The 56,611-nt window shown below is 68.8% G+C and carries 54 protein-coding genes, 1 tRNA gene, 1 other RNA gene and 2 pseudogenes (1 of these 58 only partly in view); 23 read left to right on the forward strand and 35 right to left on the reverse strand.

Annotation, left to right across the window (positions count from 1 at the left end; all coding sequences use genetic code 11):
- Positions 1-614, reverse strand: the 5' portion of a protein-coding gene (locus OO71_RS28435) for an aspartate-semialdehyde dehydrogenase (protein WP_033292983.1). It extends 427 nt beyond the left edge of the window; 614 of the gene's 1,041 nt are visible here — the first part of the coding sequence; it begins with the start codon at positions 612-614; its stop codon lies beyond the left edge, outside the window.
- Positions 614-1,879 (reverse strand): aspartate kinase, encoded by a 1,266-nt coding sequence (locus tag OO71_RS28440; protein ID WP_033292984.1) that lies wholly within the window; start codon positions 1,877-1,879, stop codon positions 614-616. The genes OO71_RS28435 and OO71_RS28440 overlap by 1 nt, the downstream gene beginning before the upstream one ends.
- A gap of 229 nt (positions 1,880-2,108) precedes the next feature.
- Here OO71_RS28440 and OO71_RS28445 point away from each other — a divergent pair, with 229 nt between their 5' ends.
- From OO71_RS28445 to OO71_RS28455, 3 genes are all read left to right on the forward strand, one after another.
- Positions 2,109-2,699, forward strand: a complete 591-nt coding sequence (locus OO71_RS28445) for a nitroreductase family protein (protein ID WP_033292985.1) — start codon at positions 2,109-2,111, stop codon at positions 2,697-2,699.
- A gap of 109 nt (positions 2,700-2,808) precedes the next feature.
- Positions 2,809-3,474 carry a hypothetical protein gene (locus OO71_RS28450; RefSeq protein ID WP_033292986.1) on the forward strand — a complete coding sequence of 222 codons (666 nt, stop codon included), beginning with the start codon at positions 2,809-2,811 and terminating at the stop codon, positions 3,472-3,474.
- Between the two features lie 73 nt (positions 3,475-3,547).
- On the forward strand, positions 3,548-4,309 hold the full coding sequence (locus tag OO71_RS28455) for a Fic family protein (protein WP_051792405.1): 762 nt from the start codon (positions 3,548-3,550) through the stop codon (positions 4,307-4,309).
- Here OO71_RS28455 and OO71_RS28460 read toward each other — a convergent pair.
- The gene (locus OO71_RS28460; protein WP_033292987.1) at positions 4,225-4,602 is read right to left on the reverse strand and encodes a hypothetical protein; all 378 of its coding nucleotides are present in this window, start codon (positions 4,600-4,602) and stop codon (positions 4,225-4,227) included. The two genes, OO71_RS28455 and OO71_RS28460, sit on opposite strands and share 85 nt — an antisense overlap.
- Before the next feature lie 246 nt (positions 4,603-4,848).
- Between OO71_RS28460 and leuA the strand changes: the two genes are divergently transcribed.
- Both leuA and OO71_RS28470 read left to right on the forward strand, forming a co-directional pair.
- The gene (leuA, locus tag OO71_RS28465) at positions 4,849-6,636 is read left to right on the forward strand and encodes a 2-isopropylmalate synthase (protein WP_033292988.1); all 1,788 of its coding nucleotides are present in this window, start codon (positions 4,849-4,851) and stop codon (positions 6,634-6,636) included.
- Positions 6,637-6,646: 10 nt separating this feature from the next.
- Complete coding sequence (locus OO71_RS28470) at positions 6,647-7,639, forward strand: helix-turn-helix transcriptional regulator (RefSeq protein WP_033292989.1); 993 nt, start codon at positions 6,647-6,649, stop codon at positions 7,637-7,639.
- 27 nt (positions 7,640-7,666) lie between these two features.
- Here OO71_RS28470 and OO71_RS28475 read toward each other — a convergent pair whose 3' ends face one another.
- The gene (locus tag OO71_RS28475) at positions 7,667-8,584 is read right to left on the reverse strand and encodes an SDR family oxidoreductase (protein ID WP_033292990.1); all 918 of its coding nucleotides are present in this window, start codon (positions 8,582-8,584) and stop codon (positions 7,667-7,669) included.
- 215 nt (positions 8,585-8,799) lie between these two features.
- Here OO71_RS28475 and OO71_RS47735 point away from each other — a divergent pair, with 215 nt between their 5' ends.
- Positions 8,800-9,057: a hypothetical protein gene (locus tag OO71_RS47735; protein WP_342669956.1), complete on the forward strand. Its 258-nt coding sequence runs from the start codon at positions 8,800-8,802 to the stop codon at positions 9,055-9,057.
- On the opposite strand, the gene OO71_RS28485 is transcribed toward OO71_RS47735, so the two are convergent.
- The gene (locus OO71_RS28485) at positions 9,026-9,952 is read right to left on the reverse strand and encodes a LysR family transcriptional regulator (protein WP_033292991.1); all 927 of its coding nucleotides are present in this window, start codon (positions 9,950-9,952) and stop codon (positions 9,026-9,028) included. The genes OO71_RS47735 and OO71_RS28485 overlap by 32 nt on opposite strands.
- An 87-nt stretch (positions 9,953-10,039) precedes the next feature.
- Here OO71_RS28485 and OO71_RS28490 point away from each other — a divergent pair, with 87 nt between their 5' ends.
- Positions 10,040-10,954 (forward strand): EamA family transporter, encoded by a 915-nt coding sequence (locus OO71_RS28490; RefSeq protein ID WP_033292992.1) that lies wholly within the window; start codon positions 10,040-10,042, stop codon positions 10,952-10,954.
- Here OO71_RS28490 and OO71_RS28495 read toward each other — a convergent pair.
- The 3 genes from OO71_RS28495 to OO71_RS28505 all read right to left on the reverse strand — a co-directional run bounded on the left by OO71_RS28495 (position 10,922) and on the right by OO71_RS28505 (position 13,235).
- A complete protein-coding gene (locus OO71_RS28495; protein WP_033292993.1) occupies positions 10,922-11,566 on the reverse strand; it encodes a DedA family protein in 645 nt (214 codons plus the stop codon). The genes OO71_RS28490 and OO71_RS28495 overlap by 33 nt on opposite strands.
- A gap of 98 nt (positions 11,567-11,664) precedes the next feature.
- Positions 11,665-12,858, reverse strand: a complete 1,194-nt coding sequence (locus tag OO71_RS28500) for an RNA polymerase sigma factor (protein ID WP_033292994.1) — start codon at positions 12,856-12,858, stop codon at positions 11,665-11,667.
- A complete protein-coding gene (locus tag OO71_RS28505) occupies positions 12,855-13,235 on the reverse strand; it encodes a YciI family protein (RefSeq protein ID WP_033292995.1) in 381 nt (126 codons plus the stop codon). Before OO71_RS28505 ends, OO71_RS28500 begins: the two co-directional genes overlap by 4 nt.
- A 99-nt stretch (positions 13,236-13,334) precedes the next feature.
- On the opposite strand from OO71_RS28505, the gene OO71_RS28510 reads away from it, so the two are divergent.
- On the forward strand, positions 13,335-13,757 hold the full coding sequence (locus OO71_RS28510) for a YybH family protein (protein ID WP_033292996.1): 423 nt from the start codon (positions 13,335-13,337) through the stop codon (positions 13,755-13,757).
- A gap of 62 nt (positions 13,758-13,819) precedes the next feature.
- On the opposite strand, the gene OO71_RS28515 is transcribed toward OO71_RS28510, so the two are convergent.
- From OO71_RS28515 to OO71_RS28565, 11 genes are all read right to left on the reverse strand, one after another.
- Positions 13,820-14,926, reverse strand: coding sequence for an ABC transporter ATP-binding protein (locus OO71_RS28515; RefSeq protein WP_033292997.1), 1,107 nt, complete (start codon positions 14,924-14,926; stop codon positions 13,820-13,822).
- On the reverse strand, positions 14,923-15,918 hold the full coding sequence (locus OO71_RS28520; protein ID WP_033292998.1) for an ABC transporter ATP-binding protein: 996 nt from the start codon (positions 15,916-15,918) through the stop codon (positions 14,923-14,925). Before OO71_RS28520 ends, OO71_RS28515 begins: the two co-directional genes overlap by 4 nt.
- Before the next feature lie 4 nt (positions 15,919-15,922).
- Entirely contained in the window at positions 15,923-16,852 is a 930-nt protein-coding gene (locus OO71_RS28525) for an ABC transporter permease (RefSeq protein ID WP_033292999.1), read from the reverse strand.
- Positions 16,849-17,850: an ABC transporter permease gene (locus tag OO71_RS28530; protein ID WP_033293000.1), complete on the reverse strand. Its 1,002-nt coding sequence runs from the start codon at positions 17,848-17,850 to the stop codon at positions 16,849-16,851. The genes OO71_RS28525 and OO71_RS28530 overlap by 4 nt, the downstream gene beginning before the upstream one ends.
- 87 nt (positions 17,851-17,937) lie before the next feature.
- Positions 17,938-19,614: an ABC transporter substrate-binding protein gene (locus OO71_RS28535; RefSeq protein WP_051792406.1), complete on the reverse strand. Its 1,677-nt coding sequence runs from the start codon at positions 19,612-19,614 to the stop codon at positions 17,938-17,940.
- 445 nt (positions 19,615-20,059) lie between these two features.
- A complete protein-coding gene (locus OO71_RS28540; RefSeq protein ID WP_033293001.1) occupies positions 20,060-20,536 on the reverse strand; it encodes a uridine kinase family protein in 477 nt (158 codons plus the stop codon).
- Positions 20,537-20,580: 44 nt separating this feature from the next.
- Positions 20,581-21,018, reverse strand: coding sequence for a DUF2304 domain-containing protein (locus OO71_RS28545; RefSeq protein WP_033293002.1), 438 nt, complete (start codon positions 21,016-21,018; stop codon positions 20,581-20,583).
- Between the two features lie 10 nt (positions 21,019-21,028).
- Positions 21,029-21,733: a glycosyltransferase family 2 protein gene (locus tag OO71_RS28550; RefSeq protein ID WP_051792412.1), complete on the reverse strand. Its 705-nt coding sequence runs from the start codon at positions 21,731-21,733 to the stop codon at positions 21,029-21,031.
- Between the two features lie 60 nt (positions 21,734-21,793).
- Complete coding sequence (locus OO71_RS28555; protein WP_033293003.1) at positions 21,794-23,761, reverse strand: DUF6541 family protein; 1,968 nt, start codon at positions 23,759-23,761, stop codon at positions 21,794-21,796.
- A 70-nt stretch (positions 23,762-23,831) separates the two neighbouring features.
- Positions 23,832-25,124: a polysaccharide biosynthesis protein gene (locus tag OO71_RS28560; protein ID WP_033293004.1), complete on the reverse strand. Its 1,293-nt coding sequence runs from the start codon at positions 25,122-25,124 to the stop codon at positions 23,832-23,834.
- Complete coding sequence (locus tag OO71_RS28565) at positions 25,121-26,146, reverse strand: glycosyltransferase family 2 protein (RefSeq protein WP_033293005.1); 1,026 nt, start codon at positions 26,144-26,146, stop codon at positions 25,121-25,123. The genes OO71_RS28560 and OO71_RS28565 overlap by 4 nt, the downstream gene beginning before the upstream one ends.
- An 85-nt stretch (positions 26,147-26,231) precedes the next feature.
- On the opposite strand from OO71_RS28565, the gene OO71_RS28570 reads away from it, so the two are divergent.
- The gene (locus OO71_RS28570; protein ID WP_033293006.1) at positions 26,232-27,329 is read left to right on the forward strand and encodes a UDP-N-acetyl glucosamine 2-epimerase; all 1,098 of its coding nucleotides are present in this window, start codon (positions 26,232-26,234) and stop codon (positions 27,327-27,329) included.
- 1 nt (position 27,330) lies between these two features.
- Here OO71_RS28570 and recR read toward each other — a convergent pair whose 3' ends face one another.
- Both recR and OO71_RS28580 read right to left on the reverse strand, forming a co-directional pair.
- Entirely contained in the window at positions 27,331-27,927 is a 597-nt protein-coding gene (gene recR, locus OO71_RS28575) for a recombination mediator RecR (RefSeq protein ID WP_033293007.1), read from the reverse strand.
- A 2-nt stretch (positions 27,928-27,929) separates the two neighbouring features.
- Complete coding sequence (locus OO71_RS28580) at positions 27,930-28,286, reverse strand: YbaB/EbfC family nucleoid-associated protein (protein WP_033293008.1); 357 nt, start codon at positions 28,284-28,286, stop codon at positions 27,930-27,932.
- A gap of 94 nt (positions 28,287-28,380) precedes the next feature.
- On the opposite strand from OO71_RS28580, the gene OO71_RS28585 reads away from it, so the two are divergent.
- Positions 28,381-29,226: an N-acetylmuramoyl-L-alanine amidase gene (locus OO71_RS28585; protein ID WP_245633801.1), complete on the forward strand. Its 846-nt coding sequence runs from the start codon at positions 28,381-28,383 to the stop codon at positions 29,224-29,226.
- 1 nt (position 29,227) lies between these two features.
- Here the strand turns inward: OO71_RS28585 and OO71_RS28590 are convergent, their stop codons facing one another.
- Positions 29,228-31,345 carry a DNA polymerase III subunit gamma and tau gene (locus tag OO71_RS28590; protein WP_033293009.1) on the reverse strand — a complete coding sequence of 706 codons (2,118 nt, stop codon included), beginning with the start codon at positions 31,343-31,345 and terminating at the stop codon, positions 29,228-29,230.
- A gap of 24 nt (positions 31,346-31,369) precedes the next feature.
- On the opposite strand from OO71_RS28590, the gene OO71_RS28595 reads away from it, so the two are divergent.
- A complete protein-coding gene (locus tag OO71_RS28595; protein ID WP_033293076.1) occupies positions 31,370-32,242 on the forward strand; it encodes a fused MFS/spermidine synthase in 873 nt (290 codons plus the stop codon).
- Between the two features lie 6 nt (positions 32,243-32,248).
- Here OO71_RS28595 and ffs read toward each other — a convergent pair.
- The 4 genes and pseudogenes from ffs to OO71_RS28610 form a co-directional block, all read right to left on the reverse strand.
- An RNA gene (ffs, locus tag OO71_RS48290) (signal recognition particle sRNA small type) lies at positions 32,249-32,343 on the reverse strand.
- A 183-nt stretch (positions 32,344-32,526) separates the two neighbouring features.
- Positions 32,527-32,832: pseudogene (locus tag OO71_RS52430) on the reverse strand (GTP-binding protein); the annotation flags it as partial.
- An 8-nt stretch (positions 32,833-32,840) separates the two neighbouring features.
- On the reverse strand, positions 32,841-33,266 hold the full coding sequence (locus OO71_RS28605; RefSeq protein WP_033293011.1) for a roadblock/LC7 domain-containing protein: 426 nt from the start codon (positions 33,264-33,266) through the stop codon (positions 32,841-32,843).
- Entirely contained in the window at positions 33,263-35,425 is a 2,163-nt protein-coding gene (locus OO71_RS28610) for a sensor histidine kinase (RefSeq protein ID WP_033293012.1), read from the reverse strand. Before OO71_RS28610 ends, OO71_RS28605 begins: the two co-directional genes overlap by 4 nt.
- A 293-nt stretch (positions 35,426-35,718) precedes the next feature.
- Between OO71_RS28610 and OO71_RS28615 the strand changes: the two genes are divergently transcribed.
- Complete coding sequence (locus OO71_RS28615) at positions 35,719-36,624, forward strand: threonine/serine dehydratase (protein ID WP_156096569.1); 906 nt, start codon at positions 35,719-35,721, stop codon at positions 36,622-36,624.
- Here the strand turns inward: OO71_RS28615 and OO71_RS28620 are convergent.
- On the reverse strand, positions 36,611-38,104 hold the full coding sequence (locus OO71_RS28620) for a sensor histidine kinase (protein WP_169776579.1): 1,494 nt from the start codon (positions 38,102-38,104) through the stop codon (positions 36,611-36,613). The two genes, OO71_RS28615 and OO71_RS28620, sit on opposite strands and share 14 nt — an antisense overlap.
- On the reverse strand, positions 38,079-38,831 hold the full coding sequence (locus OO71_RS28625) for a response regulator transcription factor (protein WP_033293077.1): 753 nt from the start codon (positions 38,829-38,831) through the stop codon (positions 38,079-38,081). The genes OO71_RS28620 and OO71_RS28625 overlap by 26 nt, the downstream gene beginning before the upstream one ends.
- A gap of 149 nt (positions 38,832-38,980) precedes the next feature.
- On the opposite strand from OO71_RS28625, the gene OO71_RS28630 reads away from it, so the two are divergent.
- Positions 38,981-39,508 (forward strand): hypothetical protein, encoded by a 528-nt coding sequence (locus tag OO71_RS28630; protein WP_033293015.1) that lies wholly within the window; start codon positions 38,981-38,983, stop codon positions 39,506-39,508.
- Between the two features lie 68 nt (positions 39,509-39,576).
- A complete protein-coding gene (locus OO71_RS28635; RefSeq protein WP_033293016.1) occupies positions 39,577-39,771 on the forward strand; it encodes a hypothetical protein in 195 nt (64 codons plus the stop codon).
- A 1-nt stretch (position 39,772) separates the two neighbouring features.
- Here OO71_RS28635 and OO71_RS28640 read toward each other — a convergent pair whose 3' ends face one another.
- Positions 39,773-40,237: a nitroreductase family deazaflavin-dependent oxidoreductase gene (locus OO71_RS28640; RefSeq protein ID WP_033293017.1), complete on the reverse strand. Its 465-nt coding sequence runs from the start codon at positions 40,235-40,237 to the stop codon at positions 39,773-39,775.
- Positions 40,238-40,361: 124 nt separating this feature from the next.
- Between OO71_RS28640 and OO71_RS28645 the strand changes: the two genes are divergently transcribed.
- Together OO71_RS28645 and OO71_RS28650 are read left to right on the forward strand one after the other, a co-directional pair.
- On the forward strand, positions 40,362-41,042 hold the full coding sequence (locus tag OO71_RS28645; protein WP_033293018.1) for a TetR/AcrR family transcriptional regulator: 681 nt from the start codon (positions 40,362-40,364) through the stop codon (positions 41,040-41,042).
- Between the two features lie 33 nt (positions 41,043-41,075).
- Complete coding sequence (locus tag OO71_RS28650) at positions 41,076-42,593, forward strand: 3-hydroxyacyl-CoA dehydrogenase (RefSeq protein ID WP_033293019.1); 1,518 nt, start codon at positions 41,076-41,078, stop codon at positions 42,591-42,593.
- A gap of 60 nt (positions 42,594-42,653) precedes the next feature.
- On the opposite strand, the gene OO71_RS28655 is transcribed toward OO71_RS28650, so the two are convergent.
- Positions 42,654-45,638 (reverse strand): PQQ-dependent sugar dehydrogenase, encoded by a 2,985-nt coding sequence (locus OO71_RS28655; RefSeq protein WP_033293020.1) that lies wholly within the window; start codon positions 45,636-45,638, stop codon positions 42,654-42,656.
- Between the two features lie 94 nt (positions 45,639-45,732).
- A complete protein-coding gene (locus OO71_RS28660; protein WP_033293021.1) occupies positions 45,733-46,362 on the reverse strand; it encodes a L,D-transpeptidase in 630 nt (209 codons plus the stop codon).
- A gap of 203 nt (positions 46,363-46,565) precedes the next feature.
- Here OO71_RS28660 and OO71_RS28665 point away from each other — a divergent pair, with 203 nt between their 5' ends.
- Positions 46,566-47,075: a hypothetical protein gene (locus OO71_RS28665; RefSeq protein WP_033293022.1), complete on the forward strand. Its 510-nt coding sequence runs from the start codon at positions 46,566-46,568 to the stop codon at positions 47,073-47,075.
- Here OO71_RS28665 and OO71_RS28670 read toward each other — a convergent pair.
- Entirely contained in the window at positions 47,068-47,958 is an 891-nt protein-coding gene (locus tag OO71_RS28670) for a serine/threonine-protein kinase (protein ID WP_033293023.1), read from the reverse strand. The two genes, OO71_RS28665 and OO71_RS28670, sit on opposite strands and share 8 nt — an antisense overlap.
- A 17-nt stretch (positions 47,959-47,975) precedes the next feature.
- On the reverse strand, positions 47,976-49,754 hold the full coding sequence (locus OO71_RS28675) for an N-6 DNA methylase (protein ID WP_051792407.1): 1,779 nt from the start codon (positions 49,752-49,754) through the stop codon (positions 47,976-47,978).
- Positions 49,755-50,209: 455 nt separating this feature from the next.
- Here OO71_RS28675 and OO71_RS28680 point away from each other — a divergent pair, with 455 nt between their 5' ends.
- The 4 genes and pseudogenes from OO71_RS28680 (at position 50,210) to OO71_RS49265 (ending at position 53,045) form a co-directional block, all read left to right on the forward strand.
- Positions 50,210-50,959 (forward strand): PP2C family protein-serine/threonine phosphatase, encoded by a 750-nt coding sequence (locus tag OO71_RS28680; protein WP_084145352.1) that lies wholly within the window; start codon positions 50,210-50,212, stop codon positions 50,957-50,959.
- Positions 50,960-51,225: 266 nt separating this feature from the next.
- Positions 51,226-51,310 (forward strand) — tRNA-Ser (locus OO71_RS28685).
- A 388-nt stretch (positions 51,311-51,698) separates the two neighbouring features.
- A pseudogene (locus OO71_RS52980) lies at positions 51,699-52,022 on the forward strand (AlbA family DNA-binding domain-containing protein); the annotation flags it as partial.
- 132 nt (positions 52,023-52,154) lie between these two features.
- Positions 52,155-53,045, forward strand: coding sequence for an ATP-binding protein (locus tag OO71_RS49265; protein ID WP_281178484.1), 891 nt, complete (start codon positions 52,155-52,157; stop codon positions 53,043-53,045).
- Positions 53,046-53,133: 88 nt separating this feature from the next.
- On the opposite strand, the gene OO71_RS28695 is transcribed toward OO71_RS49265, so the two are convergent.
- Positions 53,134-53,895 (reverse strand): MBL fold metallo-hydrolase, encoded by a 762-nt coding sequence (locus OO71_RS28695; protein ID WP_033293025.1) that lies wholly within the window; start codon positions 53,893-53,895, stop codon positions 53,134-53,136.
- Positions 53,895-55,346 carry a purine-cytosine permease family protein gene (locus OO71_RS28700; protein ID WP_211260622.1) on the reverse strand — a complete coding sequence of 484 codons (1,452 nt, stop codon included), beginning with the start codon at positions 55,344-55,346 and terminating at the stop codon, positions 53,895-53,897. Before OO71_RS28700 ends, OO71_RS28695 begins: the two co-directional genes overlap by 1 nt.
- Positions 55,347-55,445: 99 nt before the next feature.
- Here OO71_RS28700 and OO71_RS28705 point away from each other — a divergent pair, with 99 nt between their 5' ends.
- Entirely contained in the window at positions 55,446-56,057 is a 612-nt protein-coding gene (locus tag OO71_RS28705) for a TetR/AcrR family transcriptional regulator (protein WP_033293027.1), read from the forward strand.
- A 36-nt stretch (positions 56,058-56,093) separates the two neighbouring features.
- Positions 56,094-56,474: a nuclear transport factor 2 family protein gene (locus OO71_RS28710; RefSeq protein WP_033293028.1), complete on the forward strand. Its 381-nt coding sequence runs from the start codon at positions 56,094-56,096 to the stop codon at positions 56,472-56,474.
- Positions 56,475-56,611: the final 137 nt, after the last annotated feature.

Below are 56,611 nucleotides of genomic sequence, written 5' to 3' on the forward strand. Positions count from 1 at the left end.
GCAATCGGCGCGACATACTTTGCCGGAGCAGGGAAATCGACCGCCGAACCGTCGTGGGTGAGAGAGGCCGCACGCGTGGCGACGGCGTTGACCTGCGCGGCCAGCTCGTCGACCCCGGCCAGGCCACTGCCGGACACCGCTTGGTACGTGCTCGCGATCATCCGCACCAAGCCCGCTTCGTCGTGCAGCGGCTTGAGCACCGGCATCGCGGCCATGGTGGTGCAGTTGGGGTTCGCGATGATGCCCTTGCGAGCTTCCTTGACCGCTTCCGGGTTGACCTCGCTGACGATCAGCGGCACGTCCGGGTCGAGCCGGAACGCCGACGAGTTGTCCACCACGATCGCGCCCGCTGCGGCGAACCGCGGCGCCTGCTCGCGTGAAGTGGCGCCACCGGCGGAAAACAGCGCAATGTCCAAACCGGACAGATCAGCGGTGGCGGTGTCCTCGACGGTGATTTCCTCGCCGCGCCACGGCAAGGTGCGCCCGGCCGAACGGGACGAGGCGAAGTACCGGATCTGCCCGACCGGGAAGTCCCGCTCGTCGAGCAGCTTGCGCATCACGGCGCCGACCTGGCCGGTCGCCCCGACCACTCCGACGTTCAGTCCGGTACCCATCAGCGACCACTCCCCGCGTAGACGACGGCTTCCTCGTCGCCGCCCAGTTCGAACGCCTCGTGGATCGCGCGCACGGCCTCGTCGAGCTGCGCGTCGCGGATCAGCACCGAAATGCGGATCTCCGAGGTGTTGATGATTTCGATGTTCACGCCCGCGCTGGCCAGCGCCTCGCAGAAGGTCGCCGTGACGCCAGGGTGCGAACGCATTCCGGCGCCGACGAGCGACACCTTGCCGACGTGGTCGTCGTACAGCACCGACTCGAACCCGATCTCCGCCTTGATCTTCTCGAGTTCCTTGACCGCCTTGGCGCCGTTGGCCTTCGACAGCGTGAACGTGATGTCGGTGCGCCCGGACACGGTGCTGGACACGTTCTGCAGCACCATGTCGATGTCGATCTCGGCGTCGGCGACGACCCGGAAGATACGGCCCGCGGCACCGGCGTGGTCCGGCACGCCGGTGACGGTGATCTTCGCCTCCGAGCGGTCGTGTGCCACACCGGTGATCAGTGCTTGTTCCACGGGGATCTCCTCGATCGATCCGGTCACTGTGGTGCCCGGCTTGTCGCTGTAGGAAGAACGGACTCGGATCGGCACGCCGTAGCGGCGCGCGTACTCGACCGACCGCAAGTGCAGGATCTTCGACCCGCTTGCCGCGAGCTCCAGCATCTCCTCGTACGGGATGGTGTCGAGCTTCTTGGCGTCCGGCACGATCCGCGGGTCGGCCGAGTACACACCGTCCACATCGGAGTAGATCTCGCACACGTCGGCGTTCAGCGCCGCGGCGAGCGCGACGGCCGTGGTGTCGGAACCGCCGCGGCCGAGCGTGGTGATGTCCTTGGTGTCCTGTGCCACGCCCTGGAAACCGGCGACGAGCGCGACGTAACCCTGTTCCAGCGCCTCGGTGACGCGGCTCGGCGTGACGTCGATGATGCGCGCGTTGCCGTGCACGGACGTGGTGACCACACCCGCCTGCGAACCGGTGAACGACCACGCCTGCGCGCCGTGCGCGGAAATCGCCATCGCGACCAGTGCGTTCGAGATGCGCTCACCGGCGGTGAGCAGCATGTCCATCTCCCGCTCCGGCGGCGCCGGGTTCACCTGCTGCGCCAGATCCAGCAGCTCGTCGGTGGTGTCACCCATCGCCGAGCACACGACGACGACGTCGTTGCCCGCCTTCTTGGTGGCGACGATCCGTTCCGCCACGCGCTTGATCCGGTCGGCACTTTCCAGCGACGATCCGCCGTACTTCTGGACCACGAGGGCCACGCCCGAACCTCCTTGACGGACCGGGGCGTGCTCTCCGATGGCACCGACGAGCGCCCGCGGCCCTTCATTTGGGCAAAGCCTACCGGCGCACCCCGCGCCCGCCACCCCATCGAGTGGTGCGCCACTGCCCGCCGGGTGCTTCGGGAAGTAAATTTTCCTTGACGCGACGGAAAAGCTCGAAGCCCTTCCTCCGGAGTGACGGAGAGCACTCCCGTACTACCGTGCGGACGTGCGCAAACCAGCAGAGACGAGCGTCCCCGTCGCGCCGGCCATCGCCGAGCGCTGGAGCCCGCGGGCGTTCGACGACACCGCCGTGATCACCGACGACCAGCTCACCGCCTTGCTCGAAGCGGCCAGATGGGCGCCGTCGTTCGGCAACACCCAACCGGCGCGCTACCTCGTCGGCCGCCGCGGCGACCCGGTGTTCCCGCGCATCCTCGCGACGCTCAACTCCGGCAACCAGGCGTGGGCGTTCCGGGCGAGTGCGCTGCTGATCGGCGTGATGGTCACCACGAACGAGAAGGGTGACGTGCCCTACACCGAGTACGGGCTCGGCCTGGCGAGCGAGAATCTCGTGCTGCAGGCGGTCGAGCTGGGCCTGATCGCGCACCAGATGGCGGGTTTCTCGGCGGACCGGGTACGCGCGGATTTCGGCCTGCCTGCGGACGCGGTGGCGCGGGTGGCGATCGCCGTCGGGTCGCCCGCCGATGCCTCGGTACTGGACGATCCGCGGCGCGTCGAGCGTGAACTGGCCCCACGCCGACGGCTGCCGCTGGCGGAGTTCGCGTTCGGTGACCGATGGGGTACGCCCGTACTGTGACCTTTCCGTGAGCAATTTCGGGAACCGGCATCTCCCCGGCGTGGTCAGATAGAGGTCAAACCGGACATGGCCACTGAATCGGTGGCGATAAACGTCGAGGAGATACGAGATGCGTACTGGGGTGCCCGCGGTAATGGCGGTTTCCGCAACCGTGCTGACGCTCGCACTGACCGGGTGCTCGAGCGAGAAGGACGGAACCGCCGCGCCGACGGGCTTTCCCGCACCGGCCCCGGCTGCGACTTCTGCGCCTTCGTCCAGCGCCCCGGCCGAGGGTGGCAGTTCCAGCCCGGGTGAGTACACCAAGCAGGGCTCGACGCTGAAGATCGGCGAGAAGGCCGTCGTCCCGTTCAAGTCGAAGACCAACACGGGCGCAATCGGCGTCACGGTGACCGGCATCGAGAAGGGCGCAGAGGCCGACCTGGCCTCGCTGAACCTCGGCGACCGAGCCAAGGGAATGACGCCGTACTACGTGCGGGTGAAGGTGACGAACGAGTCCGGCACGGACTTCTCGTACAGCTCGCTCGGCCTGATGAACGGCCTCCTCGGCGACGGCTCCCGAGCCCAGCGAGTGACGGTGATCGGCAAGTTCGCCAAGTGCGACAGCGACCACGCAGACAAGACGTTCACGACGAAGGGCGCGTCGTACGACAGCTGCGTGCTGGCGCTGGCCCCGTCGGGCGCAGAGGTGACGGGAGCGAACTACAGCGCAAGCACGTACCGCGACCTGGCCCCGAACACCGACTACGGCGACGACGCACTGGTGTGGAAGGCCTGAGCTTTCCGGGGCGCCGGTCGGGTACCGGCGCCCCGGGAGTTCACGGAAGCAGGCAGTTGCTCAACTTGCCTTAGTGGTCCCCGACCCGCTTCCCCGCGAGGTCGACCTCTCCGCGCTGACCGACCAGCTACCCAATCCGGACCTCCTGGTGCAGCCATCCCTGACCCGGGAGGCGATCAGCACTTCGGCGCTGGAAGGCACCTTCGCTCCGTACGCCGACGTACTCCAAGCCCAGCGCACCAGCGGACCGGCCGCCACCGCGGAAATCCGCGAGATCCAGAACTACGTCCGGCGCGGAGACGCCTACGACGGCGACCTGCTCCGGGATGGCGTGAGCGACTGGGAAAAGTGGATCAACGCCGACCAGGAAATGCCGGTTCTCGTGAAACTGGTACTGAACCTGTCGTCCTGGCTGGAACCGCGCCGGGAGGACTGCCTCGGCCATGTGCTGAACGTCAGCAAAACCGGCAATTTCGATCCCTGGGTCCGATTCTTCGCCGAGGCCGTCAAAGCGCGGGCACACGCGGCGGGCAACACCATCGGCAGGCTCACCGCCTTCTCCAAGGAAGTGATCCAGACGATGCGGAACGGCGGCGCGCGTGGCGCAGTCCACGATCTCGCGGTGAAGATCATCGGCTACCCGATGATGACGATCCCCGAGGTGCAGGACAATCTCAGCGTTTCGTACCCGACCGCGAGCACCGCGATCAAGAAACTCGAGGAAGCAGGCTTTCTGCGTGAGCTCACCGCTCAGGAACCGGCCCCGCCGACCCGCCGGATGATCTTCGCCAGAATCGCCGACACAATGAGCCAGAAAACGGCCGCAATGCCGTAGTTCACCAGCACCCGCAGTTTCTCGTCACTCGGCGTGAACAGGTCCTTGAAACCGAGCGACAACCCGTCTGCCCAGCTGCGGACGAACGACACGATGCCGTTGGCCGGGTTGGCCGAGCCGATCACGAAAATCACGTGCAGTACCAAGATCGCCGCGAAGATCAGCCCTGCCCACCGGACCAGCGACGCGACGAACGACACCCCTTGCTCACGGGTGCGCCGCCAGTCGATCGGCGCGCGCTGGGGGCGCGACTTGGTGTCCGTCTCACGCGACTCTTCCGCATGCTCGCCCATGCCGGGCAGTCTGACACGTCACACCGCGGCCCGCTACCCGCTGGTAACACGTAACCGCAACAGAACGTCACAGTTCGATCGCGGGCGGGCGGGTTTCCTTCGGGCCCGGCCGGTGGTTAGAGTGGACCCGTGGCGCGTGCTCTCCTGCTTCGCTGCCGCGACGGGGCCTGATCGGACCGGCTCCTCGTCGCGGGGCTTTGTGGTGCCGGTCGTCCGCACCGAACCCGTCAGGAGATCTTCCCCGCGATGAGCACCACCGACCCCCGCTCCACCAATTCCCGTCTGCGTACGCCGTCCCGTCCCGCGCCTGCCGGGCAGCCCGGCTGGAACCCGCAGCGCGGTACGTCCATGCCGGTCCACCGCTACCGCCCCTGGTACGACCTGGTCGAGGACATCGAGGTCGCCGACCGCACCTGGCCGGACAAGCGCATCGAACGCGCGCCGCTGTGGTGTGCCGTCGACCTGCGTGACGGCAACCAGGCGCTGATCGATCCGATGTCGCCCGCACGCAAGCGCAAGTTCTTCGACCTGCTGGTCCGCATGGGCTACAAGGAAATCGAGGTCGGCTTCCCGGCCGCGTCGCAGACCGACTTCGACTTCGTGCGCGAGATCATCGACGAGGGCGCGATTCCCGACGACGTCCACATCCAGGTGCTGACCCAGTGCCGCCCCGAGCTGATCGAGCGCACCTTCAAAGCACTCGAAGGCGCGCCGCGGGCGATCGTGCACATCTACAACTCGACGTCGATCCTGCAGCGCCGCGTGGTGTTCCGCGAGGAGCGCGAGGGCATCAAGAAGATCGCCACGTCGGCCGCGGAAATGGTGGTCGAGCTGGCGGCGAAGCAGCCGGACACCGAGTTCCGCTTCCAGTACTCGCCGGAGTCCTACACCGGCACCGAGCTGTCGTACGCGCTCGAGGTCTGCAACGCGGTCACGGAAATCTGGCAGCCGACGCCGCAGAAGCCGGTGATCCTGAACCTGCCGGCGACCGTCGAGATGGCCACCCCGAACGTGTACGCCGACTCGATCGAGTGGATGAGCCGCAACCTGGAGCGCCGCGACTCGGTGATCCTGTCGCTGCACCCGCACAACGACCGCGGCACCGGCATCGCCGCCGCGGAGCTGGGGTACCAGGCGGGCGCGGACCGGATCGAGGGCTGTCTCTTCGGCAACGGCGAGCGCACCGGCAACGTCGACCTGGTCGCGCTGGGCATGAACCTCTACAGCCAGGGCATCGACCCGCAGATCGACTTCTCCGACATGGACGAGATCAAGCGGACCGTCGAGTACTGCAACCAGCTGCCCGTGCCGGAACGTTCGCCGTGGGGCGGCGACCTGGTGTTCACCGCCTTCTCCGGCAGCCACCAGGACGCGATCAACAAGGGTCTCGACGCGCTGAAGGACGCCGCCGACAAGCAGGGCGTCCCGGTCGACGAATACCCCTGGGAGGTACCGTACCTGCCGATCGACCCGAAGGACGTCGGCCGCACGTACGAGGCCGTGATCCGGGTGAACTCGCAGTCCGGCAAGGGCGGCGTCGCCTACATCATGAAGGCCGAGCACCAGCTCGACCTGCCGCGCCGGCTGCAGATCGAGTTCTCCAAGGTGATCCAGGCGCACACCGACAACGAGGGCGGCGAGGTCGACCCGGCCACGATGTGGAACGCGTTCTCGGCCGAGTACCTGGAGGCGAAGACGCCGCTGGAGCTGGTCAAGCAGCGGGTCACCGACAACGGCGGCGGCGAGTACGACCTGGTGGCCACGGTGCGCGTCGAGGGCGACGAGCACGAGATCACCGGCCGCGGCAACGGCCCGATCGCCGCGTTCTTCGACGCGCTGTCCACCGTGGGCTACGACCTGCGGCTCCTGGACTACAGCGAGCACACGCTGAGCCCGGGCGACGACTCGCGGGCGGCGTCGTACATCGAATGCGCGATCTCCGACCGCGTGTTCTGGGGGATCGGCATCGACCCGTCGATCGTCACGGCGTCGCTGCGCGCGGTGGTCAGCGCGGTCAACCGGGCCAACCGCTGACCCACCGCTGATGCGCGCCGAGCGCCTGGTCGCGCTGCTGTTCACACTGCACCGCAAGCGGGCGGGCACGGTCGGGGAGCTGGCGAACGAACTCGGGGTCACCGAGCGGACGCTGCGCCGCGACCTGGCCGCGCTGCGCGAAGCCGGCGTGCCGCTCTGGAGTGAACCAGGGCGGCACGGCGGCGTGCGGCTGGTCGACGGCTGGCGGTCGCGGCTCGACGGCCTCACCTCGCGGGAGGCTGTCGCATTGCTGGCGCTCGACGTACCCGACGCGCTCGCCGGGCTCGGGCTCGGCACCGCGGTGGCGGCCGCGCACGCGAAGGTGTCCGCGAGCATGCCGGCTCAGCTGCAGGAACAGGCGCGGACCGTCGCCGGGCGGTTCCACCTCGACGCGCAGGCATGGTTCCGCTCGCCCGACGACGCGGCGGCCCTGCCCGCGGTCGCCAAGGCGGTGTGGACGCAGCGGCGGCTCGACGTCCGCTATCGCCGACGCGACAAGGTAACCCGGCGGACGCTCGACCCGATGGGGCTCGTGCTGAAGGCCGGGGTCTGGTACCTGGTGGCGCGCGTCGACGAAACCCTGCGCACGTATCGGGTGTCGCGGCTGGAGGCGGTGGCCGAGACCGGCGAGACTTTCGAGCGACCGGCGGAGTTTTCGCTCGCCGACTGGTGGCGGACGTCGTCGGCGGAGTTCGAGAAAATGCCGCTACCGCTTCGGGTCACCGCCCGGCTCGACAGTGCCGCGGTACGCGCAATGCGGCGAGTTTTTGGGGAGGAGCAGGTGAATGAGGTACTGGTTTCGTTGAGCCCGCCCGACGACAACGGCTGGGTGGTGGCCGAGTTTACGTTGGAGGGTAAGGAAGTAGCGGTCGGGCAGCTGACCGCGCTGGGTCCCGGGGTGGAAGTTGTTGCACCGCCCGAAATCCGCGCCGCGGTAGCAGATTTCGGGCGGGCGTTGGCCGAGCGGAACCAAGTCCGTGAAGGGAACCATGAGGGAATCTGATTCCGTGATGGTTCCCTTCACGGAAGGTCAGCGGTAACCGGTGACGTCGGCTGGTTTTCCGGCGTCCTGGACCTCCTCGACGTACCGCCACGCGTCCGGGCGGCTGCCGTCCACGTCGTCGATCTCGTACACCTTCGCCAGCTGACCACTGGAGACCGTCTGGCCGGTGAAGCGGTGCCGATCCGGGTCGGCGGCAAGGGCGACGATCGTGCGGCCGGAGAAGGTCGGTGTCTCCGAAATGATGAAATGCGGTTCGCGGGCTGCGGCATCTCGCCAGTTTTCCTCGGTGACGCCGTAAATCTCCAGCATCGCCTCCGAACGCAGCCAGCCAGGCGTGAACGCGACCGCGGTGCAGTCGTACGCCTTCAGTTCCGCCGCCTCGCCGACGGCCAGCACGTTCATCGTCGCCTTGGCCAGGTAGTACGTCAGCGACGTGCCCGCGCGGTACTTCGCGTTGTACTCCGCCGTCCCGTCGGTGAGCTCCACCAGCAGCCCGCCCGGACGGCGGATCACCAGCGGGAGCAGGTGGTGGCTGGTGGTGAGGTGCGCGTCGAGGGACAGCCGGATCATCCGCAGGCTGCCGTCGAGCGAGTGTTCCCAGACCGGTTTGCCCCACTCCAGATACCGGTCGCCGCCCCAGATGCCGTCGACCAGGATGTCGAGCCCGCCGTGCTCGGTGTCGATCCGCCGGGCGAGTGCGGCTACCTCGTCGCTCACCAGATGGTCGACCTGCAGCGCAATCCCCTTACCCCCAACGGCTTCGATCCGGTCCAGAGTGTCCTCAATGGACTCCGGGCGGTCCACTTCGGACCGCTGCGCCCGCGTCGAACGCCCGGTGACGTACACGTACGCCCCGGCCCGGCCGAGCTCCACCGCAATGGCCCGGCTCGCCCCGCGGGTACCCCCTGCCACGAGCGCGACTTTCCCGGCCAGTTCCCCGGTCATCAGTTCCCCTTTCCGTCGGTACGCACCAGCGTGCCCGGAAACCCTGACATCTGCTGTCCGGGTTTTGCGAAAAAGCAGACATGGGCGCTGCGCCGAGGTGACGCTGCTCGGCATGGGCGTGGCAGCCTGCGGACCCGGCTGGCGCACCGCCGAAAACTCGCCGCCGGACTGACCTGGCTCGACGGCCGCCTGCAACGACACCGCGCCCGGTCCTGGTGGTCGCCCGCTGGCTGCCCTCGGGTGGCACGGTCGGCGCGCTGCTCGCCGGATCGCTGCGCTGGCGGTTCGCAGAATTCCTGACGGCCTCCGCAATCGGCGTGCCGCTGTGGACGTCGTACGTCGCATTCCTCGGCTACGCCGGCGGCCAGCTGGTGACCGAACCGGCGCTGAGCATGGCACTTTCGCTGTGTGTCGCGGTGCTGCTGGGTTCGGCGATCACGTTCACGATCCGGCGGGGAGCGGCTGACCCGTAAGCTCCGCAACCTCCGCCCGCAGCTCGGCGATCACCGTCGCCACTGCGGGGCGGCTCGACGCGCCCGTGCGGCACACCACTTCCACCAGCCGGGCCGCGCGGATTCCGGCCAGCGGGCGGGCGACCAGACCGCTGCCGCGGCGAGTGTCCATTGTGTACCTCGGCATCAGTGCGATCCCGTGTCCGGCGGCGACCAGCCGTTCGGTGATCCGGAAATCGTTGATGCGCTGGACGATCTGTGGCCGAACCCCGGTACGCACGGTCAGTGAGCGGAGGACGTCGTCGACCGGGTAGCCGTGGTCCACCGAGATCCAGCGTTCGTCGGCGAGGTCGGCGAGTCCGACGCGGCGGCGCCGGGCAAGGCGGTGGCCTGCCGGGAGCGCGACGTCGAGTGGTTCGCGCAGCAGGGGGACCACGTCGAGGCGTTCCGGGTCGAACTCCGCGGCGTGCTCGTCGCGGTGGGCGACCACCACGTCGTAATCCGCGACCAGCCCGGGTACCTGGGCCGGGACCATGTCGACGTCCCGCACGTCGACCTCGAGATTCTCGTGCCTGCCGACTCGGCGGAGCAGGCCGGGCAGCAGCATCAGCCCGGCGGACTGGAAAATCGCGATCCGCACCCGTCCGCGGGGTACGTTGCGGTACGTGTCGAGCTCCGATTCCGCCCGGTCGAGCGCGGCGAGTACCTCGTCGGCGCGGGCGACGAGCGCGTGTCCGGCATCGGTGAGCCGCAGCCCGCGACCGGCCGGTTCGGTGAGCGCGATCCCGACCTCCGCCTGCAGTGCCCGCAGCTGCTGTGAGATCGCCGACGGCGTGCAGTGCAGTGCCTCGGCCGCGGCGGTGACGCTGCCGCGGTCGGCGAATTCCCGCAGGGTCCGAAGTCTCCCCAGGTCCACGCGCCGAGTGTATGTGAAGCTGTGCTACACAGTCAGTGCAGTTATTCTCGCTGGTCCTTCACGATGCCACTCGGCAGAGTGAGAGGTATGGCCGTTCGGGATCGTCTGCTCGCGGTGTTCGTCGCGGTGCTCTGGGGACTCAACTTCATCGCCATCCACGCCACGCTCGGCCAGTTCCCCCCGATGTTCGCCGGTGCCCTGCGGTTCCTGCTGATCGCGATACCGACGATCTTTCTCGTGCCACGGCCGAAGGTGCAGCTGCGTTACCTGCTCGGTTACGGGCTCGGCTTCGGCACCGCGCAGTTCGCGTTCCTCTTCGTGGCCATGCACCTCGGCATGCCGACCGGGCTGGCGTCGCTGGTGCTGCAGGCCGCGGCGCCGTTCACCGTGCTGCTCGGCGCGGTGCTGCTGCGCGAACGCGTGTCCGGACGCCAGCTCACCGGAATCCTCCTGGCGGTGGCCGGGATGACGGCGATCGCGTGGCAGCAGTCCGGGCACGCCGCGCTGGTGCCGTTGCTGCTCACCGTGCTGGCCGCGCTGAGCTGGGCCTTCGCCAACCTGTGCATGCGCCGCGCGGAACCGGACAACCCGCTGCGCTTCACGTTGTGGATGTCGGTGGTACCGCCGCTGCCGATGCTGGCACTGTCGTTCACCTTCGAAGGCCCCGCGGCCGGTTGGCGTTCCCTGACGACCCTCGGCACACCAACCGGCCTGATCGGCCTCGCCGGGCTCGCGTACGTCGTCGTCATCGGAACGGTGGTGGGCTCTGGCATCTGGAGCACACTGATGCGCCGCAACCCGGCCGGTGTGGTGGCACCGTTCTCGCTGCTCGTGCCGGTAGTCGGCCTGACGGCGTCGTTCTTCGTGCTCGGAGAGGTCCCGACGGTACTGACCCTGGTCGCCTCCGCGGTGGTGATCGGCGGGGTGCTGCTCGGTTCCCTGCGCCCGAAGCCTGCCGCGGAGGTTGAATCAGGCGGTGACGTCGTCCTTCTCGGGCGCTGACTCCGCCTCATGGTGCCGGGCCAGGCGCTTCTTCAGCACCATCGTCACCACCACGCCGATCACCAGCGCCGCGCCGAGGCCCGCCCACTGGAAGCCCTTCAGCCACTTGTCCGCGACCACGCCGAGGTAGTAGATCAACGCCGTGGTGCCGCCCGCCCACACGATGCCGCCGAGGGCGTTCGCCATCAGGAAGCGCGGGTAGTGCATGTTCAGCGATCCGGCGAGCGGGCCGGCCAGGATGCGCAGCACGGCGACGAACCGGCCGAAGAACACTGCCCACACCCCGCGTTTGTGGAACATCCGCTCGGCGCTCGCGATGTGCTGTGGCCCGAAATGCTTGGGGAACTTGCGTCCTGCCCAGGCGAACAGCCGTTTCCCGCCCTTGCGGCCGATGAGGTACCCGATGCTGTCGCCGATGATGGCGCCCGCACTCGCGAGGATGCCGATCCACAACGGGTTGAGCCCGCTGTGCGACGACGCCAGCAGCGCCGCGCTCACCAGCACGATCTCCCCGGGTAACGGGATACCGAGGCTTTCGATCATCACCACCAGGCCCACCAGCAGGTAGACCGACAGCGGAGGAATGGCCTCCAGCACGTGGTCGATGTTCACTCGCCGACCCCCTGTTTCCGTATCGGGTTCCCGGCCAGCCTACCGGCCCACGTACCCCGCGGCGTCAGCCTGGAGTCGGGGATCGGGTCGTCCTTCGGTCAGGTTTTTCCGGACATAGCACGCAAAGCGCGCGATTCGAGGTACTCCCGCTCGGGCAGGCTGAGCGTCCGCTGCGCGGCTCGCGTGTAGCAGTCACGGGCACCGGCGGCGTCACCGGAGAGCTCCAGCAGATGCGCGCGGACGACGTCGACGCGGTAATGGTCCAGCTGCTCGGCCGCGTCGAGCTCGGCCAGCGCCACCGCCGGACCCTCGACACGCGCGAGCGCCACCAGCCGGTTGAGCGTGACCATCGGACCGGGCGCGACTTGGCGGAGAAGGTCGTACAGCAACAGAATCTGCGGCCAATCCGTGGCGTCGGCGGTCGGCGCTTCATCGTGTACGGCGGCAATTGCGGCCTGCAGTTGATACGGTCCGATCTCCGCGGTCGCCAGTGCATGCTCGATCAGCGCGCTACCCTCGGCGATCGCGGACGCGTCCCACCGCGAACGGTCCTGTTCCGCCAGCGGTACCGGCACGCCGCCAGGTCCGGTGCGGGAAGGACGCCGAGCGTCGGTGAGCAGCATGAGGGCGAGCAGCCCGGCGACCTCACCGTCGTCCGGAAGACGCGAATACAGTTGCCGCGTAAGGCGAATTGCCTCGGCCGTCAGCTCGACGCGGTTCACCGCGTCACCGGAACTGGCCGTATGCCCTTCGGTGAAAACGAGATACAGCACCTGCAACACAGCGGCGACGCGCTCGGGTAATTCCTCCGCGGGCGGCAACCCGAACTCCGCACCACGCAGTTTCTGCTTGGCGCGGCTGATCCGCTGCCCGATCGTCGGCTCGGGTACGAGGTACGCCCGCGCGATCTCGGCGGTGGTCAACCCGCCGACGGCCCGCAGCGTCAACGCCACCTGCGACGCTCGGGTCAACGCCGGATGGCAGCACAGCAGCAGCAAGGTGAGCGTGTCGTCCTCGGCGACGAAATCCGGCGGCGACGGTTCCAGCGCAGCCACCGTCTCCTCCCGCCGGATTCGCGCCGCCTCGCTGCGCCACATCTCGATCCGCCGCCGCGACGCCGTGGTGATCAGCCAGCCCTTGGGATGCTCGGGTAAGCCGTCGCGCGGCCACTGCACGGCAGCCGCGAGCAAGGCCTCCTGCACGGCGTCCTCGCACCTGCCGAAGTCGCCGTACCGGCGTACGAGCGCGCTGAGCACCTGCGGGGCGAGGTCGCGCAGGAGGCCCTCGATCACAGCTCGAAGTCCACGTCGCCGGTCAGCCCCATGACGGGCCGGACCTCGATCGTCGCGTACGGCGCTTCGGGAATCCGCGCGGCGACCTCCAGCGCACGGGCCTCGGAATCGCACTCCAGCAGGTAGAACCCGGCGAGCTGCTCCTTGATCTCGGCGAACGGCCCGTCGGTGGTACTGACGCCCTCTGCCCGCACGTGCACCTGTTTCGTCAGCTCCGGCGCGGCCAGCCGCTCGGACACGATCCGCTCGCCGGTGCCCGCCAGCTCCTCGTGGAACCGCTGGTACGCGCGCAGCCCCTCGGCCTTCTGCTCGTCACTCATCCCCGCCCAGGCCGCCCGCGACGCCGGGTTGCCGTAAATCAGGACCAGATACTTCATCGGACTCCTCCTCGAAATTTGTCTCACCCCAGATGTCGAAGCCACCCCGACGGCTTCGACGTCCCCGACGACACACCCCGAGTAGAAGGAGAACACAAAATGTCCGAAAACGAGATCCGTACCCTGCTGGCCGAGCGCACCGCCGCGATGCACGCGAAGGACCCGGAGCGGCTCGTGGCCGGGTACACCGACGACGCAGTGAAGTTCGACCTTGCCCCGCCGCTGCGCAACACGGGCGCCTCCGCGGAGTTCCTCACGCAGTGGTTCAGCTCGTTCGGCAGCCCGGTTTCGTACACCTACCACGACGAAGACATCACCGTGTCCGGCGACCTGGCCGTGGTGACTGCGCTGGCGAAGATGTCCGCCGTACCGCAAGGCATGAGCGAACCGTTCACGCTGTGGTTCCGCAGCACGCTGGCGTTGCGGCACACGGACAGCGGCTGGCGGATCGCGCACGAGCACAACTCGACGCCGTTCCACATGGACGGCAGCTTCCGCGCCGCCGTGGACCTGCAGCCCTGAAGTCCGTGAAGGGAACCATCACGGAATCTGATTCCGTGATGGTTCCCTTCACGGACTGGGGGTCAGAGGATTTCGGCGGCAGAGCCGACGTCCGGCGGACCCATGTCCGGGTTCAGCGCCGCCGCGTCGACCAGCTCGGCCTCGACCTTGTGCGGCTGGATCCGGCCGTCGCGGATGTCCTCCGCGTAGTGACACGCCACCCGGTGCCCGTCACCGATCTGCCGCAACTGCGGACGATCCGTGTCGCACAGGCTTTCCTGCCGCCACGGGCACCGCGTGTGGAAGCGGCAGCCCCGGGGCGGATTTGCCGGCGAAGGCAGGTCACCGGCCAGCAGGATCTGCTCCCGGCTGTCCTCCACCACCGGGTCCGGCACCGGAATCGCCGACAGCAGCGCGCGCGTGTACGGGTGCAGCGGGTTCTGGTACAGCTCCTCCGACGTCGTCTCCTCGACCAGCGCGCCGAGGTACATCACGCCGATCCGGTCGGAGATGTGCCGTACCACGGCGAGGTCGTGCGCGATCACCACGTACGTGAGACCGAGCTCGTCCTGCAGGTCCTCCAGCAAGTTGACCACCTGCGCCTGCACCGAAACATCCAGCGCGGACACGGGTTCGTCGGCCACGATCAGGTCCGGCTGCACCGACAGCGCCCGCGCGATGCCGATGCGCTGCCGCTGGCCGCCGGAGAACTCGTGCGGGTACTTCCGCAGCGACGACTCCGGCAGACCGACCGCGGACAGCAGCTCCCGCAGGCGCCGCGCCGTGGCCTCCTTGTCCTTGTCCAGACCATGCGCCCGCATGCCCTCGACCAGGATCGACTCCACCGACTGGCGTGGGTCGAGGCTCGACATCGGGTCCTGGAAGATCATCTGCATCCGCCGCCGGGCGGTTCGCAGCTGCTCTCCCTTGAGCTGGGCGACGTCCGTGCCGTCGAAGACGACCTTGCCGTTCGTCGGCTCGTTGAGCCGCAGGATCGCCCGGCCGAGCGTCGACTTGCCGCAGCCGGACTCGCCGACCAGGCCGTACGTCTCCCCGCGGCGGATCGACAGGTCGACCCCGTCGACGGCATACACGTACCCCACCGTGCGGTCCACGACGATGCCGCGCTTGATCGGGAAGTGCACCTTGAGGTCCGAGACCTCCAACAACACCTCGGCATTCGGCCTCATCGGGTCCCTCCTCCTGCCGCCACGGCGGGTTGCACCGGGTTGTGGCAGCGCAGCAAGCCGTTCCGGTCGGGAACGAGCTCCGGCGAACGCTCCAGGCACGCCTGCAGCGCATTCGGGCAGCGGGGCGCGAACGCACAGCCGCCGTCCCACGGGATGTTGTCTGCCACCGAACCACGGATCGGCACCAGCTTCTCGCCGCGGCCCTCGTCGAGCCGCGGGATCGACGCCAGCAAACCGTGCGTGTACGGATGCCGCGGCTGCGCGAAGAGCGCATGCCGCTCCGCCCGCTCCACGATCCGGCCGCCGTAGAGCACGTTGACCTCGTCGCACAGCCCCGCGACGACCCCGAGGTCGTGCGTGATCATGATCAGCGCGGTACCGGTGTCCTGCACCAGTTCCCGCAGCAGGGCAAGGATCTGCGCCTGGATCGTGACGTCGAGCGCGGTGGTCGGCTCGTCGGCGATGAGCAGCCGCGGACGGCACGCCAGCGCGATCGCGATCAGCGCGCGCTGCCGCATCCCGCCGGAAAGCTGGTGCGGGTACTCGGTAAGCCGTCGCGTCGGGTCGGGGATGCCGACCTTGTCGAGCAGTTCCGCCGCCTCCACGCGGGCTTTCTTGCGCGGCATGTCGCGGTGCCGCTCCAGCACCTCGGTGATCTGCAGCCCGATCGGGATGACCGGGTTCAGCGAGGACAGCGGGTCCTGGAACACCATGCCGAGATCGCGGCCACGGCGGTCGCGCATCTCGCGGTCGGAAATCTTCAGCAGGTCGGTGCCCTCGAAGCGCACCGAACCGCTGACCTTGTTGCCGCGCTTGGCAAGCAGCCGCATGATCGCGAGCGACGTCACGGACTTGCCACAGCCGGACTCGCCGACCAGACCGACGGTCTGGCCGGGTTCGACGTCGAAGCTCACGCCGTCCACCGCGGTGAACGGCGCCTCTCCGCGCCGCTGGAACACGACCTTCAGGTCGCGGACTTCGAGAAGTGCCACGGGGTCACCGCCGGTTCTTCGGGTCGAGGGCTTCGCGGAGGGACTCGCCGAGCAGGGTGAACCCGAGTGCCACCACGATGATCGCGATGGCCGGGTAGTACGCCAGCTCGGGGCGGATGTCGAGGAACTGGCGCGACGCGTTGCCGAGCATCAGCCCCCATTCCGCACGGGTCGGGTCCGGGTCGCCAAGCCCGAGGAACGACAGCGCCGCGGCTTCCAGGATCGCGGTGGCCAGGGTGAGCGTCGCCTGCACGATGACCGGACCGAGCGAGTTCGGCAGCATGTGCCGGAACACGATCGTGGTCCGCTTGACCCCGAGCGACGTCGCCGCCAGCACGTGGTCGGCCTCCCGCTGCGCGAGCATCGACCCGCGCAGCAGCCGCGCGAAGATCGGCACGCCGATGATCGACACGGCGAGGATCACCGTCCACTGGCTCGGTTTCGCGAACAGCGCCGCGATCGAGATCGCCAGCAGCAGCGACGGGAACGCCAGCAGCACGTCGACCACGCGCATGAGCACGGTGTCGACCCAGCCGCCGAACGCACCCGCGACCCCGCCGATGATCACCCCGAGCAGCACGCCGATCACTGTGGCGAGCACACCGACGAGCAGCGTCTGCTGCGCGCCGACGAGCAGCCGCGACAGGAAGTCGCGGCCGAAGTCGTCGACGCCGAGCGGGAAACCGGGCTGGGAACCCGGGATGATGCCGCGGCCGAGCTCGACCTTGTCCTGCAGGTACCGCGTCTGCGGGTCCTTCGGGGCGAGCAGCGGCGCGAAGATCGCCAGCAGCAGGAAGAGCCCGGTGATCACGCCGCCGGTGATGGCGACCGGGCTGCGCAGCATCCGGCGCAACGCCTCGGCACCCAGGCTGCGGCCGCTCGCCGCGGCGAGCTTGTCGATCGGCTCCTTCTTCTTGTTCAGCAGAGTGTTCACCGCACACGCACCCTCGGGTCGATGAGCCCGTACGAAATATCGACGAGCATGTTCACGAGCACGTAGACCAGTGCCCCGAGAAGCAGCAAGGCTTGCAGCCGCGGATAGTCCCGCCGTTCGATGCCCTCGGCGAGGAGGAAACCGAGACCGCGGAAGTTGAACACCCGCTCGGTGAGCACGGCGCCGCCGAGCAGGGCGCCGGTCTGCAGGCCGATGGTGGTGACCACCGGGAGCAGGGCGTTGCGCAGCACGTGCCGCTGCCGGACCACGGGCTGGGTGAGGCCCTTGGAGTTGGCGGTGCGGATGAAGTCCTCGTTGAACACGTCGAGCACCGACGCGCGGGTGATCCGGGTGATCACCGCGAGCGGAATGGTGGCGAGTGCGCACGCCGGAAGGACGAGGTGCTTGATCGCGTCCCAGACGGCGTCCCACTCACCTGTCATCACGCCGTCGAGGATGGCGAAGTTGGTGATGCTCGTGGCGTTGATCCCGGGAGCCTGGCGGCCCTGCGACGGCAAGCCGAGCGGGGCGGCGAGCAGGTCCTGCATCATGTAGCCGAGGAAGAACACCGGCACCGCGACGCCGACCAGGGTCAGCACGATGACGACGTTGTCGGCGACGCCACCACGGTACCGGGCAGCCACATATCCGCAGCTGATGCCGACCGCCACCGCGATGACCATCGCCGAGATCGCCAGCTCGATGGTCGCGGGGAGGAAGGTGCCGATCTCCGACATCACCGGCTGCGAGGAAACGAGCGAACTACCGAAGTTACCGGTGATCGCGCGGCCGAGAAAACTGAAGTACTGCACGAAGATCGGCTGGTCGAGGCCGAGCACGTGGTTGAGGTTGGCGATCTTTTCCGGGGTCGCCTTGTCGCCGAGCAACGCCGCCGCCGGACCGCCGGGCAGCGAACGCAACCACGCGAAGACCAGAATGGACAGGATGAGCAGCGTCGGGATCGCTTGTAGCACCCGGCGCAGGAGAAAACGGAGCACGATTAGTCCTTTGTGTACAGCCCGGGAACGAGGCCAAGGGCAGGCGCGGTAGCACCTGCCCTTGACCCGGCTGTTCAGTGGAGCACGTCAGCCGATCGTGACGTTGTCGAAGCGTTCGTCGGTGAGCGGGCTGGCCACCACACCCTTGACCTTCGGCCCGACGACGATCGCCGGGGTCGGGTACGCGATCGGGATGGCGGGCAGGTACTCCATGATCTTCTTGTTGACTTCCTGGTACGCCTTCGCGTGCTGGTCCCCGGCCGGCGAGGCGTCGGCCGCGGCGAGCGCACTGAAGAGGTCCTGGTTCTCGAAGCCGAACTCCGCCTTCTTGCGGCCGAAGAAGGTGCCGACGAAGTTACCGGCGTCGTTGTAGTCACCGGTCCAGCCGAGCAGGTGGATGTCCTGCTTGCCGAGCTTCTGCACGTCGTCCTTGTAACCGCCGTTCCACGGGCGGGCCACCGGTTCGATCGTGACGCCGATGTTCTTCAGGTCCTCGGAGATCGCCGTGAACGTGTCCGCCGGGTTCGGCATGTACGGACGGGTGACCTCGGTCGGGTAGTAGAACTTCAGCTTCAGGTCGCTTGCCCCGGCCTGCTTCAGCAGGTCCTTGGCCTTGTTCGGGTCGTACGGGTACTTCGTGACGTCGTCGGTGTAGCCCGAGATGGCCTTCGGCACGAACTCGGTGGCGACCTCGGAACCCTCGGCCAGCTTCGACTTCACGAACTGCTCGCGGTTGATGCCGTAGGCGAGCGCCTGCCGGACCAGCGGGTCCTTCAGCTTCGGGTTGCCCGACTGGTTGATGCCCAGGTACAGCACGTTGAAGGACGGGCGGATGAGCACCTGCTCGCCTTCGCCCCGCAGCAAGCCGTAGTCGGCGGGCGACGGGAAGTCGTACCCGTTGATGTCCCCGGCCTTGAGCGCCTGCTTGCGCGCGTTGCCGTCGGGGATCACCTTGAACACGAGCTTGTCGAGCTTGGCCGGGCCGGGCACCGTGCTGGTGTCGTTGCGCACCAGCGTGATCTCGCCCTTGCCCTGGTCCCAGTTGTCGAACTTGAACGGGCCGGTGCCGGTGACGTGCTTGTTGGCGTACTCGCTGTAGGAGAACGAGTCACCCGAGCGCGTGACCTGGTCGGCGTTGTACTTCTTGAGCGCGTCCGGGCTCTGCATCGCGAACGACGGCAGCGTGAACGCGGCCGGGAACGCACCCTTGGCCTTGTTCAGGTTGACGACCGCGGTGTTCGGGTCCTTCGCTTCGCAGCTCTTGTAGACCGGGTCGCCGCCGGTGTCGCCCTCGTTCTTGGCAAAGCCCTCGAAGACGTCGCCGTAGTAGATCATCTGGCTCTGGGCCGCGGCGCCCTTCATGTTGTACCAGCGGTCGAAGTTGAAGCAGACCGCCTTGGCGTCGAACGCGGTGCCGTCGCTGAACTTCACGCCCTGCTTGAGGCTGAAGGTCCAGGTCTTGCCGTCGTTGCTGGACTCCCACTTCGTGGCGAGGGACGGCTCCAGCTCCGCGGTGCCCGGCTTGTTCTGGATCAGCGTGTCCAGCATCTGCCGGGTGATCCGGAAGGTCTCGCCCTCGTCGTTGAAGATGGGGTCGAACATCTTCGGGTTGCCGGTGTTGCCGAAGATCATCGTGCCACCGGCGCCACCGCCCCCGCCCTCGTCACGCTTCGACTCCGCGCACGCGGAGAGCGAGACCGCGAGCGCGCCGGCGAGCCCGATCAGAGCCGCACGACGTGTTCGGGTCAGCCGCAAATGCTGCATCTGGCACCCCTTGGGAATGTTCGGTATCTCGAAATCACCGTCGGCGTCAGTCCGGGAAGACGAGTTCGACCGGTGTGCTCGCCGACACTAGCGGGAAGTCGGCCCGCGCTTAAGCACGTGAGGTTACGATCGCGCTACGTAAGGCCCAAATTGACCGCAAAGTGTCGGCAATTGTGCACGCCCCGTAGTATTTTTCGCCGGTTTGGTACGAAGAGTGGCAGTTCGATCACCCGAATGGCCTAGCCTAACGCGAAACCGTTCCGGGTTCCGTGGATGTTCCGGACCGATCCGCGATCCCGCCGGAAGGCCGTTGCGCAAGGTTCGGAAGGGCACCGGAAAAGCCCGGAAGTACCTGAAAATTGTGCGGCCAAGATTTTGTTCACGGCCCCTTGGCCGCGTTATTTCCCCAGGCCGGTATTCGATGTCGAGTACGGATTCCGGTTGTTCAGACCACTGTGCCCGCCGCGCCGCGGGTGCCGTCCACCGCGAACCAGCCCCGCTCGAAGAGCTGCCAGCGCCGCAACTGCGCGCGCGACGATTCACCGTCCCGGGCGACTGCCCGTTCGAGTCGTTCCGCGGCAGAACCTCCTGCCACCCAGCACAAGTGCGACAGCCGGGACCGCATCGCCCGCCGTCCGGCCGACACCCCTTCCAGCACCAGCACTTCCGGCACCTCGACGGGAACGAGCACGCCCGGCCGCGGGGCGCCCGAGGTCCAGTCCATTCGCCGGTACTCGCCAGGGCGGCCGAGAGCCAGCGGCTGCAGGACGCCTTCCTCGAGCCGTGGCCACCACGCGACCGGGTCGTCCCAGGTGGCGAAGGCGTCCGTGCTGACCAAGGCCGTACCCGATCCCAGCGCCCGCACGAGATCCGCGGCGAGCGTGGATTTCCCGGCTCCGGAAGGGCCGTCTACGGCAAGCACCCGAACGCCGCCCAGCCGAGGCGGGGCGGCGAGCAGTGCGGAGATCAGCGAATGCGTGCGGGGCTCACTTCGGGCAGGCCGTCGACGTCGTCCGGGGCGGACGTGCGCTTCTCCAGGTCGGCGATACGGGCTTCGAGATCCCGTTTGGTGTCTTCGAGTTCGCAGCGCAGCAAGGCGGTCTCCTCGACCGCCGTCCGCACTTCTTCCTCCAGGTGCCCGACCTCGGTCGACAAATGCAGCGACACCAGCGCCAGCACCACGCCGGCCAGCAGGAAGACGAAGTTCGACGGTGTCTGCACGCCGGTGATCTTCGCGAGGAACTCCGCGGCCTCCGGGATGACCGCGAGGATCACCACGCCCACCGCGACGACGAGCCACACGCCCGCGTACTTCTCCCGAAGCTTCCGGCGCCGCATCATCTCGAGGACGACGAACAGCACCAAGCACGCGACGGCGATGCTGAGCACCCGCCAGCCGACCATGGAAACCCCCTTACGCTGCGTCGGACGAATCGACGGACGGACGGCGGCGGACGAGCGCGAGCAGCAGCGCGAGCCCGGCCCGGCTGAGGTACACGGCCGATTTCACCGGCGAATGACTGGGCGTGCCGGTGGTGCGCTCCCGCATCACCACCGGGGTTTCGGCAATCGTGAGGTTGGCGCGGATCGCCATCACCAGCGCCTCCACCGTGTCGCCGAGGTACTCGGCCGGGTAGTAGGAAGCGAACAGCTTGATCGCGCGCGGGCCCATGGCCTTGAAACCCGACGTGACGTCCGTGATCCGGTGCCCGGCCAGCCGCGAGAACACGAGCGAGAGCGCAACCATCGCGTACTTGCGTGGCCCGACCGCCCGGTAGGCGCCCTTGCCGGCGAACCGGGAGCCCATTGCGATGTCGGCGCCGTCGTCCAGCAGCGCGAGCAGCGCGCCGACCTCCTCCGGGTCGTGCTGGCCGTCGGAGTCGACCTGCACCACGACGTCGTACCCACGGGCGGCCGCGTAGCGGAACCCGGTGCGCATGGCACCGCCGACGCCGAGGTTGACCGAGAGCCGCGCGACCTGGGCGCCGGCCGCGCGGGCCAGCTGCGCCGTCTGATCGACCGAACCGTCGTCGACCACGAGGATGTCCGTACCCGGCAAAGCGTCCTTGACCTGGGAGATGACAGCAGCGACGCTGGCTTGCTCGTTCAGCGCCGGCATCACGATCAGGACCCGTCGGGTGCGCACGGAGGTGGCGGACACGGCGATCACTCTAACTTCTCACTGCCCGTGAGGACGTTCGGACCCGGGCGACGCGCCTGCCGCGACCACATCCTGCTGGCCCTCGATCTCGTAAATGGTGGCTCCCGCGTTGCGGAACACCTCGCGGAACTGCGGGCCAGCGGTGACCCGCACCACGCCTGCCGACGGCCACGCATCCGGGGTCGCCTTGCCCACACCCTTGATGACGTACCGCACCTGCAGGTCGGTGAGGTCCTTGCGGACCTGGGGAAGCTTGTCGATGTTGTCCAGCTGCGCGCTGAGGTACTCGGCCTTCGTGCCGTGGTCGGCGCCGTAGAACGTCCACTCCACCGGCGTGACGCCGGACAGCGCATACATCCACACCGAACCGTCGGACTTGTCGTTCATCACCCGCTCACCCGGCTTCGTGTGCTCGGCCAGCCACGCATAGGCGGCCTCCTCGTCTTTGGAGACGGTCGGGCCGTCGCCGTAGTTCATCCCGAGGACCGAACTGTTACGGCCGACATAGCCACCCCGGCTCAGCCCGCCGACGACCAGGCCGATCAGCACCGCGGCGACCAGGGTGAGCGCGGCCGGCTGCAGTTTGACCCGGCCTGCCGCCTTGCCCGCGAGCCAGCCCGCGCCGGTGTGCAGGAACTCGCCGAACGCCACCGCACCGGCCAGCGGCACGAGGGCCGCGATCCGCCAGTGGTCGTTGTAGAAGATGCCGGTGAGAGTGTGGATCAGCGGCGTTTCCAGCGACACGGTGAACGCGAACAGCCCGCCGAAGATGACGTACGCGGCGACCATCCACACCATCCGGCGATGCCGGACCATCAGCACGATGCCGATGAGCGCCGGAACGCCGATCCACCACTGCGGGAACTCGGCCATCGGGGAGAACGTGATCGCCTCGCCGAGCCCGCCGGAGACGGTGGCCTCCGACGCCCAGAACGCGCTCGTGACGCCACCCACGTTGTACAGCGACGGCAGCACCAGCGGCACGCCGAGCACGATGGCCAGCCCGACCGTGGCGACGAGCGACGGCATGCTGCGCCGCCATTCGATTTTCTCGAACCGGAACAGCACCGCGGCCAGGATCAGCAGGAAGTACACCGCGATGACGAACACGATGCTGGTGTGCAGGCCGGTGAGCCCGGCAACGCCGACGCCGATCGCGACCGGACCGGCAATACCGTTGGGGCGCAACAGATACCGCGCGATCGCGAGCATCGCGGGGATCATCGCCACGCCGGCGACGTAGGGCCACAGCGGGCCGCGGTACAGCGAGTCGTACGGGAAGGCGGTGAACCACGTGGTGACCGCGGCGGCGGCGGCCGTGCCCAGCGGCGGCATCCGCCAGGAGTGACACAGCGCGGCGACGCCGAGCGGCACGGTGAGGATGACCGCGAGCGCGGCGAGGTTCAGCGTCGGCATCATGGTGAGGCCGCCCTTGCCGAACACGAGCGCCAGCAACGCGTGATAGGTGTCGGGGTAGAAGTAGTTCGTCTGGTTCGGCAGGTTCGCGATGGTGCCCACAGTGGACGGACGCGCGTCGCCGTGTTCAGCGATCCAGCGCACCAGGTTGCCGTGGAACGGCGCATCCCAGCCCTGTTGCACGCGGTCGATCCCGTTGCTGCCACGCAGGAACGTGACCGTGCCCACGGCCATGCCGATGAGCACGCCGAGCCCGATCAGCACGTGGTCGCGTACCGAACGGGTGACGGGTTCCTCCCCGGCCGTCCACTCCGGGCGACGGCGCCGGGTGTAGCGGCGGACCGCGTAGCCGAGGCCGAACCCGACGGCGGACAGCAGCACCGTCCACAGTGCCACGTCGAGCAGGTTCCACCGGATCCCGAAGCCACCGAGGACCGGCACGCCGAGCGCCACGATCCCGAAGGTGAGCAACGGCCCGGCCGCCGCGAGCGTCCAGCCCCGAAGGCCGACCGCAGCGCCGAACACCAGGCCAGGCACCCAGAAGGCGAGCAAGATCAGTACTACGTTCATCGGATTCGCTGTCCAACCCTCACCGGTACTCCGCGCCGACCGTCTCGGCTCGACCCGGAACGCACATTACTCAGACGTCCGATGCACCCGGCACGTTGCCCGGTTTCCGCACCACGAAGGCCAGCGCGGCCACCAGCCCGACGGTGGGTCCGACGGCCAGCCCGAGCACCGCACGCAGCACCGGATCCCCGGGTACGAGCAGCAGCACGAGCGCGGTGGACACCGCCACCACGGCCCAGGTGGCGAGCACCTTGTTCGCCTGCGTCCGCGCCACGAGCACCGCGGTCATCAGCTGCAGCGCGGTGAGCAGCACCGCACCCCACACCATCCCGGCCACCCACCAGCCCTGCGCGCCCGCGTACTTCGCGCCGAACAGCAGCTGCACCAGCCACGGGCCGATGAGGAGGCCGACCACCGTTCCGACGACCCCGACCACAATTGTGCCGAGCGTACCGAGAGCAATCAGGCGGCGGAGGCGGTGCATTCCGTCCTCGCTGCCGGACATCCGCACCACCGTGGGTACCGCAAGCGCTTGCAGCGGCGTGAGCAGCAGCAACGGCACCCGGGAGACCTGCAGGGTCGCGAAGAGCACGCCCATCCGCACCTCGTCGCCACCCGGCGCGAGGAGGTTGACCAGCGCCGGGTAGCCGGTGATGACGCTGGCGGTGAGCCCCGCGCCGAGCATCAGCAGCAGCATGCGGGACGTGACCGGGTGCCAGCCCTCGCCGTCGGCCTTCGGGTCCACCAGCGCGCGGGCCGGACGCAAGAACAGCAGCCAGGCGAAGGAACCCGCCGCCGCGGCGATCGCGAGCGCGGTCATCCCGGTGAACCCGGCGACCACCACGAGCCCGAGCAGCACCGCGCGGGCAACGGCTTCCGCGACCACGAGCCAGGAGTACGGCTTGATCGCGTTGTGCCCGACCAGCAGGCCACGGGTGGCGAACTGACAGGCGAACGCGATGCCGCCGCACAGCGTGATCACGCCGAGCTCCGGACGTCCGCCGTAGAGCCGGTCGGCAAGCACCGGCACGGCGAGCGTGATCGCCGCGACCAGCGCAACGCACACCATGCCGACGACGAGCGCACGCAAGGCGGGCTTGCCCACCCGGCCACCGTCCACCTCGGCGACGGCGGACTGCCGGGACAGCTCCTGCTCCAGCGGCGAGAGCGCGCTGCCGAGACCCATCAGGATGCCCCAGAACGACGCGAACACCGCGTTGTCGACCGGGCCGAGCAGGCGCGGGGTCAGGAACGAGAAGACGTACCCGAGAGCGATGGCGACCAGCAGGAAAATGCCGATCCGCCCGGCCGAGCGGCCCGTTTCGCGGGCCAGCGACGGCTGTCCTTCCTCGGTCACCCTCATCGGCCAGACCGGCGACGGCGGGCACGCAGCGCGAAGGCCAGCCCACGGACCGCACCTGCGCCGAATCCGGCACCGAAGACCGGGGCGAGCAGAGCCACCGCACGAGCCTCCGCTTTGGTGGCACCGAACCGCGTCACCGCGGCGCCCGCGGCCGCCGAACCCGCCGCAGCAAGCGCAACGGCCGTTTTCGGGCGGCGAGCAGCCAATCCCAGCCCGAGGGCGCCGACCGCGAAGGCGGCGAACAGACCGTTACGCGCGGGTCCGGGCGAAGCGAGGTACGAATCGACGAACGTGGTGCCACGGAAGTAGGCCTGGGCAGCGAACTTCCGGAACGAATCGCGCCCGTGGTAGGTCGCGGACAGTTGCGGGGCAAGGAAAATCCGGTGCCGTTCGGCAATCCAGCGCAGCACGCCGGTGTCGTCGCTCGCGAACCGCGAATCCTCGAACAGCGATTCGAATGCGGCACTCGCCTGTTCGAGTACTTCCCGCGGGGCGGAAAAGAAACCGGTGCCTTTCGGGAAGACGTCGAATTCCTCGATCCCGAACGACATCAGCCGCGGATTCGCGCAGTACCGGCGCCACGGGATTTTCACCAGCCCGGCCATGAAGCCCGCGTAAGGATTGTGTTCGGACGCGACGTTCACGTGCCCGTTCCACACCGTCCGTTCGGGGTGATCGACGAGCTGGTCGCGCAGGAACACGAGGCTGCCCGGATCGACGATCACGCGGCTGTCCAGCAGCAGCACCTGCTGCCCGGACGCCTTGGCCAGCCCGGCGCGGCGGGCTTCGAACCGGCCGCTGTTCGGCTGGGTCAGCACCGTGATGCCGTGCCGTCGCTGCAGGTCGGCGAGGCGTTCGGGAGTGGCGTCCGTGCTGCCGTCGTCGACCACCACGATCTCCGCCGGCCAGCACGCGGCCTCGGCGGCGGCGATCAGCGCGCCCACGCTGTGGTCGATCCAGTCCTGTTCGTTGCAGACCGGAATCACGACGCTGAGCGACGGGAGGAGCGGGTTCGCACTCACGCGGCGAGGCTACCCTGTGCCGGGGTGGCGGGGGTGTTCAGTATCCTGGCGCCACCGCACCCCCGAACGGAAATGGGTATCCCCGGTGATTTCCTTCATTCTCGGCACCACCGCGGAACTGATCAAGATCGCCCCGGTGTACCACCGGATCGCCGAACGCGGAATGCGGCCGAAGATCTGGTTCACCGCACAGCACGTGGACGAGGTCGCCGACGTGCTGTCGGATCTGCGGATGCCGGAACCCGACCTGTGGTTCGTGCCGCGGGACAAGGCGCACAACCTCGAATCGCCCGCGCAGGTGCCGGGCTGGGCGGCGCAGGTGCTGCGCACCGCGTGGAGCCGCCGCGCCGAACTGCGCGCCGCGCTCACCGAGGACGGCCGCCCGCCGCTGGTGCTGGTGCACGGCGACACGTTCACCACGCCGTACGGGGCGCTGATCGGCAAGCGGATACTGAAGGCGCGCGTCGGGCACGTCGAGGCGGGGGCGCGGTCGGGCAGCATCCTGTCGCCGCTGCCGGAGGAGCTGAACCGCAAGATCGCGGCGAAGATCGTCGACCTGCACTTCGCGCCCACCGAGCGTGAGGTGGACAACCTCCGCAACGCCCGCGGCGTGATCGTGGACACCGGCGCGAACACGGCAATCGACGCCATGCGGCTGGCCATCGACCAGCCGCTGGACGTGCCGGACCTGCCGGAGAAGTTCGGGCTGGCGACGCTGCACCGGTTCGAGCTGGTGTCGCGCGCGGAGAAGTACCGCGAGGTGCTCGAAATCCTGCGCGAGCAGAGCCGGAAGATGCCGATCCTGTACATGGCGGGCGCGCCGGAGCGGGAGAAGATCCGCTCACTGGGTCTGGACAACCTGTTCGACGACCGGTTCATCGCGCAGCCGAAGATGCGGTACCTGAAGTTCCTGCCGCTGGTGGCGCGCGCGGAGTACGTGGTCACCGACTCGGGCGGGCTTTCGGCCGAGTGCTACTACCTCGGCCTGCCCTGCGCGGTACACCGCGAGCGCACGGAAACCCCGCAGCATCTCGGCGAAACCGTGGTACTCACCGAAATGCGCGGGGACAAACTGCAGAACTTCCTGGACACGTACCAGAACCGGCACGGCGAGTCCTGGATGGAGAAGTACCACCCGTCGGACATCATCGTGAACTCGCTGGCACAGCTGGGGTATTGCTGACCTAAAGCGCTCGCCTGCCGGAAAGGGCGCGGCCGAGGGTCAGCTCGTCGGCGAATTCCAGGTCGCCGCCCATCGGCAGGCCCGAGGCCAGCCGGGTGACGGTGAGGCCGGGGAAATCGCGCAGCATGCGGACCAGGTACGTGGCCGTGGCTTCGCCCTCGGTGTTCGGGTCCGTGGCGATGATGATCTCGCGCACGTCCGCCTCGCCGATGCGTTTCAGGAGCTCCCGCATCCGCAGCTGTTCCGGGCCGATGCCGGACAGCGGGTCCAGCGCGCCGCCGAGGACGTGGTAGCGGCCCTTGAACTCGCGCGTGCGCTCCACGGCGAGCACGTCTTTCGGCTCCTCGACGACGCAGATCACCGTGAGGTCGCGGCGCTCGTCACGGCAGATGCGGCAGCGGTCTTGCTCGGAGACGTTGCCGCAGACCTCGCAGAACTGCACGCCTTCCTTGACCTTGCCCAGCACGTCCTGCAGCCGCGCGAGGTCCGCGGGATCGGCGGCCAGCAGGTGGAACGCGATGCGCTGGGCACTTTTCGGACCGACGCCTGGCAACCGCCCCAGCTCGTCGATCAGGTCCTGGACGACACCCTCGTACAAGCTCAGCCGCCGAACCCGAGGCTGCCGAGATCCGGCATGCCGCCGCCGAGACCGCCGGCGAGCGGGCCGAGCTTCTGCTCGGTGAGCTTCTGCGCATTGGCCGACGCGTCGCGTACCGCGGCGACGACCAGGTCGGACAGGGTTTCGACGTCTTCGGGGTCGACCACCTTCGGGTCGATGACCAGGCTCTTCAGCTGGCTGTCGCCGGACACCGTCGCGGTGACGAGCCCGCCGCCCGCAGTGCCGGTGACCTCGGTGTTCGCGAGTTCTTCCTGGGCCTGCACCAGCTTCTGCTGCATCTGCTGGGCCTGCTGCATGATCTGCGACAGGTCGAAGCCGCCGCCGCCGGGTTGCACCATGATCGCACTCGGTCCTTCCGCCCTTGGGTGTTGCTCCCCAGCGTAGCCGCGCACCCGGCGCGTCCGTCCGGGCGGCACGCGGACTTGTGGCACCGTGGTCGCTGTGCGTGCGAAGACACTCCCGCTGCTGACCGGTCTGCTGCTGCTCACTGCGTGTTCCGGCGGTGGTGGGGCGCCTGCGCCGTCCCCCGCGGCGGCGCCGTCGTCTTCGGTTACCTCGGTTGCCTCCTCTCCGGCGGCGTCCTCGAGCACGCCGCCGTCTTCCTCCTCGGCGCCGCCGCCGGTCCGGCCGGGCAAGGTCGTGGTGCTCGACGCCGGGCACAACGGCGGGAACGCGTCGCATCCGGCGGAGATCAACCGGAAGGTCCCGGCCGGACGCGGGCAGACGAAGCCGTGCAACACCACGGGAACCTCGACCGACGGCGGGTACCCGGAGCACGCGTTCACCTTCGCGGTCACGCAGGAGGTCGGGAATGCGTTGGCCGCAAAGGGATTCAAGGTGGTGTACACGCGGTCGAACGACTCGGGGGTCGGCCCGTGCGTGGACCGGCGCGCGGAAATCGGCAACGACGCGAACGCCGACGCGGTGGTCTCGATCCATGCGGACGGCTCCACTTCGGCCAGCGCACACGGCTTCCACGTGGCGTACTCGTCGCCCCCGCTGAACGCCGCACAGGGCGACCCGTCGCTACGCCTGGCTCGCACCATGCGAGACGGCCTGAAGGGCGACGGCTTCGCGACGTCCACGTACATCGGCTCAGCAGGCCTGTCGCCGCGCGCGGACCTGGCAGGCCTCAACCTGTCGACCCGGCCCGCGGTCCTCGTGGAATGCGGAAACATGCGCAACTCGGCCGAGGCCGAGCAGATGTCGTCCGCCGCCGGACGGGCCCATTACGCCAAGGCCATCGCAGCGGCGATCGAGGCGTACCTGGCCTCGTGAGTCAGTCGAGCGGGCGCGCGCCCAGGTGGTCGGAGATCAGCTTGCGCGCGATCTGCTCCGGGTCCTCCTCCGCGGGCGGCGGCGGAGGTGGCGGGACCGGGCTGGAGTCCTCCGAGTAGATGTCGTCGTCCTCGTCCGAGGGCTCCGGCGGGAGGGGGATGTCCGGTTCGGTGGTGGCGACCTTGGGACGGCTCGGCGGTTCCGGAGCAGGCTTCGGCGGCGGCGGAGCGGCGGGAGCCGGAGTCTGCGCGGCCGCGGACGGACGCGTGAACGACCGTTCCGCCGCCGGCGCCTGCTGCTGTTGCTGCCGGGGTGCTTGCCGCGCCGGAGCGGGCGCGGCACCCGCGGGAACGCAGCGGACCTGCCATTCCCCACCGTGGACCTCGCTCAGCACGGCCGCGATCTTGCTCGTGTTGGCCTGGTCGTTGAGCCGCCGGACGAGCGGCTCGGACTTGTGCGTGAGCGTGACCGCCGACCCGTCCACCTCGGCGACGGTGGCCTGGGTGAGCATGGCTTCCAGCGGACGACCACCGGTGAGTTTCCGCAGTGCGGCCAGGAGTTCCGGCCACCGTTCACGGACCCGGGCAGCGTCTACGCCACCGGCCGCGGGTTCCGGGGTCGACGGCGCCTCGGAGTGGGACGTGTCCGCGGCGGACTGGCCAGCCGTGGGGTGCGCCCCCGGCGCAGGTCCGTCGACTGGACGGGCCGGGGTCGCATCGGGCCGAGCCGACGACCCCGCGGCCGGGGCAGCCGCCGCCGGCCGTGCCGACGGCCCTGCGGCCGAGGCTCCCGAAGCCGGGCGGCCAGGCGCATCGCCCGACGGGCGAGTCGGTGCCGGGCGAGCAGGTGCGGCAGTGGCAGATGCAGCAGCAGGTGCGTCCGAAGCCGGACGCTGCGAAGGACGCTGGAACTCCCGCCCGGGTGCCTCCGCCGAGCCCTCCCCGGCACCCCCGCCAGTACCCGCCGGACGCCGTTCCAACCGTTCGATCCGGGCCAGCAGCGCTGTCTCCGCCTCCGTCACCGACGGCAGCAGCATCCTCGCGCACAGCAGTTCCAGCACGAGCCGCGGCGAGGTCGCGCCGCGCATTTCCAAGAGTCCATTGTGGACAATGTCGGCGTAACGCGACAGCGTGCCCAGCCCGAGCCGTCCGGCTTGTTCGGTCATCCGCTTCAGGTCGTCGTCCGGGGCGGAGACAAGGCCGCGTTCACCGGCGTCCGGGACCGAGCGCATCAGCACCAGGTCGCGCAGGCGGTCGAGGAGGTCGGTGGCGAAGCGGCGCGGGTCGTGGCCGCCTTCGGCGAGCTTTTCGACCGTGGCGAACACCGTGGTGGCGTCGTCGTCTGCCAGCGCGAAGATCATGTCGTCGATCAGCGCGACGTCCGTGACCCCGAGCAGCGACACCGCTCGCGGGTACGTGACGCCGTCCGGGCCCGCGCCCGCCAGCAGCTGGTCCAGCACCGACTGCGTGTCGCGCGCCGAGCCGCCGCCCGCGCGGATGACCAGCGGGTACACCGCCGGTTCGACGGTCGCGCCTTCGGCTGCGACGTTGCGTTCCAGCAGGTCCCGCATCGAGCTCGGCGGGATCAGGCGGAACGGGTAGTGGTGGGTGCGCGACCGGATGGTGGTGAGGACCTTGTCCGGCTCGGTGGTCGCGAAGATGAAGATCAGGTGCTCGGGCGGTTCCTCGACGATCTTCAGCAGGGCGTTGAAACCCTGCGTCGTGACCATGTGCGCCTCGTCGATGATGAACACGCGGTACCGCGATTCGGCAGGCGCGTAGAACGCCTTGTCCCGAAGCTCGCGCGCGTCGTCGACACCGCCGTGGCTGGCCGCGTCGAGTTCGGTCACGTCGACGCTGCCCGGGCCTTCCGGCGCGAGCGCGCGGCACGAGTTGCACTCGCCGCACGGGTCGGGCGTGGGACCTTTGACGCAGTTCAGCGAGCGGGCCATGATGCGCGCGCTCGATGTCTTGCCGCAGCCGCGCGGACCCGAGAACAGGTACGCGTGGTTGATCCGCCCGGCAGCCAGCGCCGTGCGCAGCGGTTCGGTCACATGCTCTTGGCCGACGACCTCGGCGAAGGTCGCCGGACGGTACTTGCGGTACAGCGCGAGAGCCACGAGCCCGAGACTACAGTGACCGCGGTGAGCCACTCCCGTTCCGGTCGCGGCCGTGCCCCGGCCGGGCCGAAGCCGGGTACCTACCCGGTGCGGTTCGGGACCGCGGAGCTGCTGCGAGACGCCGATCGGCCCAACGCGTGGATGCTGTCGGTGGGCGGGGTGGCGCAGTCATACGTCGATCTCGACGACCCGACCAACCTGGAGTTCGACTACGTCCGCCGGCTCGGTGACCTTGTCGACTTCCTGCCCGCCGGACCGCTCGACGCACTGCACATCGGCGGCGCGGGCTGTTCCCTCCCGCGTTACGTCGCCGCGACGCGACCAGGCTCGCGCCAACTCGTGTTCGACGCTGACGAGCCGCTCATCGACCTGGTCCGCGAGCAGCTCGAACTGCGCCGCGTGCCGAAGCTGCGGGTGCGGATCGAAGGCGGTCGCGAAGGGGTCCGCAGCCGTCCCGATGCGTCCGCGGACCTGGTGGTGGTCGATGCTTTCGAACGCGCCACGCTCGCCGGTGGACTCGCGACCGTCGAGTTCGTCGCCGACGTCGCCCGCGTGCTCCGGCCGACCGGCACGATGCTCGCCAACATCACCGACGGCCCCGGTCTCCTGTTCGCCCGGCGTTTCCTCGCGACCCTCGCGGCGGTGTACCCGCATCTCGTACTGCTGGCCGAACCCAGCGTGCTGCGCGGACGCCGGTTCGGGAACCTCGTGGTGGCCGCGTCCCGCCTCGAACTGCCCACCGCGGACCTGACCCGGCGCGCGGCTTCTTCCCCGTACCCGGCCCGCGTGCTGCATGGCACCGAACTGCGGCAGCTGCGCGGTAAGGCGGAACCGGTGACCGATGCGGAACCGCTGGCCTCGCCAACGCCGCCGGAGGACGTGCTCGGGATCTTCTGAACCCAAAAAAGGGGACCCCGCGCACCCGTCAGAGCCTGCTTATCCTTGCTGCCTTCCGGCCCTGGGGAGGTTCACAGGGTGGACGCCGCGCGGGGTCCGTCGACCAGTGTAGCGGGCTCCGCCGTCTCGCCGGTGCCCACCCGCGCGACGTGGCCGAGCAGCTCCCGCACCGACTCCACGGAGCGCGCGTCGAACGGGTGGACCAGCACGCCGTCGCGCACGGTGAGCGCCCAGCGCACGTCGGGCAGCGGACGGCCGAGCAGCCCGTCGAAGCAGTTCACCCCGATCGCGAACGGCATCCGCAGGCCCTCGACGGCGTCGAGCACCGGGTACGCGTCGGTGATCCGCCGGGAGTCGACGACCACCAGCGCGACGTCGGCGCCCTGCACGAGATCGGGCCAGCGGAACCAGAACCGGGACTGCCCCGGCGCGCCGAAGAGATACAGCCGCCGCGGCCCGAGGCTGACCCGCCCGAAGTCGAGTGCCGCCGTGGTGGCACCCGCGTCGGTGCGCACCGGCGCGATTTCCGACGCGGCGCGCACCGCCGTGGTCTTCCCGGCGCCCGCTGCGCCCAGCACGAGGATCTTCACCGGATTACTCAAGCGAGCGCGGTGTTCTTGAGTTCCTCGACCAGCGCCGGGGTGAGCACCTCGGACGCCCGGTTCGCGAACATCGCCATCTCGTACGCGATCGTGCCGAGGCTCGCCTGCTTGTTCGCCAGCACCCCGAGCGAGCACCCGATGCTGATGGTGCAGACCACCAGGTAACCGCGCTCCAGCTCGACCACGACCTTGTCCGGCGCGCCGAGCGGATGGCTTTCCGACACGCTCTGGGCCAGCGCGAGCATGGCCGAGCAGGTGGCCGCGAGCCGGTCGGCGTCGGCGCGGTCGAGCTCATGGGACGCGGCGATCAGCAGCCCGTCGGCCGACACCGCGAGCGCGGCGATGGCGCCTGCGGTGTGCAGGGCGAAGCGGTTGACCAGCCAGTTGAAGTTCTGCGCGGCGGCAGGGACGGGGACGGTCATGATCCTCCTTGATCGGCTTGGCGGGCGGCCGTGGCTTGCTGCGCTTTGGCCACGCCGTCGGAAAATGCGTCGAAGGTGGCGCGCTCGGCGGCCGGGTCGCGCAACCCGCGGCGGGGCAACGGGGTACGGACGATCTGCGGCAGCCGGAGCGCGGGCGCGAGCTGGGCGCCGGGTACCCGGCGGACGACCCCGTCGCGGGTTTCCGGCGCCACCGGGGTGAATCGTTGGGTCGGCGACGGGTCCGCTGTGTCCACAGTGTCCATAATGGACTCTTCGGCGGGTACGTCGAGTGTCCCGGCGACGGGGAGGTCCTCGTCCGGTTCGGTCTCCGGCCACGCCGGTTCCGGGTCGGCGAACCACCCGAACCCGGCCGGCGTCGGTGTCGACAGCGCGGCAATCGCGGGCGCGGGCAGCAGCAACGGCCGCGGGTCCGGCACCTGCCCTGGTTCGAAGAGGCCGACGGGTTCGGGTTCGTGGCGGAAGTCGACGTCCCGTGTGAACAACGCCTGCGGCACGGTGACCTGCGCGATCACGCCGCCATCCGGTCCGGGCGCCAGCTCGACGCCGAGCGAGTGCCGCCGGGCCAGCCGCGCGACCACGGCCAGACCGAGCTGCGACCCGGACGGCTCCCCGGCGGGTTCGGCGAGCCGCCGGTTTTCCGCGGCGAGCCGGTCCTCGGGCAGCCCGATGCCGTGGTCGGCGATGGTCACCTGCAGTTCCCCGCCTGGCCCGAATCCGGTCGCCACCTCGATTTCGGACTCCGGCGGCGAGAAGGCCGCCGCGTTCTCCAACAGCTCGGCGAACAGCAGCACCAGGTCGATGCCCAGCGACGGAGCGAGCAGCACCTCGGCCGGTTCACCCAGCTGCACGCGGGCTTCGTCCTCGATTTCCGCGGCAGCCGAACGCAATGCGGTGGCGAGTTCGATCGGACCTCCAACTCGGGATTCGTCACGGCTGCCGGACACCACGAGCAGCCCGTCGGCCGTACGCCGCAACCGCAGCGCGGCGTGGTCCAGCCGGCGCAGCCCGGCGAGCAGCACCGGATCGTCGGCGGCGCGGGTGAGTTCATCGACCACCGTGCGCTGACCGCCGACCAGATTCTGGGTTCGCTTCGCCGCCCCGGCCAGCAGCTGCACCCCAGCGCGGCGCGGTGCGTCCGGCTCCCCCTCGCCGACTCGGGCGAATTCGGCGCGGGAAAGGTCCGCAGTGGAGCGTGCCTGCGTCGCCAACGTCCGGAGTGGACGGCTGACCGAACGCGCAGTCAGCACCGACAACGCGGTGATCAGTCCGAAGAGGACGATCGCGCCGCCGCCAAGGAGCAGCGCGGTCCGGGTGGCGACCGTCGCCTGAGCCGCAGTGTCGTCGGCAACCGCGCGCATGAGCCGGTCCTGCACCATGCCGCGCTGGTCGGCGAGCTGCTGGGCCGCACTGACCACATCGGACCCGAACTGCGCGCCCTGACCCGGCGCCGCGGCAAGCCGGTCGAGCTGCTGACCGGCAGGTCCGGCCTCGACCGCGGTGACCTTCGCAGCCTCGGCGGCACCGGCCAGCTGTGCGAACTGCTCCGTGTACACAGCGGCGCGCTGGCTTGCGCGGTCGGCGCCGGTCGACGCGATCAGCGCGGTCGCCCTGGCCGCGCGTTGCTCGTTCGCTCGCAGCAAGGCGTCCAACGGCCGCGTTTTGTCCGAAGTGGTCAGTCCGAGCGCGTCGATGACACCGACGGACACGGCATCGTAGCCGGACGCCACATCGGCGAGGGAAACCTTGCGGCCCAAGGCATTCTGCCGCAGTTTCGCCAATGTGCCGACTCGCACGTCCCCGGGCACCTCGCGCACCGCCACGTCCACCGCCCGCTGCTGCCGGACGAACGCCGCGTCCGTGGCCGATGGATCAGCGACGTACGCCGCGGTGAGCACGCTTTCCCGCTGCAACTGCCCGGCCAGCGCCCCGACCTTCTGCGCGCGAGCCGCGTTGTCCGCGACCGCGTCGGCCGCCGACACCGTGGAGACCTGCAGGAGCACCAGCGGTACGGCCGCCGCGACGACCAGCGCCAGCGGGGCCACGGCCAGCAGAGTCACCTTCGCCTGGACACTGCGGATTCCGACGCGGTCGAGCAGCCGCGCACCGGAATCGTGCGACCGGGTCGAGCCGTGCCGCATCCACGTCACCTTCCGTTCCCCGAGAAGCCCCGAGAAGTCCCGACGAGCCCTGACGAGACCGTGGCGAGGAGTGCACCGAACGGGGATACCAGCGGGACGCTACTACTCTCAGTAGTACTCGTCGCGGTACGCACAGGGTCGGCCACCCACCGTCTGCGCAGAGCTTAGCGAGATCGACAAGATCTGGACAATGCCCTCTTCCCTCTCGTCATGACGGGTCCACGCTGCAGGTTTCCCGACCGATCGCGCGGCGGCACGCAGCCACGCGGCGCGGCCGGAGGAGAATGCCCGATATGCGCACCGCACCTGCCCCGGCCGACGTCGCCTCCGCCACTGTCCGGATCAAGCCACACGTACGGCGGACGCCGCTGTTACGCACCGAAGTCGACGGCCGTCCGCTGGTACTCAAGCTCGAGCACCTCCAGCGGTCCGGTTCGTTCAAGCTCCGGGGCGCGGTGAACGCTCTGCTCGCCGGTCCCGCGCCGGAGCGAGTGGTGACCGCGTCGGGCGGCAACCACGGTCTCGGCGTCGCCACTGCCGCGCAGGCGCTGGGCGTGCCAGCGGTCGTGTACGTGCCGGAGACCGTTCCCGAGGCGAAGGCCGCCGGGATCGAGGCCACCGGCGCGAAGCTGGTCCGCCACGGCTCGACGTACGCCGAAGCTGCGACCGCCGCGCTCGCCGTCGCGAAGGAGCCCGGAACCCGTTACCTGCACGCGTATGACGACTCCGACGTGATTGCCGGACAGGGAACTGTGACCGCGGAAATCGTGGCGGACGCACCGGACGTCGACGCAATCGTGGTCGCCGTGGGCGGTGGCGGGCTCGCTTCCGGCGCAACGCTCGCGGCGGACGGGCGTCAGGTGTTCGCGGTGGAACCCGAACGCTGCCAGGCCCTGCACGCCGCCCTCGACGCAGGCGAGCCGGTGGACGTCACGATCGACTCGGTCGCCGCTTCCGCCCTCGGCGCCACCCGGGTCGGCGAGCTGGCGTTCGGGATCCTCAACCGCCCGTCGGTCACGTCGGTGCTGGTGAGCGACGCCGAACTACTCGCCGTACGCGACCGGCTGTGGACCGAGTTCCGGCTGGTCGTGGAACCGGCCGCCGCAGTGCCGCTGGCCGCATGGCTCGCCGGACGCATCCCCGCGGACCTGCCGTGCTTCGTGCTGTGCGGGGCCAACACGTCGGTCACGTTTGCCTGAGCTCCGGGAAATGCGCGACGAACTCGGTCCGGCCCGGACGGCTCGCGACCATGACCCGTCCGGAATGCGCGGCCACCACCGCCGCGACGATGGCCAGCCCCAGCCCGGTGCTGCCGGCCGCCCGCGACCGTGACGTGTCCCCCCTGGCAAACCGCTCGAACACCTCGGGCAGGATTTCCGGTGGAATACCCGGCCCATCGTCCACAACGGACAGCGTGACCCAGCCGTCCGCGGCGGACAGAGTGGTGGCCACCGTGGTGCCTGCCGGGGTGTGCGTGCGGGCGTTGCCGAGCAGGTTCAGCAGAATCTGGTGCAGCTGCCCGGAATCGCCGAGGACGGTGATCGGCTCGCCCGGCGCCTCCAGGAGCCATTTGTGCTCCGGACCGGCGACGTGCGAATCCGCGACCGCGTCGGCGACCAGCCGCGACAGGTCCACCGGTTCGTGCACCACCGGGCGGCCGGAGTCGAGCCGGGCGAGCAGCAGCAAATCCTCCACCAGCGTGGTCATCCGCGCCGATTCCGATTCGACGCGGCTCATCGCGAAGGCGACGTCCGGCGGCACCTGTTCGCCGCTGCGCCGGGTGAGCTCGGCGTACCCGCGGATGGCCGCGAGTGGCGTCCGCAATTCGTGGCTCGCGTCCGCGACGAACTGCCGCACGCGGCTTTCACTGGCGTGCCGGACGGCGAGCGCCTCGGCGATGTGGCCAAGCATCCGGTTGAGCGCCGAGCCGACCTTGCCGACCTCGGTACGCGGGTCAGTGTCCACTTCGGGCACTCGCTCGGACAGCGCGACCTCGCCGCGGTCCAACGGCAGTTCGGACACTCGCGAAGCCGTGGCGGCCAGCCGATCCAGCGGCGCCATCGTGCGCCGGATCGTGACCGCACCGGCGAACCCGGCCACGAGAATACCGCCGAGCGCGACCCCGCCGAAGATGAATCCCAGCTGCCACAACGTTTCCGTGACCCCGGACAGCGGCAGCCCGATCACCGCGAAGTCGCCGCTCGGGGAATACGTGGCGACCACCCGGTAATCCCCGAGGTGCCCGCCGAGGTCGACCGATCGGCGTCGGCCATCCGGCGGCAAGGCGAGCAGAATCCGTTGCTGCTCCGCGGAAAGACCGGCGACCGGCGTGCCGAGCGGACCCGACGTCGGGTTGAGCACGGCCGCCCGTACCGTTCCATTGTGGACCTGCACGGCGAGCGTTCCCTCGCCCTGGCCGAGCGCGCGCAACGGGTCCGGCGGCGGTTTGTCGCCGTAGTTCCACGGAGCCCTTGGCGCGCCACGGAAACCGCGGTCGCTTGCCGCGGCCAGCCGTCCGTCGAGCTGCCCGACGAGGAAGTCGCGCAGGGCGAATTCGGTGACCACGCCGACCACCACGCACACCAGCGCGAGCAGCGCCGCCAGCTGCACGATCAGCCTGCGGCGCAACGACCACGGCCGTCGCACGGGCGGGTCAGCCCGCGGCGGGTTTGAGGACATATCCGGCGCCGCGCATGGTGTGGATCATCGGTTCCCGGTCGGCGTCGATCTTCTTGCGGAGGTAGGAGATGTAGAGCTCGACGATGTTGGCCTGGCCGCCGAAATCGTAGCTCCACACGCGGTCGAGGATCTGTGCCTTGGACAGCACTCGCTTCGGGTTGCGCATGAGGTACCGCAGCAGTTCGAACTCCGTGGCGGTGAGCGGCACGAGGTCGCCGCCGCGGTGGACCTCGCGGCTGTCCTCGTCCAGCGTCAGGTCGCCGACCACGAGCTGCGACCCGGTCGCGCCGGACACTCCACCCGCTCGGCGCAGCAGCGCACGCAGCCGCAACGCCACTTCTTCGAGGCTGAACGGCTTGGTGACGTAATCGTCGCCACCTGCGGTGAGCCCCGCGATGCGGTCTTCCACCGCGTCTTTCGCGGTGAGGAACAGCACCGGCAGGTACGGCGTCTCGGCGCGCATCCGGCGTAGCACCTCGAGGCCGTCGAAGTCGGGCAGCATCACGTCGAGCACCACGACGTCCGGATGGAAGTCGCGGCCGACGCGCACCGCTTCGGCCCCGGTGGCCGCACTGCGCACGTCCCAGCCCTCCATCCGCAGGGCCATGGAGACGAGTTCGGCGAGCGTCGACTCGTCGTCGACCACGAGCACTCGCACCGGGCTGCCGTCGGCCCGGCGCAGCTCGGCCTTGCCCCGGCCCGGCGACGCGGCGTTCACACTGCTCATGGTGCCATCCTCGGGCGCGATCTTCAGGTCGAGCTGTGCGTCACCTGTGCGTTCCCTGTGCACGGGTGCACAGCGCCCGCCCACGTCCGGCACAGCTTCCGCACAGCGGCCGCGCCGACGCTCAGGAGGACCAGACCTGGAGGGTGACCATGACGACCGATCCAGCACAACCCGAGACCTGGGGTGCGCCACCGGCGACTCCACCGAAGAAGTCGTGGTCCGGCCGTAAAATCGCGATCACCGTGGGGGTCGCGGTGGTGATCGCGGCGGGCGGCGGGGTGGCGATCTGGGCGGGGACAAGCGGGAACAACGCGTCCGCGCAGCAAAACGCCGGAGCTCCAGGGGGTCCCGGCGGCTACGGGGGCTTCGGCGGCCGCGGCGGTGCGGCCGCCCTGCGCGAGGCGTTGCACGGTGATTTCGTGGTGGCCGACGCGTCCGGCGGGTACGTCACCGAACGCCTGCAAACCGGCACGATCACTGAACTCAGCGCCACCTCCGTCACGCTCACCAGCAAAGACGGCTACAAGCAGACCTACACCTTGAACTCCGCGACGGACGAGACCGGCACCCCCAAGTCCGGCGACACGGTCACCGTGGTCGCGAAGGTCGAGGGCAGCACCGCCACCGCCATCTCGGTCACCCAGCCCACCCAACCCGGCCCCCGCCGCCGCGGCTAAGTCCGTGAAGGGAATCATGAGGGAATCTGCTGGTCTGATGGTTCCCTTCACGGACCGAGGAGGCTGTGGTGAAGCGGTGGATCGCGCTGGCAGTCGGGGTGGTGCTGGTACTGGTGGGGGCGGTGTGGGTGCTCCAGGGCGCCGGCGTGCTCAAGGGCAGTTTCATGACCGGCCAGAAGCTGTGGTTCCTGATCGGGCTGGTGGCGTTCCTCGGCGGGGTCGTGCTCGTCGCGGCGACCGTCCGGCGAAAGCGCGTGCGCTGACTCAGCGCGGAAGGACCTCGAAAACCGGATAGCCCGGCGCGATCCGCAGCAGGGTCTCGTCGGACGCCGACGCGTCCACGCCGTCGAAGAACACGCCGACCTCGAACTTCCAGCGCTTCAGGTACGAGCGCAGCAGGGCGGGCTTCTCGGTGTCGGCCAGCTCGCGGTAGGTGAACGCCTGTACCCGGCGCCCGACGCGCAGTTCGCCCTCGCCCGCTGCCCGCAGGTTCCGTACCCACTGGGTCTGCCCGCGCGGGGCCACCAGGTACTGCTTGCCCTCGTACGCAAGGAGGTTCACCGGCACCTCGCGCACCTCGCCGGACTTGCGCCCGCGCACGGCCAGCACCCGGCTGCCCCACACGCTGAGCCCGAGCTTCGTGAGCCGCTGCACGAACTTGTTGAACCAGGCAGTCCCGCCGCCGGGGGCCAGGTACCGGGTCGCGGTGAGCTTCTCGACGTCAGCCATGAGATCCTCCTCGGTTTCGAGAGCAGTGCTCTCTGTTGAGAACAGTGAACACCTCGGGGCATGCTTCGTCAAGAGCAGTGCTCTCTATTTTGCGCAGCGCTCTCGAACAAGGCACACTGATCGCATGACTGCTGCCCCCCGCACCGCCCGCGAGCGGGTCCGCGCCGAGCTGACCCGTGAGATCAAGGACGAGGCCCGCCGCCAGCTGGCCGACGTCGGCGCGCACGGGCTGTCGCTGCGTGCCGTCGCCCGCGAGCTCGGCATGGTCTCCTCGGCGCTGTACCGCTACTTCGCGAGCCGGGACCAGCTGCTCACGGCCCTGATCGTGGACGCGTACAACGCCGTCGGCGAGGCAGCCGAACTGGCCGATCCCGGCGCCGGCGACCCTCGTACGCGGTGGCGCGCGATCTGGCACGCGACCCGCGGCTGGGCCCGCGCGAACCCGCACGAGTACGCGTTGATCCACGGTTCGCCGATCCCGGGCTACCAGGCCCCGGAGGACACCATCGGACCCGCTGCCCGGGTGCCGCTGGCGCTGATCGCGGTGCTGCGGGACGCGCATCCGCACGAACCGGCGGTCACCGCGCCGATGTCGGCGGAGCTGCGCGCGCAGGCCGGGCAGCTCACCGAGATCCTCGACCTCGACGCGCCCGCCGAGGTCGTCACCCGCGCCATCGCGTCGTGGACCCAGCTGTTCGGCACGATCAACTTCGAGCTGTTCGGCCAGTACGTCGGCAGCGTCGATCCCGCGGATGCCTATTTCGAACATCTCATTGGGCAGATGGCGGACTTCGTCGGCCTGTAGGTTCGCCGGGACAGGACGGGAAGGTGGTTCGACGTGACGGGATGGGCCGGGCGGGTCGGCAGGATCCGGGTGATCGGCACCGGGGTGATGGGACGCGGGATCGTCCAGCTCGCCGCGACCGGCGGGGTCGCCGTGGAGCTGGCGGACGCGCAGCCGGATGCGGTGGGCGCGGCGATCGAGTACATCGGCGGGATGCTCGACCGGCTGGTCACCAAGGGCAAGCTCACCGAGGAACAGGGCCGCGTAGCGAAGGAGCGGCTGATTCCGGTCGACGGTCCGCTCGCGCCCGCCGACGGCGTGGACCTGGTGATCGAAGCCGTCCGCGAGGACCTCGAGATCAAGCGCACGCTGTTCGCCGGGCTGGAGCAGGTCTGCGGTCCGGACACGGTGTTCGCCACCAACACGAGCTCGCTGTCGGTCACCGAGATCGCCGCCGGACTGGCCGATCCGGCGCGAATGGTGGGGCTGCACTTCTTCAACCCGGTCCCGCTGATGCGGCTCGTCGAGGTGGTACCCGGCGCGCGCACGGCGGACTGGCTGCCCGGCGAGGCGCTGGAACTGGTACGCGGCTGGGGCCACGAACCGGTGCTGGCGAAGGACGCGCCGGGGTTCCTGGTCAACCACGCGGGCCGCGGGCTCAACACCGAAGCACTGCAGATTCTGTCGGAATCGCTGGCCTCACCGGCGGAAATCGACCGGATCGCACGGGATGTGCTCGGGCTCAAGCTCGGGCCGTTCGAACTGCTCGACCTGACCGGGCTGGACGTCTCGCACGCGGTACTCGAGAGCATCTGGACCGGATTCCACGCCGAACCGCGGCTGCGCCCGTCGTGGCTCACCCGTCCGCGCGTGGCGGCGGGGCTGTTCGGCCGCAAGACCGGCGAAGGGTTTTACCGGCATGTGGACGGGAAACAGGAGGTCGAGCCGGAGCCGGCGGCGCCGCCGAAGCCGAGCTCGCCGGTGTACGCCGCGGACGAGCGGCTGGCCCGGATCCTGTCCGCGGCCGGGGTGGACGTCGTCCCGGATGCGTACCCGGACACCGCGCTTCTGGTGACCCTGCGCGGTGAGTCCACTGTGGAGGCTGCGCGGCACGCCGAGCTGCCACCCGAGCGCGTGTGCGGAATCGACGCGCTGGGCTACGAATCGCGGTTCACGCTGTCCGTCCATCCCGGACTCGACCCGCGGTACGGCCGAGCCGCGTGGGGCGCCCTCGCCGCCACCGGAATTCCCGTCACAGTGGTGCGCGACGGTCCCGCGCCGATCGCGCAGCGGCTGCTGGCGTCGATCATCAACACCGCGTGCTTCATCGCCGACCAGGGCCTGGCCGCGCCCGCGGACATCGACACCGCGGTACGGCTCGGCCTCGGCTACCCGCGCGGCCCACTGGAGTGGGGCGACCGCGTCGGGCCGGAGAAGGTGCTGCGCATTCTCACCGGACTGCTCCGCGCCACCGGCGACCCGCGGTACCGGCCGTCCGGCTGGCTCACCGAACGCGTGGCGCTGGGCCTCCCCCTCGCCTCGACCGGAACCCGCCCGGCCGACCTGCGCTGAAAGGCCGTGAAGGGAACCATCACGGAATCAGATTCCGTGATGGTTCCCTTCACGGAACTCTCACCAGCGGTAGTCGGACGCGTAACCGTTGCGGTAGATGATGTACCCGCCCTGGAAATCGCTCCGGAAGCCGCCGCTGATGGAGTATTCGTCCGAGGTCGGCAGGCCAAGGTACGACTTCTCCCAGCCGAGCGCGGCCCACTTGTTGCGGATCTCGCCCTTCACCAGGTGCGCGCCGGTACCGCCACTCCAGTAGATCGAGGCGTTGCCGGTGAAGTGGTTGTACCGCCCGATTCCGTTGGGAGTCGACCATTCGTCGGTCGTCGGGTAGCCGATGCCGCGTTCCCAGCCGTACTGCGCCCACTTCTGCCGGATGTCGCCGCCGATCTGGTGCGCGCCGGTCGACGGCGTCCAGTAGATCGACGAGTTCCCGGTGAAGTGGTTGTAGCGGCCGACGCCGTCCGGAGTACCCCATTCGTCCGTGGTCGGATACCCGATGCCGCGTTCCCAGCCCAGCGCGGCCCACTTCTGCCGGATGTCGCCGCCGATCTGGTGCGCCCCGGTGGACGGGGTGAAGTAGATCGAGTGCCCGCCGGAGAAGTGGTTGTACCGCCCGACGCCGTCCGGGGTGCCGGACTCGTCGGTGACCGGGTAGCCGAGCCCGCGTTCCCAGCCCATGGCCGCCCACTTGTCGCGGATCAGGCCGTGGATCTCGTGCGCGCCGATGCTTGCGGTCCAGTAGATCGACGCCGTCCGGCTGGCCGGCGTGCCGAGCAGGTGGTTGAACCTGCCGACGCCGTCCGGGGTGGCGGTTTCGTCGGTCGTCGGCGGGCCGAACTGCTGGTGGCCGCCGATGGCCAGGTACCGGGCGAGGATGTCGCCGCCGATCTGGTGCACGCCGGTCTGCGCGGTCCAGTACAGCCTGCCGTTGGCGTAGACGCGGTAATGCACCGGACCGTCGATGACCTCAGGACCTGTTGCGGCGCCTAGGGAAGCACGCAGCGCGGGCTCGGCGGCATACCGCTGGTCGATCGGCGTGGTGTAGTTCGCGGTGAGCGTGGTGTCGCTGGTGCCGACGGTGATCGACCACGACGTGGTGGCCGGTCCGTTCTGCCAGCCTGCGAACTTGGACGCGCCGTCGGTACCGAGTGCTGCGGCAGTCACGTCGAAGGTCGCGCCCTCAGTGACCATCGCGCTGCTCACGCCGCCCTCGCTGGGGATGCTCAACGCGGCCGGTTGCGTGCTGACCAGCGTGAGCCGGTGCTGCCGCGGGTACGCGACGTACGTCTTGCTCGCCTGCACGCCCGCGCTGTCGGTGACTGTCGCGGTGAACTCCATACGCGAGTCGGTGTGGTCGGTGAACGGCACGGTCAGCGTCGGACCGGTGGCGCCGTCGGCCGGGTGCACGTGGCAGGCGCCGAGGTCCGGGCAGTGCCGGATGAGCGACGTCCACGTGATCGGCAAGCTGCCGTCTTCGGTGTCGGTTGCGTTGGCGGACAACGAAACCTGCTCACCGACGGCGTAGTCCTTGTCCGGCGCGGTCAGGGTGAGCACCGGCGAGTGGTTGCCGGGCGCGACCGCGATCGTCGTGGTTCCCTTGGCGCCCAAGGAATCCGTGACGGTGAGCTTCGCGGTGAACGACGTACCCGTGCCGTATTGGTGACTTGCCTGGACGCCGGTACCGGTGGTGCCGTCGCCGAAGTCCCACGCGTAGGTGAGCGGGTCGCCATCGACGTCGGAGGAACCGCTGGCGTCGAAGGAAACCGTGCGCGTGTCCGGGTCCGTGGTGGACGTCGCCTTCGCCACCGGAGCGGAGTTGTTCGTCGAGTAGCTCAGGCGGCGCAGCAGGCCGGAGTTGAGGTCGCTGAACACGATGTCGCCGTTGGGCGCCGCGGAAATCCGGGTGACGCCGCCGACGCTCGTGAACGGCGCCGGGCTCGTCGGCGCCGGGGTGAGCTTGCCCTGCGCGTCGTACCGCAGGGTCCAGATCTTCTGGCCCGCGTAGTCACCGAAGAAGTACGCGCCCTGGTAGGCAGCGGGGTACGTGGTCCCGGCGTAGACGATGCCGCCGGTGACGCTGTTGCCCTGCGCCGGACCGGTGCCGTGCTGGTAGTCCCAGAGCGGCGGGGTGTTCACCGCGGCGGCGCAGCGCGCGTCGGTGGAGTAACCCGGCGTGAGGTGGTTGCCCTCGTAACACGGCCACGCGGCGTTGGCGCCGGGTTGCACGATATCGAGCTCTTCCCAGGTGTACCAGCCGACGTCGCCGACCACCGGCAGGCCGCTCTTCGGGTCGAGGCTGAAGCGGAACGGGTTGCGGAATCCGCTGGCGAACACCTTGCTGCGGGTGGAATCCGGCGAGGCGGCGTTGTAGTACGGGTTACTCGGCACACCCTTGCCGTCCTGCGTGAGGTGCAGGATCTTGCCGAACGGCGAGTCGAGGTCCTGCGCGACGAAGGCGACCGGGTTGGTCTTGCCCGCGTCGCCGTTGTCGCCGATGGAGTACCACAGCGTGCCGTCCGGCGCCGGGTACACGGTGTCGAGGCCGTGGATGTAGTAGGCGCTGCCGGGCAGCTCGAAGAGGACCTTCTCGCCGGTGAGCCCGGACGGGTGGCCGGAGCCGTCGAGCTGGACGGTGAACTTGGCGGCCCGCATCACGTAGTTGCCGCCGCCGAGGCTCACCGAACGGTTGAGGTAGACCTGGTGCGAGGTGGGGTAGTCGGGCGCCAGCGCGATGCTGGTGAGACCCATGTCACCCTGGTTCTCCACGGCGAAGTTCGCGATCCGCACGGGCGCGCCGGAGCCGTTGGCCGGTACCCAGTTGACGGCGCCGGACTTGCCGAGCGCCAGCACGCTGTCGTCGGGCAGCCAGGCGAAGTCGGTGAACTCGTAGTTCCCGAGCCCGGTGGGCAGGTCGCGCAGCACGAATCCCGGCGGAAGTGCCGGGGTGTCGGCCGCGGCCGGAGTTGCGGTCGCGGTGACCGCCACCGGGATGAGCGCGGCCGCGAGTGCGGCCATGAGCAGGGAACGGAGCTTGCGCCAGGCCATCCAGGCCCCCTTTCTGAGCGACCGTTTATCGCTCGGAAGGGGGACAAGGTTGCGTCGATCAGGTGAATTTTATCCGACCGTGACCCTCTCTGGGTTACGGCACGACCTGGACCACGTCACCGAGGTGGAGGGTGCTGAAGAACTTCGCCGAGGCCGCCGCGGACAGGTGGATGCAGCCGTGCGAGTACACCTTCAGGCTGCCGGTGTGGAATGCGTCGCCCGGGTAGAAGAAGACCGAGTTCGGCATCGGCGCGTTGTCGAACTGCTTGCTGTAGTGCATCTTCTCCTTGGACAGCACGTGGAACGTGCCGACCGGGGTCGGGTACCCCTTGCGGCCGGGCAGCATCGGAACCGGGCCGTAGATCACCTTGCCGCCCTGCAGCAGCCAGGCCTGGTGCGCGGAGAGGTCGACGCAGGCGGCGGTACCGACCGCGGCGGCGGCGTTCGCGCATGGCACCCCGGCCGGGGCCGGGGGTGGGTCGGCCTTCGGCTTCGGCTTGGGCTTCGGGGTGGTGGTTTTGGTGCTGCTGCTGGTGGTGGGGGTGGGGCTCGGCGTGCTCGGTGGGCTGCTGCTGGTCGTGCTCGGGGCTGGGGTGGTCGCCGGGACGTTTGCGCCCGCCGCGACGGCGCCGCCACCCGTGACCGGTGCGGCCCCGCCGCCGGAACACGCCGATAGCCCGAAGGCCGCAGCCACCGCCACGGCACCAACCAGAGACCTCTTCACGATCCGGCACCCCCAGGTCAGGCCGGGTCGCTCCGGACCCGGTCAACCAGGTAGACGACAGATACCCCCGGGTGGTTGCGGTTCGAAGGTCACGATCCGGCTTCTCCACCTCCGGGTGGAGCCGAGGTTCCACCCCGGCGCCGAAGAAAACCGCCCGGAACGGCGCGAGTCTGAAAGCCCTACTTCACTCGCGAAGGAACACTGTGAACCTCGGCCCGCTCACCATCGTCATCTACGTCGCCATCGCGGCTCTCGTCTTCTACCGCGTCGTCTACCGGCAGCTGCGGGGTACGCACCTAACGCGCAAGCGCCTTGTCACGCTGCCGTTCATCCTGACCGCCGTCGGCGTGTTCTCTGCACTCGGCGTACTGCGCACTGCCTCCGGTACAGAACTCGCGCTGCTGTCGGCCGACGTCGTGCTCCTCGCGGGGCTGGGCGTGCTACGCAGCGCTTCGTCCACTCTCACCGAGCGCGACGGCACAGCGTTCGTGAAGGGCTCTCCGGCGACACTGTTGCTCTGGCTCACGACCATCGGCGTACGCGTCGGCTTCGGGTTCCTCGGTGCTGCGCTCGGTGTCAGCAACGCAGCGACGTCTTCGTCGATCATGCTCACGCTCGGCATCAGCATCGGCGTGCAGAACGCCTTCACCTACTACCGCATCCAACGGCGAGGTCTGCCGCTGGCGGACCAGGTTCGCGTCGGCGCTAGCTGAGCACGCGACCGACCATGCGTGCGTACATCCGCGCGGGACTCGGCACCGACGCTGGGTGCAGAAATCCGGGTAACGGCGGCAAATCCCGGGCGAAGGGCGCGAGGCGCGCGTACAGGACTTCGGCACCGGACGGTCTCTTTGAGGGCGCCTTCGCGAGCGTCGCGGCCAGGAGTGCGTTCAGCTCGGCAGGTACGCCATGGACTGTCGGCGGTGGTTCTTTCACCTGCTTGTCGAAGACTGCGTACGCGGTGGGCCCAGTGAAGACCTGACGCCCGGTGAGCATCTCGTGCAGCACGCAGCCGAGCGCGTACAGATCGCTTCGCGGCTCCGCTTGTCCGCGCTGGATCTGCTCCGGCGCCATGTACGACGGTGTACCCAACAGCTGTCCGGCACGCGTGAAGCGGGCGACGTTCGCTTCGCGCAACACTGCGAGACCGAAGTCCAGCACCTTGACGCTGCCGTCCGGACAGAGCATCAGGTTGGCTGGCTTGAGGTCACGGTGACACACCGCGCGAGCGTGCGCCGCAGCGAGCACAGCAGCCGCCTGGGCCGCAATAGCCGCCGCCCAGGGCACCGGCAGTGGACCGTGCTCGGCAAGCAGGTCAGCGACTGTCACGCCTTCGACGTACTGCATGACCTGGAACAAGCGATCTTCGTACGTACCGAAGTCGTACAGCGTGGGCGCGCCAGGGTGGTCGAGCGTCGCGAGAATCCGCGCTTCGCGCGCGAAGCGTTCTTCGAGCTCTTCGTCGCCACCTGGCAGCCGAAGCAGCTTGATCGCGACGAGCCGGCCGAGGCGTCTGTCGCGGCCGCGGTGCACCGCACCCATGCCGCCGCGCCCCAGCGGCAGGTCGTCGACCTCGTAGCGGTCCGCGATGAGCATGGGCCCCCTCACAGCGCTCACCCGCCACCGGGCTTGAGCCGTCCTTCGGCGAGTGCGGCAAAGCCTAGCCGCACCAGGTCGCGGCCGATTTCTGCGGTTTGCCGGAGTGCCCGGTCGAAGTCCGCGAGTGCCCGGAAGGTTTCGCCGTACGCCCGCTGCGTCCCGAGCGAATACCGCGGCACCTTGAGCCGGCGCGCATCGATCCGGGTCGACGCGCTGTGCACCGGAAAGTCCGCCGCGCGCAGGCACCCGGCGAGAAACTGCGGGTCGAGCAGCTCCGGATCGACGCGGTAGCGGGAAAGCGCGGGCCCGAGCCGTACCCCTGGTCCACTGTGGACGATCACGGCGCCGGTCACGGACGCGACCACGTCCTGCTCCTGCGCGAAAACCGCCGCCGGATCAGGAGCGGCACAACCGGTCGGCGGACCACCGATCAGCACGTCGTCGGTGGTCAGAAGGGGTTCGTCCCCGTCGGCCGTCCGCGGCGGCGCGTGCATGATCTGCAGCGCGCCGGCTTTCACCAGCTCGCCGACGGTGGTGTACGCCGGTTCTGCGGCCGCGGGTTCCAGCTTTGGCAGCTCGAACGCGATCCGGCGGAAAAGCTGTTGCGCCTGAAGGAATTCCTGCCCAGGGTCAGTGATGCGGCGCCGTCCCGCGGGCGTGAGGTCGACGTCGTCGTCGAGCAGGTCGATGATGCGTTCGCCGGACTCGGGATCGTCGAGGTAGTCGCGCCACACCTGCTCGACGGCGTCCGCAGTGGTGTCGGCAATGAGCACCGTCGCCGGGGACCGCTGGCCGGGTTCGGGCCGGGTGAGCAGCCAGAGGTCGGTGCCCGGGGTGAGCGTGCACACCGCACGCAGCGCGCCGGAGCGAAGCAGGTTGGCCCGGATGCGTTTCCCGCTACGCCGGCCGGCCGCGGCGCCAGGCATCAGCACCGCCACCGCGCCGCCGGGCTTGACCTGCGCCAGGCAATGCTGTATCCACGCCAGCTCCGACTCCCCCCGCGGCGGCAGGCCGTACTCCCACCGCGCATCGCCGACGAGCTCCTCGTGCCCCCAGCCACGCTCATTGAACGGCGGATCGCACAACACGACGTCGGCCTTCTTGGCCGCGAAAGCGTTGTCCCGCAACGCATCCGCCGGGTACACCTCGGTGTCCGCGCCATGCAGCCGCAACCGGATCCCGGCAATGCGCGCCGTGTCCGGGTCGACGTCCTGCCCCCACGCACTCGCCGCCTCCGCAGCAAGCAACAACGACCCGAACCCACACGCCGGGTCGAGCACGGTGGTCCCCTTCGCACCGGTGAGCCGCACCATCAGGTCGGCAAACACCGGCGGGGTCGTGGACAACCGGCGGGCATGGGCCTCGAAATACCGGTCGCAGAGCTGCTCGAACGTCGCCGCCGCGCCGTCGTTCACCGCCAGCCGGGTGAGCAGGGTGAGCAACTCCGGATCGTCGAGGCCGGTGAGATCAGCGAGAAAGTCCCCGGCAGCCGCGAGCCGAGCCCCGAGCCCGAGGTCGTCACCGAGCGCGCGCAGCCGCTGCCAAGCCAGGTCGATCGGCGCCAGCTCGAACGGCCGCCCCCGGCCGCGCAACCACGCCTGGACGTCGGCGAGGGAGAACAGCGGACTGGACGCAGTCCCGCCGACAGGCCGCGGAAAGTCGTCGTGCCGCCGGCGCCAGTTGCTCACGGCAGCCCGGCGCACCCCCGCAAGCCGCGCAATGTCCGCCGCGGTGACGGTGGCTTCGCGAACGCTGTCCGGGGCCGTGGTTGTCGCGTTGGGCTTCCGACTCACGGGATCAGCCTCACTCGCCGTCCAACTCTCGGGGAGCTCGACCGCTTTCGCACGCTTCTCCCGGCCAGCGGGGCCACGCCGCTCTGCTCTGCTACTGCATCGCACCCTGCAGCGGGGCGCCCTTGGCCTGCGGTGCTCTTCGCTCCACGGACCGGGTACTGCTTCGCCTCGCCGCGCACCGTGTGCTGCCTGACCGCGCCGCGCAACGCCACTCGGCTGGCCTCCCCACGCACTGTGGCCGGACTAGCCGCCACGATCCCCCCAGCACGCTTCCCCCTGGCCACACTCCTCGACCCGCGCACCTTCTCCGGGCTCGCCGCAGCCTCCCGCTCCCCCTCCGTACTCTCGGCTGTACTCACCGCCGCGTCGTCTGCCATGTCCAGCACGATAGCCGATGACCACGGTTTCCATCGTTTCGCTTGTTAACTCAGTCAACCAATGGTTTCATGGTGGGCATGGTCACCGAGCAGACCCGGTTCACCCTGCGTTACTCCGCGGGCTCCGATCCAGGGCGACGACGCAGTATCAACGAGGATTCCGTGTACGCCAGCGGGCGGCTGCTCGTCGTGGCCGACGGGATCGGCGGGCAGCCACACGGAGAAGTGGCGAGCGCGACGGCCGTCAGCGTATTGGCCTCGCTGGACTCGGAACTGCGCACGCTCGACCTCACCTCGCTCGACCTGCCGCCCCTCCTGGCCGACGGCGTCCGGCGAATCGGCGACCGTCTCGCCGAGGTGGCCGAGCAAACTCCCGCAACGCAAGGCATGGGAACCACGCTCACCACCCTCCTCTTCGACGGCACCCGCTTCGCCGCGGCGCACGTCGGGGATTCGCGGGGCTACGTCCTCCGCGCCGGCGAGCTGCAGCGCATCACCCGCGACCACACCCTGGTCCAAGCGCTGGTCGAAGACGGCCGCATCACCGCCGAAGACGCAGTCGACCACCCACGTCGCTCACTGCTGATGAAGGCGCTCCTGAGCACCGGCTCGGCGGAGCCGGACGTATGGGAATTCACCCCCGAACCAGACGACCGCTACCTGCTCTGCTCCGACGGCCTCACCGCCGGAGCCACCGAACCGGCCATCCGCGACGTACTGGCCGAAGGCACCCCGGAGGAAGTCGTCCCGCGCCTGATCGACCTGGCCAACGAAGGCGGAGGCCCGGACAACATCACCATCGTGGTCGCGGACGTGATCCCCGCCTGACCCGCCTCGTCCCGGCCAACTGGAGCGGCCCGGCTCGCCGCGCTTGAGCCGCCGGGGGTCGGCGGAGCGTGAGAGATGGTCCGACTCGAGGATCGCCAGCCTCGCGCTTGAGCCTCCGGGGTCGACGGAGCGCGATAGATGGCCCGGCCGCCACCCGCCCAAGCCGAAGCAACCAGCGAAGCCCCCCTCCAGTCCGGCCGCCAGGCCCCGTCCGCAGGTCGGACCACCTGCGGAACCCGGCCACCCCATCCGGTATTCTTCCCCACGGAGGATTGGCCGAGCGGCCTAAGGCGCACGCTTGGAAAGCGTGTTGGGTTCACGCCCTCGCAGGTTCGAATCCTGTATCCTCCGCCGCAGTAACCAGCGGAAACGCCGGGTCACCCACCACTGGGCGACCCGGCGTTTCCCGTTCGGTCTCAGTCCGACCTGTCTGCCACTTGCTCTGCTCGCCAAGTTCCAGGATCGACCGCCGAGCGTCATCGGCGCACGATGCGATGGAGCTACTTCCTTGGCTACTTGAAACCTACTTGAAACTTCCGATCAAGCTCCTGAACTGCACAAACGCCGCTCTCAACTGACTACTTGAAAGCTCGGCGGCCCCGTCCCGCGACGCCCGTACTGCCCCTACTTGAAGAGGTTTAGAGTACACGCGTGACCGCGAACCAGATCGACAAGGCCCTCTCTCGCCCTGTCGAGGAAGTCGGCAGCGCACTTCTGACCCGCCCACGAGGACCAGTGGTTCGACCGCAAGTCGTCACGCATGGCTGCCAAGGATCTGGCACCGGCGCTGGTCGCCTTCGCGAATGCGGAAGGCGGAACTATTGTCGTCGGGCTTCATAATGGCCAGGTTCAAGGTTTCGAGGGGCGCGAACAAAAGCTGAACCAACTTCGCCAGGCGCCAATCGACTTCACAACCCCGCCCGTTCGAGCCGCCTTCGAGGAAGTCGGTTGTATCAACTCCGAAGGTAACTCCGACAGACTCCTTGTCATTCGGATCGATCCAAGCGAAGTCGTTCATGAGACCCAGTCATCGGACTGCTTTCTCAGGATTGGCGACGAAAGCCGAAAACTCAACTTCACCCAACAGCAAGAACTTCAGTTCGACAAGGGCCAAAGCCAGTATGATGGCCACCCTGCCCGCTTCGCGACCTACTCGATGCTCGACGCGCAACTCGTTCAGTTCTACAAGAAAAACATGGGATCGAGCGACGAGACCACCAGGGTTTTCAGAGCCCGCAGCCTCACCACACCACAGGGCGCTATCACAAACGCCGGTTACCTCTTATTCGCAAAAAGCCCTGGCGAGCTGTTTCCCAATACGCATGTTCGAGTACTTCGCTTTCTCACCAACGAACGCGGAACGGGCGCCCGGCTGGGAGTCGAAGAGGGAACTGACGAAAGATTAGAAGGACCCATTCCATACCTTATCCAAAGGGCAACACAGAAAATCGAAGAACTAGTTCCCCATCGCCGCTCTCTGCAATCCAGTGGGACATTCGAAGCTGCGCCGATCGTTCCCCGCGATGCCTGGCTCGAGGGGCTGGTCAACGCCGTTATTCACCGCTCATACAGCCTCTCCGGCGACCACATACGGGTAGAAATCTACCCCAATCGAATTGAGATCGAGAGCCCCGGAAGATTCCCCGGACTCGCAAACCCCAGAAATCCACTCGAAATCAGTCGATTTGCGCGAAACCCTCGAATAGCACGCGTCTGTGCAGACCTGAGAATCGGCCAAGAACTCGGAGAAGGCATCAAGCGGATTTTCGAGTCGATGCAGCAAGTCGGGTTGACGGATCCGATCTACCGGCAAAGCGCAGGTAGCGTGCGTCTCATTCTGGCTGCGCTGCCCAGGATCGACCCCGTAACAGCAGGCCGCCTACCATCTGGCAGCCAAAAAGTCCTCGACATCCTGCGAAGCGCGGGACAACCATTGGGGACGGGGGACATTGCCGAAGCAATGGAGCTGAGTCGCCCGGCAGCCAAGGCCCGCCTGGATGCGCTTCAAGAGGTCCGTCTCGTCCGGTGGGTGGGCAAGTCACCACGTGATCCGCGGGCGACGTGGGAACTAGCCGAGGGCTGGTGAACACCGCATTGTCTCCTCCGCAGCAGTAACCAGCGGAAACGCCGGGTCACCCACCACTGGGCGACCCGGCGTTTCCCGTTTCGAAACCTCAACCGTCGACAGGCGAAGAATCCCGCCGACTGAGGTAGTCCTTGATCAGTTCCCGTAGTCGCGATTGGCCGAACGTCGGGCCGTGGCCTGGGTACACCACCTCCACCGGCAGGTCTGCCAACCGTCGCATGGTGTGGCAGTACTCCGGGATGTCGGCGCCGTGGATGTCGTCCAGTAGCTGGTCGTCTTCGTCCAGGTCGTAGATCACGTCGCCGGAGAACAGGGACTTCGACTTGGGGTCGTAGAGTGCGATGCTGCCGGGGGTGTGGCCCGGTAGGTGCAGGACTTCCAAGGTGCGACCGCCCAGGTCCAGCACGTCGCCGTCGTGCAGGTGGTGCGTTGCCGGGGCCGGGTGTAACTGGTAGGCGTGCGGGTCGTAATCGGGGGACGGCGTTGCCGAAATCAGCAACGGCGGCAGCGGAATGGCGGACAGGCCGAGAGTTTCGGCCAGTACCGCGCTTTCCAAGGAGCCAGGTAAAGGAGAGCCGACGGGTTCCAGGGGATGTGCCCACCGCTCGGTGAATTCGTGCGCCCCGCCCATGTGGTCCAGGTGGGCGTGAGTGAGGACGACAGTCGGTTCGCGGGCGGACAATTGCCGCACTACCGGGGCAAGAGGGGCGACCCCAAGGCCGGAATCGATCAGGACGTCACGTTCCTGTCCGCGGAGATGCCAGATGTTCGCTTGGAGAAAGGGATGTACCTGAGGCTCGGAGATCAACGACAGGCCATCGCCGACTTCCGTCACCGAGTACCAATCCATCAGCGATTCCCTTCGCGCATCAACCTGGATTTGCCGATCACGACATAAAGCACACCCGCGACGATCGGACCGGCCACAATGGACAGATCGGTCCCGGTCAAGGCGGCGAATGGGCCGGTCAGGATCGTGGTTTCCACGCACAGCAGTCCGACGGCGGTTCCGATGACCACTGCGCCGACACCTGCCGGGTTGAAACCGGAGCGGTACCAGAATGGACCACCGGGGCGTTCGTCGTGCAATTGGTGGCCGTCGTAACGGTTGCGGCGCAATACGATGTCCACTGCATAGACCGTCGTGGCGGGGGCGAGGTAGGCGACGGTCAACGCGAGCAGATTGCTCACGCCGGTCAGGAAACTCGCGGAAAGCAAAGCGTAGGCACACAACGCGCCACCGATCACGGCGTCGATCAAAACGGTGCGGGCCCGGCTCATGCGGACTCCGATCGCCTGTAGCGAAAGCCCTGCCGAATAAGCAGTCAACACGTTGTTGGTGATCGAGCCGAGGACGAGAATCAACAGGAAGATCGGATAGAACCAGCCCGGTAAAATGGCGCGGAAGGAAGTCTGCGGGTCACTCATGTCGACCACCGTCCCGGCGAGAATTCCGATCCCGCCCAGGATCATGGCCGGCAGCCAGCCCCCGAAAGCCGTCCAGGCGGCGACCCGCCATTTCGACGTATGCGTTGGCAGGTAACGGGAATAGTCCGCGCTGGAGCCCCACGACAACGGCGCCGCTCCGACGAGGACGACGCCGCTCAGTGCCGCGGCCCAGAACGCGCCGCCGTGCAAGGGCTCGACGGAATGCAGGGTCGCGCGGGTGGTGACGAACCCGCCGAGGGTCAGCATGCACACCCCCAGCACCACCGTGAACACCGCGCTGACCCGCACGATCGTCGCGTGGCCGTAGATGCTGATGGTGAACGTGACCACGCCGATGACGACCGCCACGAGCACCTCGACCAGCGCTGTCACCGGAATTCCCAGCGATTCGATCAGCGCGAACCCGGCGAGCGCACCGATCGCGAGATTCAGGCCCTCGTACACGACCGCGGTCAGCCAGCCGAGCCCGGCGCCGAACACCCGGTTGCCGCGGACACCGAGCATCGCGCGCATGATCACTTCGCTCGGGGTGCCCGAGCTCGGTCCGCTGATGGCGAGGAGACCGATCACCAGCCACAGCAGGTTGCCGATGGCCAGCACCACGAACGCCTGCCACGGCGCGAGCCCGAGCACGATCAGGCTTCCGCCCAGCAGCAGGTACACGTAAGCGACGTTCGCGGACAGCCACACCGGAAACAGCTGCGCCGGCTTGCCGTGGCGGTCCTTCTCGGGGATGTACTCGATCCCACGCGTTTCGATCTTGCCTGCCACGTCGATCGCCGCAGGTTGCGCACCGGTTCGGGAGGAAAGCTTCATTGCGACCACTCCCCTTATTGGGCATTCGCTCAACAAGGAGTACAACCCCGGCGGTAGTCGATGTCAAGAAGCAAGAGAGACCACCAGGAACCGGCAACGCTGGATTGTTGGCCGAAAGACCAATAAGCTGCCCAGATGCCGACACGTCGCAAGCCGGAGGAGCGGCGGCAGGAAATCGTCGCGGCCGCGCTGCGGCTGGCCGATCCGGTCGGGCTCGACCGGATCACGTCGCGAGACGTCGCGGCCGAACTGGACGTCGCGCCGGGCCTCGTGCACCACTACTTCGCCACCATGGACGAGCTGATCGCAGCCGCATTCGCCGAGTTCACCGCGGCCGAGCACACCCGGCTCCGCCGCACGGTCGACCCGTTACCGCCGCTCCCGGCGCTCTGCGCGTACGTCGCCTACCACCTCGCGGGCGACCAGACGTCGGCCCGGATCTGGATGGGTGCCTGGGCAGCCGCGCCCCGGCGGCCGAAGCTCGCCGTGGAAGTGGACAACCGGATGATCGCCGGGCTGCAGTACCTGCGTGAGCTGCTCGAACGGGGCCACGCCGCCGAGGCCTTCACGGTGCCCGACCCCGAGCTGAGCGCGTACCGGATCCTTGTGCTCCTCGACGGCCTCCTGGTGCAGGCGTACATGCGCCCGGGAAAGCGTTACGGCGACGTCGATTCCCTCGCCTGGGACACCGTCGAGCGCGAGGTCTCCCTCCCGGCGGGCACCCTGCGCGGGCGCGCGGCCGACTAGCCCGTCCCACCCTGTGGACGCTGGCAGAATTCGAAGATGGACCTCAAAGTGGCACAGGACTTCACCAACGAGTGGGTGCGGGCGTGGAACGCCCACGATCTGGGCACCTTGCTGGCGCACTTCGCCGACGACGTCACCTTCCGGTCGCCGGTTGCCGCGCGGGTGCTCGACGGCAGTGACGGCGTGCTGCGGGGCAAGGCCGCGCTGCGGGCGTACTGGGAGAAAGGACTGCAGCTGATCCCCGATCTGCGGTTCGAGGTCGTCGGGACCTACGTCGGCGTCGATGCGCTCGTGATCAACTACCGCAACCAGAAGGGCGGGCTCGTGAACGAGGTCCTGCTCTTCGACGGTCCGCTCGTCGTCGAGGGCTATGGCACCTACCTGGGTGACGACCCGAACCCCGCCGGAGCGCGCTGACCGGGTCGATCGTCGCTGTGTGCAACCGGAACGGGGGCTGGGATCGGCCGAACGGTCCTACCCGCTAGGCTTCGCCGAAGACTTGTTCGTACCCCCTCGGAGAGGTTTTTCGGTGTCACGAATACCGTTTTGACCTG

This window comes from Amycolatopsis jejuensis, from assembly GCF_000717335.1.
GTDB classification, from domain to species: Bacteria; Actinomycetota; Actinomycetes; order Mycobacteriales; family Pseudonocardiaceae; genus Amycolatopsis; species Amycolatopsis jejuensis.

Bases quoted from the DNA above. Each gene is read 5' to 3' on its own strand.
- OO71_RS28470 (WP_033292989.1), top strand. From the start codon at position 6,647: ATGCGCGCCGAGCGCCTGGTCGCGCTGCTGTTCACACTGCACCGCAAG.
- OO71_RS28705 (WP_033293027.1), top strand. From the start codon at position 55,446: ATGCCGACACGTCGCAAGCCGGAGGAGCGGCGGCAGGAAATCGTCGCG.
- OO71_RS28625 (WP_033293077.1), bottom strand. From the start codon at position 38,831: ATGAGCAGTGTGAACGCCGCGTCGCCGGGCCGGGGCAAGGCCGAGCTG.
- OO71_RS28535 (WP_051792406.1), bottom strand. From the start codon at position 19,614: ATGCAGCATTTGCGGCTGACCCGAACACGTCGTGCGGCTCTGATCGGG.
- OO71_RS28505 (WP_033292995.1), bottom strand. From the start codon at position 13,235: ATGAAGTATCTGGTCCTGATTTACGGCAACCCGGCGTCGCGGGCGGCC.
- OO71_RS28680 (WP_084145352.1), top strand. From the start codon at position 50,210: ATGGTCACCGAGCAGACCCGGTTCACCCTGCGTTACTCCGCGGGCTCC.
- OO71_RS49265 (WP_281178484.1), top strand. From the start codon at position 52,155: ATGGGATCGAGCGACGAGACCACCAGGGTTTTCAGAGCCCGCAGCCTC.
- OO71_RS28515 (WP_033292997.1), bottom strand. From the start codon at position 14,926: ATGAGGCCGAATGCCGAGGTGTTGTTGGAGGTCTCGGACCTCAAGGTG.
- leuA (WP_033292988.1), top strand. From the start codon at position 4,849: ATGAGCACCACCGACCCCCGCTCCACCAATTCCCGTCTGCGTACGCCG.
- OO71_RS28560 (WP_033293004.1), bottom strand. From the start codon at position 25,124: ATGAGGGTGACCGAGGAAGGACAGCCGTCGCTGGCCCGCGAAACGGGC.
- OO71_RS28460 (WP_033292987.1), bottom strand. From the start codon at position 4,602: ATGGGCGAGCATGCGGAAGAGTCGCGTGAGACGGACACCAAGTCGCGC.
- OO71_RS28620 (WP_169776579.1), bottom strand. From the start codon at position 38,104: ATGTCCTCAAACCCGCCGCGGGCTGACCCGCCCGTGCGACGGCCGTGG.
- OO71_RS28490 (WP_033292992.1), top strand. From the start codon at position 10,040: ATGGCCGTTCGGGATCGTCTGCTCGCGGTGTTCGTCGCGGTGCTCTGG.
- OO71_RS28605 (WP_033293011.1), bottom strand. From the start codon at position 33,266: ATGACCGTCCCCGTCCCTGCCGCCGCGCAGAACTTCAACTGGCTGGTC.
- OO71_RS28475 (WP_033292990.1), bottom strand. From the start codon at position 8,584: ATGACCGGGGAACTGGCCGGGAAAGTCGCGCTCGTGGCAGGGGGTACC.
- OO71_RS28640 (WP_033293017.1), bottom strand. From the start codon at position 40,237: ATGGCTGACGTCGAGAAGCTCACCGCGACCCGGTACCTGGCCCCCGGC.
- OO71_RS28610 (WP_033293012.1), bottom strand. From the start codon at position 35,425: ATGCGGCACGGCTCGACCCGGTCGCACGATTCCGGTGCGCGGCTGCTC.
- OO71_RS28545 (WP_033293002.1), bottom strand. From the start codon at position 21,018: ATGGTCGGCTGGCGGGTGCTCAGCATCGCCGTCGCGTGCTTGGTGCTG.
- OO71_RS28550 (WP_051792412.1), bottom strand. From the start codon at position 21,733: ATGCCGGCGCTGAACGAGCAAGCCAGCGTCGCTGCTGTCATCTCCCAG.
- OO71_RS28655 (WP_033293020.1), bottom strand. From the start codon at position 45,638: ATGGCCTGGCGCAAGCTCCGTTCCCTGCTCATGGCCGCACTCGCGGCC.
- OO71_RS28555 (WP_033293003.1), bottom strand. From the start codon at position 23,761: ATGAACGTAGTACTGATCTTGCTCGCCTTCTGGGTGCCTGGCCTGGTG.
- OO71_RS28580 (WP_033293008.1), bottom strand. From the start codon at position 28,286: ATGGTGCAACCCGGCGGCGGCGGCTTCGACCTGTCGCAGATCATGCAG.
- OO71_RS28510 (WP_033292996.1), top strand. From the start codon at position 13,335: ATGTCCGAAAACGAGATCCGTACCCTGCTGGCCGAGCGCACCGCCGCG.
- OO71_RS28645 (WP_033293018.1), top strand. From the start codon at position 40,362: ATGACTGCTGCCCCCCGCACCGCCCGCGAGCGGGTCCGCGCCGAGCTG.
- OO71_RS28695 (WP_033293025.1), bottom strand. From the start codon at position 53,895: ATGGATTGGTACTCGGTGACGGAAGTCGGCGATGGCCTGTCGTTGATC.
- OO71_RS28615 (WP_156096569.1), top strand. From the start codon at position 35,719: ATGCGCACCGCACCTGCCCCGGCCGACGTCGCCTCCGCCACTGTCCGG.
- OO71_RS28670 (WP_033293023.1), bottom strand. From the start codon at position 47,958: ATGCTCATCGCGGACCGCTACGAGGTCGACGACCTGCCGCTGGGGCGC.
- OO71_RS28450 (WP_033292986.1), top strand. From the start codon at position 2,809: ATGCGTACTGGGGTGCCCGCGGTAATGGCGGTTTCCGCAACCGTGCTG.
- OO71_RS28710 (WP_033293028.1), top strand. From the start codon at position 56,094: ATGGACCTCAAAGTGGCACAGGACTTCACCAACGAGTGGGTGCGGGCG.
- OO71_RS28630 (WP_033293015.1), top strand. From the start codon at position 38,981: ATGACGACCGATCCAGCACAACCCGAGACCTGGGGTGCGCCACCGGCG.